At 53.1% G+C, this 57,671-nt stretch carries 43 protein-coding genes, 1 tRNA gene, 3 rRNA genes, 4 pseudogenes and 1 riboswitch (1 of these 52 only partly in view); of the genes and pseudogenes, 30 read left to right on the top strand and 21 right to left on the bottom strand.

What is annotated here, in order from left to right; genetic code table 11:
* Window positions 1-128: 128 nt before the first annotated feature.
* The 7 genes and pseudogenes from rplK to LCS67_RS21085 all read left to right on the top strand — a co-directional run bounded on the left by rplK (window position 129) and on the right by LCS67_RS21085 (window position 11,619).
* Window positions 129-557 carry a 50S ribosomal protein L11 gene (gene rplK, locus LCS67_RS21115; protein ID WP_001085925.1) on the top strand — a complete coding sequence of 143 codons (429 nt, stop codon included), beginning with the start codon at window positions 129-131 and terminating at the stop codon, window positions 555-557.
* Window positions 558-560: 3 nt separating this feature from the next.
* On the top strand, window positions 561-1,265 hold the full coding sequence (rplA, locus tag LCS67_RS21110) for a 50S ribosomal protein L1 (RefSeq protein WP_001096676.1): 705 nt from the start codon (window positions 561-563) through the stop codon (window positions 1,263-1,265).
* Window positions 1,266-1,680: 415 nt separating this feature from the next.
* On the top strand, window positions 1,681-2,178 hold the full coding sequence (gene rplJ, locus LCS67_RS21105; protein ID WP_001207203.1) for a 50S ribosomal protein L10: 498 nt from the start codon (window positions 1,681-1,683) through the stop codon (window positions 2,176-2,178).
* A 66-nt stretch (window positions 2,179-2,244) separates the two neighbouring features.
* The gene (gene rplL, locus LCS67_RS21100; RefSeq protein WP_000028882.1) at window positions 2,245-2,610 is read left to right on the top strand and encodes a 50S ribosomal protein L7/L12; all 366 of its coding nucleotides are present in this window, start codon (window positions 2,245-2,247) and stop codon (window positions 2,608-2,610) included.
* 317 nt (window positions 2,611-2,927) lie between these two features.
* A complete protein-coding gene (gene rpoB / locus LCS67_RS21095) occupies window positions 2,928-6,956 on the top strand; it encodes a DNA-directed RNA polymerase subunit beta (RefSeq protein WP_000263105.1) in 4,029 nt (1,342 codons plus the stop codon).
* Window positions 6,957-7,032: 76 nt separating this feature from the next.
* Complete coding sequence (gene rpoC / locus LCS67_RS21090) at window positions 7,033-11,256, top strand: DNA-directed RNA polymerase subunit beta' (RefSeq protein ID WP_000653963.1); 4,224 nt, start codon at window positions 7,033-7,035, stop codon at window positions 11,254-11,256.
* Window positions 11,257-11,338: 82 nt separating this feature from the next.
* Window positions 11,339-11,619, top strand: a pseudogene (locus tag LCS67_RS21085) (hypothetical protein).
* A 1-nt stretch (window position 11,620) separates the two neighbouring features.
* On the opposite strand, the pseudogene LCS67_RS21080 reads toward LCS67_RS21085, so the two are convergent.
* Window positions 11,621-11,964, bottom strand: a pseudogene (locus LCS67_RS21080) (cytoplasmic protein).
* 380 nt (window positions 11,965-12,344) lie between these two features.
* Here LCS67_RS21080 and LCS67_RS21075 point away from each other — a divergent pair.
* Window positions 12,345-13,373, top strand: coding sequence for a type III secretion system effector arginine glycosyltransferase SseK1 (locus LCS67_RS21075; protein ID WP_000400590.1), 1,029 nt, complete (start codon window positions 12,345-12,347; stop codon window positions 13,371-13,373).
* A gap of 233 nt (window positions 13,374-13,606) precedes the next feature.
* On the opposite strand, the pseudogene LCS67_RS22925 reads toward LCS67_RS21075, so the two are convergent.
* Window positions 13,607-13,714 (bottom strand): annotated as a pseudogene (locus LCS67_RS22925) (IS481 family transposase); the annotation flags it as partial.
* Here LCS67_RS22925 and LCS67_RS21070 point away from each other — a divergent pair.
* Window positions 13,697-13,881, top strand: a pseudogene (locus tag LCS67_RS21070) (hypothetical protein); the annotation flags it as partial. The pseudogenes LCS67_RS22925 and LCS67_RS21070 sit on opposite strands and share 18 nt — an antisense overlap.
* Window positions 13,882-14,034: 153 nt before the next feature.
* Here LCS67_RS21070 and thiH read toward each other — a convergent pair.
* The 7 genes from thiH to rsd form a co-directional block, all read right to left on the bottom strand.
* A complete protein-coding gene (gene thiH, locus LCS67_RS21065; protein WP_000847573.1) occupies window positions 14,035-15,168 on the bottom strand; it encodes a 2-iminoacetate synthase ThiH in 1,134 nt (377 codons plus the stop codon).
* Window positions 15,165-15,935: a thiazole synthase gene (thiG, locus tag LCS67_RS21060; RefSeq protein WP_031571598.1), complete on the bottom strand. Its 771-nt coding sequence runs from the start codon at window positions 15,933-15,935 to the stop codon at window positions 15,165-15,167. Before thiG ends, thiH begins: the two co-directional genes overlap by 4 nt.
* A gap of 1 nt (window position 15,936) precedes the next feature.
* A complete protein-coding gene (thiS, locus tag LCS67_RS21055) occupies window positions 15,937-16,137 on the bottom strand; it encodes a sulfur carrier protein ThiS (protein WP_001166836.1) in 201 nt (66 codons plus the stop codon).
* Window positions 16,118-16,876: a HesA/MoeB/ThiF family protein gene (locus LCS67_RS21050; RefSeq protein WP_000999769.1), complete on the bottom strand. Its 759-nt coding sequence runs from the start codon at window positions 16,874-16,876 to the stop codon at window positions 16,118-16,120. The genes thiS and LCS67_RS21050 overlap by 20 nt, the downstream gene beginning before the upstream one ends.
* On the bottom strand, window positions 16,869-17,504 hold the full coding sequence (gene thiE / locus LCS67_RS21045; RefSeq protein ID WP_000284635.1) for a thiamine phosphate synthase: 636 nt from the start codon (window positions 17,502-17,504) through the stop codon (window positions 16,869-16,871). Before thiE ends, LCS67_RS21050 begins: the two co-directional genes overlap by 8 nt.
* Window positions 17,504-19,399, bottom strand: a complete 1,896-nt coding sequence (thiC, locus tag LCS67_RS21040) for a phosphomethylpyrimidine synthase ThiC (RefSeq protein ID WP_031571601.1) — start codon at window positions 19,397-19,399, stop codon at window positions 17,504-17,506. Before thiC ends, thiE begins: the two co-directional genes overlap by 1 nt.
* Window positions 19,400-19,485: 86 nt before the next feature.
* Window positions 19,486-19,710, bottom strand: a riboswitch (TPP riboswitch).
* Between the two features lie 52 nt (window positions 19,711-19,762).
* Entirely contained in the window at window positions 19,763-20,251 is a 489-nt protein-coding gene (gene rsd, locus LCS67_RS21035; protein WP_000934315.1) for a sigma D regulator, read from the bottom strand.
* Between the two features lie 92 nt (window positions 20,252-20,343).
* On the opposite strand from rsd, the gene nudC reads away from it, so the two are divergent.
* From nudC to LCS67_RS21005, 6 genes are all read left to right on the top strand, one after another.
* Window positions 20,344-21,117, top strand: coding sequence for an NAD(+) diphosphatase (nudC, locus tag LCS67_RS21030; RefSeq protein WP_000373961.1), 774 nt, complete (start codon window positions 20,344-20,346; stop codon window positions 21,115-21,117).
* A 40-nt stretch (window positions 21,118-21,157) separates the two neighbouring features.
* Window positions 21,158-22,222: a uroporphyrinogen decarboxylase gene (gene hemE / locus LCS67_RS21025; RefSeq protein WP_000137621.1), complete on the top strand. Its 1,065-nt coding sequence runs from the start codon at window positions 21,158-21,160 to the stop codon at window positions 22,220-22,222.
* Window positions 22,223-22,231: 9 nt separating this feature from the next.
* Entirely contained in the window at window positions 22,232-22,903 is a 672-nt protein-coding gene (gene nfi, locus LCS67_RS21020; protein ID WP_023136955.1) for a deoxyribonuclease V, read from the top strand.
* Between the two features lie 41 nt (window positions 22,904-22,944).
* On the top strand, window positions 22,945-23,535 hold the full coding sequence (locus LCS67_RS21015; RefSeq protein WP_000940092.1) for a YjaG family protein: 591 nt from the start codon (window positions 22,945-22,947) through the stop codon (window positions 23,533-23,535).
* 186 nt (window positions 23,536-23,721) lie between these two features.
* Entirely contained in the window at window positions 23,722-23,994 is a 273-nt protein-coding gene (hupA, locus tag LCS67_RS21010) for a nucleoid-associated protein HU-alpha (protein WP_001044509.1), read from the top strand.
* A gap of 11 nt (window positions 23,995-24,005) precedes the next feature.
* A complete protein-coding gene (locus LCS67_RS21005) occupies window positions 24,006-24,698 on the top strand; it encodes a DUF1481 domain-containing protein (RefSeq protein ID WP_001083932.1) in 693 nt (230 codons plus the stop codon).
* Window positions 24,699-24,739: 41 nt separating this feature from the next.
* Here LCS67_RS21005 and zraP read toward each other — a convergent pair whose 3' ends face one another.
* Complete coding sequence (gene zraP / locus LCS67_RS21000) at window positions 24,740-25,195, bottom strand: zinc resistance sensor/chaperone ZraP (RefSeq protein ID WP_000828129.1); 456 nt, start codon at window positions 25,193-25,195, stop codon at window positions 24,740-24,742.
* 253 nt (window positions 25,196-25,448) lie between these two features.
* On the opposite strand from zraP, the gene zraS reads away from it, so the two are divergent.
* Both zraS and zraR read left to right on the top strand, forming a co-directional pair.
* Window positions 25,449-26,846 carry a two-component system sensor histidine kinase ZraS gene (gene zraS, locus LCS67_RS20995; protein WP_001550243.1) on the top strand — a complete coding sequence of 466 codons (1,398 nt, stop codon included), beginning with the start codon at window positions 25,449-25,451 and terminating at the stop codon, window positions 26,844-26,846.
* 5 nt (window positions 26,847-26,851) lie between these two features.
* Window positions 26,852-28,177, top strand: coding sequence for a sigma-54-dependent response regulator transcription factor ZraR (zraR, locus tag LCS67_RS20990; protein ID WP_100521916.1), 1,326 nt, complete (start codon window positions 26,852-26,854; stop codon window positions 28,175-28,177).
* Here the strand turns inward: zraR and purD are convergent.
* Together purD and purH are read right to left on the bottom strand one after the other, a co-directional pair.
* Window positions 28,174-29,463 (bottom strand): phosphoribosylamine--glycine ligase, encoded by a 1,290-nt coding sequence (purD, locus tag LCS67_RS20985; RefSeq protein ID WP_000866785.1) that lies wholly within the window; start codon window positions 29,461-29,463, stop codon window positions 28,174-28,176. The genes zraR and purD overlap by 4 nt on opposite strands.
* 15 nt (window positions 29,464-29,478) lie before the next feature.
* Window positions 29,479-31,068: a bifunctional phosphoribosylaminoimidazolecarboxamide formyltransferase/IMP cyclohydrolase gene (gene purH / locus LCS67_RS20980; RefSeq protein ID WP_001187520.1), complete on the bottom strand. Its 1,590-nt coding sequence runs from the start codon at window positions 31,066-31,068 to the stop codon at window positions 29,479-29,481.
* Window positions 31,069-31,693: 625 nt separating this feature from the next.
* Between purH and LCS67_RS20975 the strand changes: the two genes are divergently transcribed.
* The 4 genes from LCS67_RS20975 to rrf all read left to right on the top strand — a co-directional run bounded on the left by LCS67_RS20975 (window position 31,694) and on the right by rrf (window position 36,803).
* Window positions 31,694-33,235 (top strand): 16S ribosomal RNA (locus LCS67_RS20975).
* Between the two features lie 85 nt (window positions 33,236-33,320).
* Window positions 33,321-33,396, top strand: a tRNA-Glu gene (locus LCS67_RS20970).
* A 193-nt stretch (window positions 33,397-33,589) separates the two neighbouring features.
* Window positions 33,590-36,594 (top strand): 23S ribosomal RNA (locus LCS67_RS20965).
* A gap of 93 nt (window positions 36,595-36,687) precedes the next feature.
* A 5S ribosomal RNA gene (rrf, locus tag LCS67_RS20960) occupies window positions 36,688-36,803 on the top strand.
* Together the 16S, 23S and 5S rRNA genes with 1 tRNA gene alongside form the textbook arrangement of a ribosomal RNA operon.
* A gap of 332 nt (window positions 36,804-37,135) precedes the next feature.
* On the opposite strand, the gene LCS67_RS20955 is transcribed toward rrf, so the two are convergent.
* Window positions 37,136-37,573 (bottom strand): acetyltransferase, encoded by a 438-nt coding sequence (locus LCS67_RS20955; protein WP_000973248.1) that lies wholly within the window; start codon window positions 37,571-37,573, stop codon window positions 37,136-37,138.
* 156 nt (window positions 37,574-37,729) lie between these two features.
* Here LCS67_RS20955 and metA point away from each other — a divergent pair, with 156 nt between their 5' ends.
* The 4 genes from metA to aceK all read left to right on the top strand — a co-directional run bounded on the left by metA (window position 37,730) and on the right by aceK (window position 43,718).
* Window positions 37,730-38,659 (top strand): homoserine O-acetyltransferase MetA, encoded by a 930-nt coding sequence (gene metA, locus LCS67_RS20950; RefSeq protein WP_001122767.1) that lies wholly within the window; start codon window positions 37,730-37,732, stop codon window positions 38,657-38,659.
* Window positions 38,660-38,927: 268 nt separating this feature from the next.
* Entirely contained in the window at window positions 38,928-40,529 is a 1,602-nt protein-coding gene (aceB, locus tag LCS67_RS20945) for a malate synthase A (protein ID WP_001069371.1), read from the top strand.
* Between the two features lie 31 nt (window positions 40,530-40,560).
* Window positions 40,561-41,865, top strand: coding sequence for an isocitrate lyase (aceA, locus tag LCS67_RS20940; RefSeq protein WP_000857878.1), 1,305 nt, complete (start codon window positions 40,561-40,563; stop codon window positions 41,863-41,865).
* A 101-nt stretch (window positions 41,866-41,966) separates the two neighbouring features.
* Entirely contained in the window at window positions 41,967-43,718 is a 1,752-nt protein-coding gene (gene aceK, locus LCS67_RS20935) for a bifunctional isocitrate dehydrogenase kinase/phosphatase (RefSeq protein ID WP_001137274.1), read from the top strand.
* On the opposite strand, the gene LCS67_RS20930 is transcribed toward aceK, so the two are convergent.
* Both LCS67_RS20930 and iclR read right to left on the bottom strand, forming a co-directional pair.
* Window positions 43,682-44,089, bottom strand: a complete 408-nt coding sequence (locus LCS67_RS20930; protein ID WP_077905741.1) for an ASCH domain-containing protein — start codon at window positions 44,087-44,089, stop codon at window positions 43,682-43,684. The two genes, aceK and LCS67_RS20930, sit on opposite strands and share 37 nt — an antisense overlap.
* Window positions 44,090-44,099: 10 nt before the next feature.
* On the bottom strand, window positions 44,100-44,924 hold the full coding sequence (iclR, locus tag LCS67_RS20925; RefSeq protein ID WP_000226434.1) for a glyoxylate bypass operon transcriptional repressor IclR: 825 nt from the start codon (window positions 44,922-44,924) through the stop codon (window positions 44,100-44,102).
* Window positions 44,925-45,227: 303 nt separating this feature from the next.
* Here iclR and metH point away from each other — a divergent pair, with 303 nt between their 5' ends.
* Complete coding sequence (metH, locus tag LCS67_RS20920; protein WP_031571739.1) at window positions 45,228-48,911, top strand: methionine synthase; 3,684 nt, start codon at window positions 45,228-45,230, stop codon at window positions 48,909-48,911.
* 266 nt (window positions 48,912-49,177) lie between these two features.
* A complete protein-coding gene (locus tag LCS67_RS20915) occupies window positions 49,178-50,809 on the top strand; it encodes a Na/Pi cotransporter family protein (protein WP_000956811.1) in 1,632 nt (543 codons plus the stop codon).
* A 75-nt stretch (window positions 50,810-50,884) separates the two neighbouring features.
* Here LCS67_RS20915 and pepE read toward each other — a convergent pair whose 3' ends face one another.
* On the bottom strand, window positions 50,885-51,574 hold the full coding sequence (gene pepE / locus LCS67_RS20910; RefSeq protein WP_000421776.1) for a dipeptidase PepE: 690 nt from the start codon (window positions 51,572-51,574) through the stop codon (window positions 50,885-50,887).
* 71 nt (window positions 51,575-51,645) lie between these two features.
* Here pepE and LCS67_RS20905 point away from each other — a divergent pair, with 71 nt between their 5' ends.
* From LCS67_RS20905 to rluF, 3 genes are read left to right on the top strand one after another with little or no spacing between them, the layout of a single operon-like run.
* Window positions 51,646-51,747, top strand: a complete 102-nt coding sequence (locus LCS67_RS20905) for a hypothetical protein (RefSeq protein WP_001541281.1) — start codon at window positions 51,646-51,648, stop codon at window positions 51,745-51,747.
* 34 nt (window positions 51,748-51,781) lie between these two features.
* Window positions 51,782-52,321 carry a DUF2058 domain-containing protein gene (locus LCS67_RS20900; protein ID WP_001096724.1) on the top strand — a complete coding sequence of 180 codons (540 nt, stop codon included), beginning with the start codon at window positions 51,782-51,784 and terminating at the stop codon, window positions 52,319-52,321.
* 46 nt (window positions 52,322-52,367) lie between these two features.
* On the top strand, window positions 52,368-53,237 hold the full coding sequence (gene rluF, locus LCS67_RS20895; protein WP_000954617.1) for a 23S rRNA pseudouridine(2604) synthase RluF: 870 nt from the start codon (window positions 52,368-52,370) through the stop codon (window positions 53,235-53,237).
* On the opposite strand, the gene LCS67_RS20890 is transcribed toward rluF, so the two are convergent.
* From LCS67_RS20890 to LCS67_RS20870, 5 genes are all read right to left on the bottom strand, one after another.
* Window positions 53,234-53,506, bottom strand: a complete 273-nt coding sequence (locus LCS67_RS20890) for a DUF3811 domain-containing protein (RefSeq protein WP_001207628.1) — start codon at window positions 53,504-53,506, stop codon at window positions 53,234-53,236. The two genes, rluF and LCS67_RS20890, sit on opposite strands and share 4 nt — an antisense overlap.
* A gap of 210 nt (window positions 53,507-53,716) precedes the next feature.
* Window positions 53,717-54,475 carry a DeoR/GlpR family DNA-binding transcription regulator gene (locus LCS67_RS20885; RefSeq protein WP_001068171.1) on the bottom strand — a complete coding sequence of 253 codons (759 nt, stop codon included), beginning with the start codon at window positions 54,473-54,475 and terminating at the stop codon, window positions 53,717-53,719.
* Window positions 54,462-55,325, bottom strand: coding sequence for a Cof-type HAD-IIB family hydrolase (locus LCS67_RS20880; RefSeq protein WP_000924644.1), 864 nt, complete (start codon window positions 55,323-55,325; stop codon window positions 54,462-54,464). Before LCS67_RS20880 ends, LCS67_RS20885 begins: the two co-directional genes overlap by 14 nt.
* A 16-nt stretch (window positions 55,326-55,341) precedes the next feature.
* On the bottom strand, window positions 55,342-56,181 hold the full coding sequence (locus LCS67_RS20875) for a hypothetical protein (RefSeq protein ID WP_000472329.1): 840 nt from the start codon (window positions 56,179-56,181) through the stop codon (window positions 55,342-55,344).
* Between the two features lie 23 nt (window positions 56,182-56,204).
* Window positions 56,205-57,671: the 3' portion of a PTS sugar transporter gene (locus LCS67_RS20870; RefSeq protein WP_000716846.1), read on the bottom strand. The gene runs 123 nt beyond the window's last position; only the last 1,467 of its 1,590 coding nucleotides appear in the window; the start codon falls outside the window, past its right edge — the gene reads right to left on this strand; the stop codon is at window positions 56,205-56,207.

The following is a 57,671-nucleotide window of genomic DNA, read 5'->3' as shown; positions in this document are numbered from 1 at the left end:
CGTTGCATAGGGCGCGAAATTGACATACAATTTCGCGCCTTTTGTTTTTATGGGCCTTATGCCCATAAAGCGATATTTATCACGGGGAGCTTCTTTGAAGCGATACTACCCAATTCGAGGAATTTAGAATGGCTAAGAAAGTACAAGCCTACGTCAAGCTGCAGGTTGCAGCTGGTATGGCGAACCCGAGTCCGCCGGTTGGTCCAGCACTGGGTCAGCAGGGTGTGAACATCATGGAATTCTGCAAAGCGTTCAACGCAAAAACGGATTCCATCGAAAAAGGTCTGCCGATTCCGGTTGTTATTACCGTTTACGCTGACCGTTCTTTCACCTTCGTTACCAAAACGCCTCCGGCAGCTGTTCTGCTGAAAAAAGCGGCTGGTATCAAGTCTGGTTCCGGCAAGCCGAACAAAGACAAAGTAGGTAAAATTTCCCGCGCTCAGCTGCAGGAAATCGCGCAGACCAAAGCTGCCGACATGACTGGTGCCGACATTGAAGCGATGATTCGCTCCATCGAAGGTACTGCACGTTCCATGGGCCTGGTAGTGGAGGACTAAGAAATGGCTAAACTGACCAAGCGTATGCGCGTGATCCGTGAAAAAGTTGATGCGACCAAACAGTACGACATCAACGAAGCTATTGCCCTGCTGAAAGAGCTGGCCACTGCTAAATTCAACGAAAGCGTTGACGTTGCCGTTAACCTCGGCATCGATGCTCGTAAATCTGACCAGAACGTTCGTGGCGCGACTGTACTGCCGCACGGTACTGGCCGTTCTGTTCGTGTTGCCGTATTTACCCAGGGCCCGAACGCTGAAGCAGCTAAAGCTGCTGGCGCTGAGCTGGTAGGTATGGAAGATCTGGCTGACCAGATCAAGAAAGGCGAAATGAACTTCGACGTTGTTATCGCATCCCCGGATGCAATGCGCGTTGTTGGCCAACTGGGCCAGGTTCTGGGTCCGCGCGGCCTGATGCCAAACCCGAAAGTCGGTACCGTAACGCCGAACGTTGCTGAAGCGGTTAAGAACGCTAAAGCAGGTCAGGTTCGTTACCGTAACGACAAAAACGGCATCATCCACACCACCATCGGTAAAGTGGACTTTGACGCTGACAAACTGAAAGAAAACCTGGAAGCTCTGCTGGTTGCGCTGAAAAAAGCAAAACCGAGCCAGGCGAAAGGCGTGTACATCAAGAAAGTTAGCATCTCCACCACCATGGGTGCTGGCGTTGCCGTTGATCAGGCTGGTCTGAGCGCATCTGCGAACTAAGATTAGTCTTTACGTGGGCGGTGATTTTGTCTACAATCTTACCCCCACGTATTCTGCTAGTTGCAGACGTATATCCGAGATATTCGGGTTGTGGTAAGGCGGCAACTGAGTGAGTCGCCAGGAGCATAGCTAACTATGTGACTGGTGCGAACGAAGGAAGCCAACGCCGCCACAAGCTGAATAGCGACGGATAGAAAAGATTTGTTCGTTGGAGCCTGGCCTATCCAGGCCTCCGTCGAAGACCGCAGGCGTCTCGCAAGAGGCTTAATCCCCTGCGTAGACGGTGACAGAACGCTAAGATTATTTTTGATACTCTGGCTTGTTTCTGCTCACCGTATTAAGACGCTCTTCTCGTTGAGATGAGTGAAGTGAGTTCCGGAACATGAGTTCCGGCAAACATCCAGGAGCAAAGCTAATGGCTTTAAATCTTCAAGACAAACAAGCGATTGTTGCTGAAGTCAGCGAAGTAGCCAAAGGCGCGCTGTCTGCAGTAGTTGCGGATTCCCGTGGCGTAACTGTAGATAAAATGACTGAACTGCGTAAAGCAGGTCGTGAAGCTGGCGTATACATGCGTGTTGTTCGTAACACCCTGCTGCGTCGCGTCGTTGAAGGTACTCAGTTCGAGTGCCTGAAAGACACGTTTGTTGGTCCGACCCTGATTGCATACTCTATGGAACACCCGGGCGCTGCTGCTCGTCTGTTCAAAGAGTTCGCGAAAGCGAATGCAAAATTTGAGGTCAAAGCTGCAGCCTTTGAAGGTGAGCTGATCCCGGCGTCTCAGATCGACCGCCTGGCAACTCTGCCGACCTACGAAGAAGCAATTGCACGCCTGATGGCAACCATGAAAGAAGCTTCGGCTGGCAAACTGGTTCGCACACTGGCTGCTGTACGCGATGCAAAAGAAGCTGCGTAATCGCAGTTGTCTTTATCAAGCATTTGCTTACGTATAAACTTATTCTGATATTCAGGAACAATTTAAATGTCTATCACTAAAGATCAAATCATTGAAGCAGTATCCGCTATGTCCGTAATGGACGTTGTAGAACTGATTTCTGCAATGGAAGAAAAATTCGGTGTTTCCGCTGCTGCTGCTGTAGCTGTAGCTGCTGGCCCGGCTGAAGCTGCTGAAGAAAAAACTGAATTCGACGTAATTCTGAAAGCTGCTGGCGCTAACAAAGTTGCTGTTATCAAAGCAGTACGTGGCGCAACTGGCCTGGGTCTGAAAGAAGCTAAAGACCTGGTAGAATCTGCTCCGGCCGCTCTGAAAGAAGGCGTGAGCAAAGATGACGCTGAAGCACTGAAAAAATCTCTGGAAGAAGCTGGCGCTGAAGTTGAAGTTAAATAAGCCAACCCTTCCGGTTGCAGCCTGAGAAATCAGGCTGATGGCTGGTGACTTTTTAGTCACCAGCCTTTTTGCGCTGTAAGGCGCCAGTAGCGTTTCACACTGTTTGACTACTGCTGTGCCTTTCAATGCTTGTTTCTATCGACGACTTAATATACTGCGACAGAGCGTACGTTCTGTGTAAATCGCAATGAAATGGTTTAAGCGTGATAGCAACAGGCATTGCGGAAAGTATCCATTTTCCGGTCAACAAAATAGTGTTGCACAAACTGTCCCCCGCAGGACAGATGGGTCGACTTGTCAGCGAGCTGAGGAACCCTATGGTTTACTCCTATACCGAGAAAAAACGTATTCGTAAGGATTTTGGTAAACGTCCACAAGTTCTGGATGTACCTTATCTCCTTTCTATCCAGCTTGACTCGTTTCAGAAGTTTATCGAGCAAGATCCTGAAGGGCAGTACGGCCTGGAAGCAGCCTTCCGTTCCGTGTTCCCGATTCAGAGCTACAGCGGTAATTCCGAGCTGCAGTACGTCAGCTACCGCCTTGGCGAACCGGTGTTTGACGTTCAGGAATGTCAGATCCGTGGCGTGACCTATTCCGCACCGCTGCGCGTAAAACTGCGTCTGGTGATCTACGAGCGCGAAGCGCCGGAAGGCACCGTTAAAGACATTAAAGAACAAGAAGTCTACATGGGCGAAATCCCGCTCATGACCGACAACGGTACCTTTGTTATCAACGGTACTGAGCGTGTTATCGTTTCTCAGCTGCACCGTAGTCCGGGCGTCTTCTTTGACTCCGACAAAGGTAAAACCCACTCTTCGGGTAAAGTGCTGTATAACGCGCGCATCATTCCTTACCGTGGTTCCTGGCTGGACTTCGAATTCGATCCGAAGGACAACCTGTTCGTGCGTATTGACCGTCGCCGTAAACTGCCTGCGACCATCATCCTGCGTGCGCTGAACTACACCACTGAGCAGATCCTTGACCTGTTCTTTGAGAAAGTTGTCTTCGAAATTCGCGACAACAAGCTGCAGATGGAGCTGATTCCAGAACGTCTGCGCGGCGAAACCGCGTCGTTCGATATCGAAGCTAACGGCAAAGTGTACGTTGAAAAAGGCCGTCGCATTACCGCGCGTCACATCCGTCAGCTGGAAAAAGACGATATCAAGCATATCGAAGTTCCGGTTGAGTACATCGCAGGTAAAGTCGTCTCTAAAGACTACGTTGACGAATCCACTGGCGAGCTGATCTGCGCGGCGAACATGGAGCTGAGCCTGGATCTGCTGGCTAAGCTGAGCCAGTCCGGCCACAAACGTATCGAAACGCTGTTTACCAACGATCTGGACCACGGCCCGTACATTTCTGAAACGGTACGCGTCGACCCAACTAACGATCGTCTGAGCGCGCTGGTAGAAATCTACCGCATGATGCGCCCTGGTGAGCCGCCGACTCGTGAAGCGGCTGAAAGCCTGTTTGAGAACCTGTTCTTCTCCGAAGACCGCTATGACCTGTCTGCGGTGGGTCGTATGAAGTTCAACCGTTCTCTGCTGCGCGACGAAATCGAAGGTTCCGGTATCCTGAGCAAAGACGACATCATTGATGTCATGAAGAAGCTCATCGATATCCGTAACGGTAAAGGCGAAGTGGATGATATCGACCACCTCGGCAACCGTCGTATCCGTTCCGTCGGCGAAATGGCAGAAAACCAGTTCCGCGTTGGCCTGGTGCGTGTAGAGCGTGCGGTGAAAGAGCGTCTGTCTCTGGGCGATCTGGATACCCTGATGCCTCAGGATATGATCAACGCCAAGCCGATTTCCGCCGCAGTGAAAGAGTTCTTTGGTTCCAGCCAGCTGTCTCAGTTTATGGACCAGAACAACCCACTGTCTGAGATTACGCACAAACGCCGTATCTCCGCACTCGGCCCAGGTGGTCTGACCCGTGAACGCGCAGGCTTCGAAGTTCGAGACGTACACCCGACGCACTACGGTCGCGTGTGTCCTATCGAAACGCCGGAAGGTCCGAACATCGGTCTGATCAACTCCCTGTCCGTGTACGCACAGACTAACGAATATGGCTTCCTTGAGACGCCGTACCGTCGTGTGGTTGATGGCGTGGTCACTGACGAAATTCATTACCTGTCTGCTATCGAAGAAGGCAACTACGTTATCGCTCAGGCGAACTCCAACCTGGATGACGAAGGCCACTTTGTAGAAGATCTGGTTACCTGCCGTAGCAAAGGCGAATCCAGCTTGTTCAGCCGTGACCAGGTTGACTACATGGACGTATCCACCCAGCAGGTGGTCTCCGTCGGTGCGTCCCTGATCCCGTTCCTGGAACACGATGACGCCAACCGTGCATTGATGGGTGCGAACATGCAACGTCAGGCGGTTCCGACTCTGCGTGCTGATAAGCCGCTGGTGGGTACCGGTATGGAACGTGCTGTCGCCGTCGACTCCGGTGTTACTGCAGTAGCTAAACGTGGCGGTACTGTTCAGTACGTGGATGCATCCCGTATCGTTATCAAAGTTAACGAAGACGAGATGTACCCGGGCGAAGCGGGTATCGACATCTATAACCTGACCAAATACACCCGCTCTAACCAGAACACCTGTATCAACCAGATGCCATGTGTGTCTCTGGGCGAGCCGGTTGAACGCGGCGACGTGCTGGCAGACGGTCCGTCCACCGACCTCGGTGAACTGGCGCTCGGTCAGAACATGCGCGTGGCGTTCATGCCGTGGAACGGCTACAACTTCGAAGACTCCATCCTCGTATCCGAGCGTGTTGTCCAGGAAGACCGTTTCACCACCATCCACATTCAGGAACTGGCGTGCGTGTCCCGTGACACCAAGCTGGGGCCGGAAGAGATCACCGCTGATATCCCGAACGTGGGTGAAGCTGCGCTCTCCAAACTGGATGAATCCGGTATCGTTTACATCGGCGCGGAAGTGACCGGCGGTGACATTCTGGTCGGTAAGGTGACGCCGAAAGGTGAAACCCAGCTGACGCCGGAAGAGAAACTGCTGCGTGCGATCTTCGGTGAGAAAGCGTCTGACGTTAAAGACTCTTCTCTGCGCGTACCTAACGGTGTCTCCGGTACGGTTATCGACGTTCAGGTCTTTACTCGCGATGGCGTAGAAAAAGACAAACGTGCTCTGGAAATCGAAGAGATGCAGCTCAAGCAGGCGAAAAAAGACCTGTCTGAAGAACTGCAGATCCTCGAAGCGGGCCTGTTTAGCCGTATCCGTGCGGTGCTGGTGTCCGGCGGCGTTGAAGCTGAGAAGCTCGACAAACTGCCGCGCGACCGCTGGCTGGAACTCGGTCTGACCGACGAAGAGAAACAAAATCAGCTGGAACAACTGGCTGAGCAGTATGACGAACTGAAACACGAGTTCGAGAAAAAACTTGAAGCGAAGCGCCGTAAAATCACCCAGGGCGACGATCTGGCGCCGGGCGTGCTGAAGATCGTGAAGGTCTATCTGGCCGTTAAACGCCGTATCCAGCCGGGTGATAAGATGGCAGGTCGTCACGGTAACAAGGGTGTTATCTCTAAGATCAACCCGATCGAAGACATGCCTTACGATGAAAACGGCACGCCGGTAGACATCGTACTGAACCCGCTGGGCGTACCGTCTCGTATGAACATCGGTCAGATTCTGGAAACCCACCTGGGTATGGCTGCGAAAGGTATCGGCGATAAGATCAACGCCATGCTGAAACAGCAGCAGGAAGTCGCGAAACTGCGCGAATTCATCCAGCGTGCCTACGATCTGGGCGCCGACGTTCGTCAGAAAGTCGACCTGAGCACCTTCAGCGATGATGAAGTGCTGCGTCTGGCAGAAAACCTGCGTAAAGGTATGCCGATTGCCACACCAGTGTTTGACGGTGCGAAAGAAGCGGAAATCAAAGAGCTGCTGAAACTGGGCGACCTGCCGACCTCCGGTCAGATCACCCTGTTCGATGGCCGTACGGGTGAACAGTTCGAACGTCCGGTAACCGTCGGTTACATGTACATGCTGAAACTGAACCACCTGGTTGATGACAAGATGCATGCGCGTTCTACCGGTTCTTACAGCCTGGTTACTCAGCAGCCGCTGGGTGGTAAGGCGCAGTTCGGTGGTCAGCGCTTCGGGGAGATGGAAGTGTGGGCGCTGGAAGCTTACGGCGCCGCCTATACCCTGCAGGAAATGCTCACCGTTAAGTCTGATGACGTGAACGGCCGTACTAAGATGTATAAGAACATCGTGGACGGCAACCATCAGATGGAACCGGGTATGCCGGAATCCTTCAACGTTCTGTTGAAAGAGATCCGCTCGCTGGGCATCAACATCGAACTGGAAGACGAGTAATTCTCGCTCAAACAGGTCACTGGTGTCGGGGTAAAACCCGACACCAGATTGTGCTAACTCCGACGGGAGCAAATCCGTGAAAGATTTATTAAAGTTTCTGAAAGCGCAGACTAAAACCGAAGAGTTTGATGCGATCAAAATTGCTCTGGCTTCGCCAGACATGATCCGTTCATGGTCTTTCGGTGAAGTTAAAAAGCCGGAAACCATCAACTACCGTACGTTCAAACCTGAGCGTGACGGCCTTTTCTGCGCCCGTATCTTTGGGCCGGTAAAAGACTACGAGTGCCTGTGCGGTAAGTACAAGCGCCTGAAACACCGTGGTGTTATTTGTGAGAAGTGCGGCGTTGAAGTGACCCAGACCAAAGTACGCCGTGAGCGTATGGGCCACATTGAGCTGGCGTCTCCGACTGCTCACATCTGGTTCCTGAAATCGCTGCCGTCCCGTATCGGTCTGCTGCTCGATATGCCGTTGCGTGATATCGAACGCGTACTGTACTTCGAATCTTATGTGGTTATCGAAGGCGGTATGACCAACCTGGAACGTCAACAGATCCTGACTGAAGAGCAGTATCTGGACGCGCTGGAAGAGTTCGGTGACGAATTCGACGCGAAGATGGGTGCGGAAGCTATCCAGGCCCTGCTGAAGAGCATGGATCTGGAGCAAGAGTGTGAAACTCTGCGCGAAGAGCTGAACGAAACCAACTCCGAAACCAAGCGTAAGAAGCTGACCAAGCGTATCAAACTGCTGGAAGCCTTCGTACAGTCTGGCAACAAGCCAGAGTGGATGATCCTGACCGTTCTGCCGGTTCTGCCGCCAGATCTGCGTCCGCTGGTTCCGCTGGATGGTGGTCGTTTCGCCACGTCAGATCTGAACGATCTGTATCGTCGCGTCATTAACCGTAACAACCGTCTGAAGCGTCTGCTGGATCTGGCTGCGCCGGACATCATCGTACGCAACGAAAAACGTATGCTGCAGGAAGCGGTTGACGCCCTGCTGGATAACGGTCGTCGCGGTCGTGCGATCACCGGTTCTAACAAGCGTCCTCTGAAATCTTTGGCCGACATGATCAAAGGTAAACAGGGTCGTTTCCGTCAGAACCTGCTCGGTAAGCGTGTTGACTACTCCGGTCGTTCTGTAATCACCGTAGGTCCATACCTGCGTCTGCATCAGTGCGGTCTGCCGAAGAAAATGGCGCTGGAGCTGTTCAAACCGTTCATCTACGGCAAGCTGGAACTGCGTGGTCTGGCCACCACCATCAAAGCCGCGAAGAAAATGGTTGAGCGTGAAGAAGCTGTCGTTTGGGATATCCTGGACGAAGTTATCCGCGAACACCCGGTACTGCTGAACCGTGCGCCGACTCTGCACCGTCTGGGTATCCAGGCCTTTGAACCGGTTCTGATCGAAGGTAAAGCTATCCAGCTGCACCCGCTGGTCTGTGCGGCCTATAACGCCGACTTCGATGGTGACCAGATGGCTGTTCACGTACCGCTGACGCTGGAAGCCCAGCTGGAAGCGCGTGCGCTGATGATGTCTACCAACAACATCCTGTCTCCGGCGAACGGCGAACCTATCATCGTTCCGTCTCAGGACGTGGTACTGGGTCTGTACTACATGACCCGTGACTGTGTTAACGCCAAAGGCGAAGGCATGGTGCTGACTGGCCCGAAAGAAGCTGAGCGTATCTATCGCGCAGGTCTGGCCTCTCTGCATGCGCGCGTTAAAGTGCGTATCACTGAATATGAAAAAGATGAAAACGGCGAATTCGTTGCGCACACCAGCCTGAAAGACACGACCGTTGGTCGCGCCATTCTGTGGATGATCGTACCGAAAGGTCTGCCTTTCTCCATCGTCAACCAGGCGCTGGGCAAGAAAGCGATCTCCAAAATGCTGAACACTTGCTACCGTATTCTGGGTCTGAAACCGACCGTTATTTTTGCGGACCAGACGATGTACACCGGCTTTGCTTATGCAGCGCGTTCAGGTGCGTCCGTTGGTATTGATGACATGGTCATCCCGGAGAAAAAACACGAGATCATCTCTGAGGCGGAAGCTGAAGTTGCTGAGATCCAGGAGCAGTTCCAGTCCGGTCTGGTAACCGCTGGCGAACGCTATAACAAAGTTATCGATATCTGGGCTGCGGCGAACGATCGTGTATCCAAAGCGATGATGGATAACCTGCAAACCGAAACTGTGATTAACCGTGACGGCCAGGAAGAGCAGCAGGTTTCCTTCAACAGCATCTACATGATGGCCGACTCTGGTGCGCGTGGTTCTGCGGCACAGATTCGTCAGCTGGCCGGTATGCGTGGTCTGATGGCGAAGCCAGATGGCTCCATCATCGAAACGCCAATCACCGCGAACTTCCGTGAAGGTCTGAACGTACTCCAGTACTTCATCTCCACGCACGGTGCGCGTAAAGGTCTGGCGGATACCGCACTGAAAACAGCGAACTCCGGTTATCTGACCCGTCGTCTGGTTGACGTCGCGCAGGATCTGGTGGTGACCGAAGATGACTGTGGTACGCACGAAGGTATCCTGATGACCCCGGTTATCGAGGGTGGCGACGTGAAAGAGCCGCTGCGTGACCGCGTTCTGGGTCGTGTGACGGCGGAAGATGTGCTGAAACCGGGTACCGCGGACATTCTGGTTCCACGCAACACGTTGCTGCACGAACAGTGGTGTGACCTGCTGGAAGCAAACTCCGTTGACGCCGTTAAAGTGCGTTCCGTTGTATCCTGCGACACCGACTTTGGTGTATGTGCGCACTGCTATGGTCGTGACCTGGCGCGTGGCCACATCATCAACAAAGGTGAAGCTATCGGCGTTATCGCGGCACAGTCCATCGGTGAACCGGGTACACAGCTGACGATGCGTACGTTCCACATCGGTGGTGCGGCATCGCGTGCGGCTGCTGAATCCAGCATTCAGGTGAAAAACAAAGGTAGCATCAAGCTCAGCAACGTGAAGTCGGTTGTGAACTCCAGCGGTAAACTGGTTATCACTTCCCGTAACACCGAACTGAAGCTGATCGACGAATTCGGTCGTACCAAAGAGAGCTATAAAGTGCCTTATGGCGCTGTCATGGCGAAAGGTGATGGCGAGCAGGTTGCCGGCGGCGAAACCGTGGCAAACTGGGACCCGCACACCATGCCGGTTATCACCGAAGTGAGTGGTTTCATCCGCTTCACTGACATGATCGACGGTCAGACCATTACGCGTCAGACCGACGAGCTGACCGGTTTGTCTTCGCTGGTGGTTCTGGATTCGGCTGAACGTACTACTGGTGGTAAGGATCTGCGTCCGGCGCTGAAAATCGTTGATGCTCAGGGTAATGACGTTCTGATCCCGGGTACCGATATGCCTGCGCAGTACTTCCTGCCGGGTAAAGCGATTGTACAGCTGGAAGATGGCGTACAGATCAGTTCTGGTGACACCCTGGCGCGTATTCCGCAGGAATCCGGCGGTACCAAGGATATCACCGGTGGTCTGCCGCGCGTTGCGGATCTGTTCGAAGCGCGTCGTCCGAAAGAGCCGGCAATCCTTGCTGAAATCGCAGGTATCGTTTCCTTCGGTAAAGAAACCAAAGGCAAACGTCGTCTGGTGATTACGCCGGTTGATGGTAGTGACCCGTACGAAGAGATGATTCCGAAATGGCGTCAGCTCAACGTGTTCGAAGGGGAGCGTGTAGAACGTGGTGATGTGATTTCCGATGGTCCGGAAGCGCCGCACGACATTCTGCGTCTGCGTGGTGTTCATGCTGTGACGCGTTACATTGTTAACGAAGTCCAGGATGTATACCGTCTGCAGGGCGTTAAGATTAACGATAAACACATCGAAGTTATCGTTCGTCAGATGCTGCGTAAAGCGACCATCGAAAGCGCCGGTAGTTCCGACTTCCTGGAAGGCGAACAGGTTGAATACTCTCGCGTCAAGATCGCTAATCGCGAGCTGGAAGCGAACGGCAAAGTGGGGGCTACCTTCTCCCGCGATCTGCTGGGTATCACCAAAGCGTCTCTGGCAACCGAATCGTTCATCTCTGCCGCATCGTTCCAGGAGACCACGCGTGTCCTGACCGAAGCAGCCGTTGCGGGCAAACGCGACGAACTGCGCGGCCTGAAAGAGAACGTTATCGTGGGTCGTCTGATTCCGGCCGGTACCGGTTATGCGTACCACCAGGATCGTATGCGCCGTCGCGCCGCAGGCGAGCAGCCAGCAGCACCGCAGGTCACTGCGGAAGATGCATCTGCCAGCCTGGCAGAACTGCTGAACGCAGGTCTGGGCGGTTCTGATAACGAGTAATCGTTAAATGGTGGAGGGGTATTTGTCCCTCCACCAGCATTGTGCTGGGGCTTGTACATCAAGTTGTTACAGGGAAGGGGAAATGCCAGCAATCATTTCATTATTTTATTTAGTGTTTGGTTTTTTTTATTTACAAGAAAAATTAGGATCTCAAAACTTCTCTCTGGGTTTTTATTGTTTTTGTCATTGAATATATTGCAACATAACCCTCTGCTGATATTTATCTATTGTCTTTTTATTATCATTGCCACTATTATTATTGGCAGAATAAATACCAGCAAAGCCAAAAAAGAAGTTTTTTATTTTTCAATGCCATGCTGGCTTTTAATTTTATCTGTAATTATAAATTTAATGAATAAATGAATTATTTTTTCATGACTCTTGCTTCTCGCATTATTTGTGAAAACTCATTGTCACTGGTTATATGAATAAATTGTCCAGTTTTTGCATTATATTTTGCCATCGCACAGGGAAGACTATTACCGCCGTTAGCCATAACAAATTTTGCTTTTGTATTACGATAAAGATTGACGCCAGGAATGGGGTCCTGACCGAATGTATAAGGCGTTGGGACAATTACATTATGTTTGTTTGAGAACCACTTTGCTAAAATCCCGTCAACGCCATCAACTGGCGTAATAAAAGTAGAGAATCCACAATACTCAAAATTGAATTTTTTACCATTGGGTTTGTTTTTTTCTGTAACATTAAATCCAAATGTGACTTTAAATTTATCCCATAAATCTAAGTTATTAAAGTCTATTGGCTCGTCATTATAAAATGCCTGCTGTTCATACATTAAATGATAAACCTGTTTTATTGGTTGTTTACGCGGGAAATTTTAAATCATTAAATGAAGCATTTAATTCCATTAAGGTCTTTGTTTGCCCTTATTACAGGAATTATAAATATGATGCCATTTCTGGAATAAAAATAAAGTTAACAAGTTATTTATTTAACTGCTCACTAGTAGGGTATTTATGTATCCACCGGTTAATGCTTAGTTTAACATCTTTTAGCTGACAGCGATTGCAACGCTAAAAAACATGTGCTAATAATCATCATGTAAAATATGTAATGAAGTAAGCATGGAGCATTTAATTGTTATGATTCCACCATTAAATAGATATGTTCCCGCGCTTTCAAAAAATGAATTGGCTAAAACTGTTACCAACAGGGACATTCAGTTTACAAGTTTTAATGGAAAAGATTATCCCTTGTGCTTTTTAGATGAGAAAACCCCTCTTCTTTTCCAGTGGTTTGAGCGGAATCCTGCTCGCTTTGGGAAAAATGATATACCTATAATTAACACAGAGAAAAACCCCTACCTTAACAATATCATTAAAGCAGCAACAATTGAAAAAGAACGTCTTATAGGTATTTTTGTAGATGGTGATTTTTTTCCGGGACAAAAGGATGCTTTTTCAAAACTTGAGTATGACTATGAAAACATAAAAATCATATATAGAAATGATATTGACTTTAGCATGTACGATAAAAAATTATCAGAAATTTATATGGAAAATATTTCTAAGCAAGAGTCCATGCCAGAAGAAAAAAGGGATTATCATTTACTGCAGCTATTGAAGAAAGAATTGAGTGATATTCAAGAGGGTAATGATTCATTAATTAAATCTTACTTACTGGATAAAGGCCATGGATGGTTTGATTTTTACAGGAATATGGCTATGTTAAAGGCTGGTCAGTTATTTTTGGAGGCGGATAAGGTTGGGCGTTATGATTTATCAACAAATAGTGGGTGTATATATCTCGATGCTGATATGATTATCACGGAAAAACTGGGGGGTATATATATTCCGGATGGAATCGCTGTTCATGTAGAAAGGATAGATGGCCGTGCTTCTATGGAAAACGGGATAATAGCTGTTGATCGCAATAACCACCCGGCTTTACTTGCTGGATTGGAAATAATGCATACTAAATTTGATGCTGATCCCTATTCTGATGGTGTATGTAATGGAATTAGAAAACATTTTAATTATTCTTTAAATGAAAATTATAATTCTTTTTGCGATTTTATTGAGTTTAAGCATGATAACATTATAATGAATACCAGTCAGTTTACGCAAAGTTCATGGGCGAGGCATGTGTCGTAGTGGAAATGGCAATAATCATGCTATTGAATACATAAAATATTGGCATAAACTATCAAGTTTCGGCGAAAAAATATTTGATGCTCAGTTTTCTCTACTACAACGCCACTTTAAAATCGCAGTGCTGTTCAGAACGGAGATAGACGGCATTCCTTGTGAAATATGGGAGTAAGAAGAGCTTAAATAATTTAATTGGTTATTAAATAACAATTTTATTTATACAGATATCTGTCAGATTACATCTGGCTTAAATTTTTCTCAGCCCAGATGCGTTTTCCATCAAGTAACGTTACCATCGGCGTCCGGCCGCAACACATTTTTCCCTGATGGGTTCGCCCCTGATTCCCGTTGTTCTGGGGCATCATTTTATGGACAAAAACGATCAGCAGACACGGTTGGAAGAGGGCCGCCAGAGAAATTACAGTCAGGAACGCTGCCCAAAAACTTCAAGTTCACCGCTATTTCGATAATCCAGTGGCCAGCCCTCGGTCGTCAATTACTGATGAAGGGGAGAAGGCTGGGCAAAAATGAGGAAGGGATACTTTGCCCTGGTCAGCTTCCGTTGCTGACGATGACAAAATAAAAAAACGGGAGGTCGATAACAATCTCCCGTTTTTCACATTACGTACTCGCTTGTGAAATACTAATGCGTTTACATACGGGTTCACCGCATTTGCGAAGCGCGCCCCAGCCAACTGTCCCAGTCTTTCCAGACGGGCTGTAACCCTTGCGCGCTTAACGCGCTTGCTACGGCTTCAGGCCGACGGGCATCGTGGGGAGAAAACTGCTCCAGTTCCGGATGATCGTCAGCGTAGCCACCGGGCTGGGTTTTCGAGAAGGCGCTAACGTTGTTGATCGCCAACGGGATCACGTTATCGCGAAACCACGGCGATTCGCGGGTGGAGAGTGATAATTCAATTTCCGGCGCCAATAACCGGAAAGCGCAAATCGTTTGCACCAGTTGCTTTTCATCCATCACAGATGCGGGTTCCACACCGCCAGTACACGGACGCAGACGCGGGAAGGAAACAGAATAGCGACTCTGCCAGTAGTGTTTCTGCATCCACAACAGATGCTCCGCCACCATATAGCAATCCACCCGCCAGTTGTCCGACAGACCAATTAGCGCGCCAAGACCGATTTTGTCGATACCTGCCCGACCTAACCGATCCGGCGTTTCCAGCCGCCAGAAAAAGTCCTGTTTCTTTCCCTTCAGGTGATGCTGTGCATAGATTGCCTCATGGTAAGTTTCCTGATAAACCATCACGCCATCGATCCCCAGCGTTTTGAGCTCCGCATAGTTTTCTTGCGACAAGGGCTGGACTTCCATCTGTAATGATGAAAATTGGCGGCGAATAGCCGGTAAATGACGACGGAAATAGTCCATGCCCACTTTGCTCTGGTGTTCGCCGGTGACCAACAGCAGATGCTCAAAGCCCAGTTTACGGATAGCATCGCACTCCCTTTGAATATCCACCTCATCCAGCGTTTTACGCTTAATACGGTTGCTCATCGAGAAACCGCAGTAGGTACAGTCGTTGGCGCACAGGTTTGAGAGATAAAGCGGCACGTAGAAACTGACGGTGTTGCCAAAGCGTTGTCGGGTCAGCCTTTGTGCCCGCTGCGCCATCGGTTCCAGATAATCGGCGGCGGCGGGGGAGAGTAATGCCATCAGATCGTCCCGGCTAAGCTGTGGAGTGTTAAGCGCACATTCCACGTCAGTGGCGGTTTTACCGTTGATGCGCAGGCGAATATCGTCCCACTCCAGTTGCCGCCAGCGGTCGGTGAAGGTTTTCATGCCAGGGCCTCCAGAAATCCGGTGAGCGGGCTGGTGGCGCTGGCGTAGGTGCTACGATTACCCGGCACCGCCTGGCGCGCCAGTAATCCGGCTTCCACCGCCAGACGGAAAGCGGTTGCCATCATCACCGGATCGTCCGCCACGGCAATCGCGGTGTTAACCAGCACCGCATCAGCGCCCATTTCCAGCGCTTGAGCGGCATGGCTGGGCACACCGATGCCCGCATCAACCACCACCGGCACGGTGGCCTGCTGGATAATAATCTCCAGCATCGCTTTGGTTTCCAGCCCCTGATTCGAACCGATAGGCGCGCCAAGCGGCATCACCGCCGCGCAGCCGACCTCTTCCAGCCGCTTGCACAACACCGGATCCGCGCCGCAGTAGGGCAGCACCACAAAACCCTGCTTCACCAGCGCCTCGGCGGCTTTTAGCGTTTCAATCGGGTCCGGCAATAGCCAGCGGGCGTCCGGGTGGATTTCTAATTTCAGCCAGTGGGTACCCAGCGCTTCACGCGCCAGTTGGGCGGCGAAGATCGCCTCTTCAGCGGTTTTCGCCCCTGAAGTATTGGGTAACAGCGTGACGCCCGCTTCAATCAGCGGTGCCAGAATAGCGTCGTTGTGCTGGCGCAGGTCCACGCGCTTCATCGCCAGCGTCACCAACTGGCTGCCGGAGGCGCGAATCGCCTCGACCATCAGCTGCGACGAAGCAAATTTTCCGGTGCCGGTGAACAGATGTGAATTAAACGTTTTGTCGGCAATACGTAACATCTCAACCTCCTGCTATAACGTGAAAAAGCAGGATCTGGTCGCCTTCCTGCACGATATGTTGCCGCCATTGCTCGCGTGGCAGGATCTGCTGATTGAGCGCCAGCGCCGCGCCCGGTTTAAGCTGATTAAGCGCAGCAAGCAGCTCATTGACGGTTTGCCCTTCGGCGCACTGCATCGGTTCATCATTGAACTGAATCTGCATGTTGCCCTCCGCAGACCGGACAGCCGCTGGCGCGATGCAGCGCCAGGCTGCGCCACTGGCTGGTTTTACCGTCAAAGAGGCGTAGCTCTCCACTGGGCGTCTCAATACCGCTGAGTAATTTGATTGCCTCCAGCGCCTGCAAAGTGCCCATCACGCCAACAACCGGTCCGACGATACCGGCGGTATGGCAGTTGCGTTCAGGCTCGACATCGTCCGGCCACAGGCAGCGGTAACAGCCTTGTTCCCACGGTGGTGTGAGGACCATTAGCTGGCCGCCAAAGCCGACGGCGCTGGCGGAAATTAACGGAGTGTTGAGCGCCACGCAGGCGGCGTTAATTTCCTGGCGCGTGGTCATGTTGTCGGTACAGTCGAGCACTACGTCGACGCGTGCTACCGCGTTTTTAAGCACATCGCCAGTCAGACGCTGTTGCAATACGATCAGCTTGCTACCGGGGTTGAGCTGCGCCAGCCGTAGCTTTGCCGCCTGCGCCTTCGGGTGGGCGATATCGTCGGTGGTGAACAGAATTTGCCGCTGGAGATTGCTCAGATGAACATCGTCATCATCCGCCAGCGTCAGTTTGCCGATGCCTGCTCCCGCCAGATAGAGCGCGGCAGGCGAACCCAATCCGCCTAAGCCGACAATCAATACATGGCTATTGAGCAACTTTTGCTGGCCTTCAATGGCTATATCGCCGAGCAGGATCTGGCGGCTATAACGCATAAAGTCACGGTCATTCATCGCCAACTCCCGCAATATCCAGTAACTGCGCGGTAGCGGCGCGCCAGTCGGCGGCCTGAGTAATGGCGCTGACCACGGCAATACTGCCGACGCCGGTCGCCAGCACCGACGGGGCGCGTTCCACACTGATGCCGCCAATTGCCACGGTCGGGTAATTTGCCAGACGCTCAATATGCCGCGCCAGCTGCGCCAGCCCCTGCGGGGCGGAAGGCATCTGCTTGGTTTGCGTGGGGAAGACGTGGCCGAGTGCGATATAAGAAGGCTTAGCGGCCAGCGCGACGTCTATCTCCATATCATCGTGGGTCGATACGCCCAGGCGTAAGCCCGCCGCCTGAATCGCTTTCAGGTCGGTGGTTTCAAGGTCTTCCTGGCCCAGATGCACGCCGTAAGCGCGGTGCTTAATTGCCAGACGCCAGTAATCATTGATGAACAGGCGGGCGTCATAACGACGCCCCAGTGCGATGGCGGCGATAACATCCGCTTCCACCTCTTCATCGCGTTTATCTTTGATACGCAACTGGATCGTGCGCACGCCCGCCTCCAGTAGACGCTCAATCCATGCAACGCTGTCCACCACCGGGTAAAGCCCGAGACGGAACGGTACGGTCGGGAAATCAGGCTGATACATCAGGCTTTCTCCCGTTTGAGATAAATTTCGCCGCCTTTGGCGCGGAAGTTTTCCGACATATCCGCCATGCCGACTTCAATGGCTTGTGCGGCTGCGTAATCGCGGACTTCCTGGCTGATTTTCATCGAGCAGAATTTTGGCCCGCACATCGAGCAAAAGTGCGCCACTTTGCCGGACTCTTGCGGCAGGGTTTCATCGTGCCAGGCGCGGGCGGTGAACGGGTCGAGCGCGAGGTTAAACTGGTCTTCCCAGCGGAATTCAAAGCGCGCTTTCGACATCGCGTTATCGCGAATCTGCGCGCCCGGATGCCCTTTGGCTAAGTCAGCGGCGTGGGCGGCGATCTTGTAGGTGATCAGCCCCTGCTTCACATCTTCTTTGTTTGGCAGGCCGAGATGCTCTTTCGGCGTGACGTAACACAGCATCGCACAGCCGAACCAGCCGATCATCGCCGCGCCAATGCCGGAGGTGAAGTGGTCATAGCCCGGCGCGATATCGGTAGTCAGCGGCCCTAAGGTGTAGAACGGCGCTTCATGGCAGTGCTCCAGCTCTTCGGTCATGTTGCGCTGAATCATATGCATCGGCACGTGGCCCGGGCCTTCAATCATCACCTGCACGTCGTATTCCCAGGCGATTTTGGTCAGCTCGCCCAGCGTATGCAGCTCGGAGAACTGCGCTTCGTCGTTGGCGTCCTGAATCGATCCCGGTCGCAGGCCGTCGCCCAGCGACAGGGAAACGTCGTAGGCGGCGCAGATTTCACAAATCTCGCGGAAATGTTCGAACAGGAAGTTCTCTTTGTGATGCGAGAGGCACCACTTCGCCATGATTGAACCGCCGCGCGAGACAATGCCGGTCAGGCGCTTGGCGGTCATCGGCACGTAACGCAGCAGCACGCCCGCGTGAATAGTGAAATAGTCGACGCCCTGTTCGGCCTGCTCCAGCAGCGTGTCGCGGAAGGCTTCCCAGGTAAGATCCTCGGCGATCCCGTTGACCTTTTCCAGCGCCTGGTAGATCGGCACCGTGCCGATTGGTACTGGGCTATTACGCAGGATCCACTCACGGGTTTCGTGAATATAGCGCCCGGTGGAAAGGTCCATTACCGTATCCGCCCCCCAGCGCGTCGCCCACACCAGTTTTTCCACCTCTTCTTCGATAGAGGAGGTCACCGCCGAGTTGCCGATATTGGCGTTGACCTTCACCAGGAAGTTGCGGCCAATAATCATCGGCTCCGATTCCGGGTGGTTGATGTTGGCGGGAATAATCGCGCGGCCCGCGGCGACTTCATCACGCACGAATTCCGGGGTGATGTTCTCCGGCAGGCGCGCGCCGAAGCTTTCTCCGGGATGCTGGTGGCGCAGTACTTCACTGCGAATGCGCTCGCGGCCCATGTTTTCACGGATGGCGATGAATTCCATTTCGGGAGTGATGATCCCCTGGCGGGCATAATGAAGTTGCGTCACGCAGTGTCCGGCTTTGGCGCGTTTTGGCGTTAACAGACCGGTAAAGCGTAATGCGTCAAGTCCTTCATCTGTCAGGCGTTCGCGGGTATAGGCAGAACTGCGGTCAGAAAGCGTTTCTACATCAGCCCGTGCTTCAATCCACGGCTGGCGTAGTTTCGCCAGCCCCTGCTGGACGTTAATCGCCACATCAGGATCACCGTATGGGCCGGAGGTGTCATATACCGGAATCGCTTCATTTTCTTCATACTGCGGATGGTCTTTCGTTCCGCTGATCAATGTCGGGCTAAGTTGAATTTCGCGCATCGGTACGCGAATATTATGCTGCGAACCGGTCACGTAGATGCGTTTCGAGTTGGGAAAGGCAGTCCCTTCCAGCGTATCGATAAAATGCTGGGCTTTAGCGCGCTGCTCGCGGCGGGTTAACGTTGTTGTAGACATAGCTCATTCCAAAAAATTAAGGACGTGGCTTGTCAGACGACGGATGGAGTAATGGATGTGCGCCGCCCGTAAAGGCAGCAGCATAAAGCAGAATTACTCTTGTTCCCTTCGCAGGTATTAACCTGATCAGGTTCCGCGGATCCCGAATTAACGGTCTCAGCCTTTTCCACTTCATCCTTCGCGCTGCCTCTTCGTTGGCTTCGTCCGCTCACTCCAGTCACTTACTTATGTAAGCTCCTGGAGATTCACCGACTTGCCGCCTTGACGCATCACGAACGCTTTTGTGGAAAATTAGCACTCCGACAAGATAACCGCCCCTCCGAAGAGGGGGCTGAAGTAAACTACCCGTTACTCGCGCAGAACTCAAGCGGGACGTTTGACTCTGGCGCCGTCGTGCATCGCGTCAAACACCAGCATAATCAGCTTGTCTTCCAGCACAAAGCGGGCTTCCAGCGCTTCGCCGATATCTGACAGAGCTTGTTGAAATTCGAGACAATTATCGTGATCGATGGCAGTTTCCAGGCTGGTGTCGTAATAATCCATAATGCGCTGCGTATTATCTTCCAGCAGCGGCCAGATTTTTGCCGCATGTAAAAGCTGACCGTTTCCTTCCAATTTATGGAGAATACGTTCATAAATACTGAAGTGCCCGGCGGAAAGGTAATCGACCAGGCTCTGACAAAAATCATCCAGCGCTTTTTCATTCAGCCGCATGTACGATTCTTTGCCAGGCTTAATGCCAACCAGATTGTAGTAAGCCACGAGCAGGTGCTTACGTACATCCAGCCAGCGATCGACCAGTTTGTTGCTTCCGCCAACGCGCTCCGTCAGGTTTTCCAGCTGGTTTAGCATGATTGTCTCCGCAAGTTATATAAAGGCTGCTCGCCATGAATGTAAAAATAATGTTAACAACATGCCAGTGAAGCAAAGGTAGTGCAAGAGCTATGGATCGTATAATTGAAAAATTAGAGAGTGGCTGGTGGATCGTCAGCCATGAACAAAAATTATGGTTGCCGTATGGGGAATTACCACACGGGCTGGCGGCAAATTTCGATCTTGTGGGGCAGCGCGCACTCCGGATAGGTGAATGGCAAGGCGAGCCCGTCTGGCTGGTGTTACAGCATCGACGCCATGATATGGGATCGGTTCGCCAGGTTATCGATCAGGATGCCGGGTTGTTCCAACTGGCGGGACGTGGCGTACAGTTGGCGGAGTTTTATCGGTCGCATAAATTTTGCGGCTATTGCGGGCACCCTATGCACCCGAGTAAAACCGAATGGGCGATGCTGTGCAGCCATTGCCGCGAGCGTTACTACCCGCAAATCGCCCCCTGCATTATTGTTGCGATCCGCCGTGAGGATTCTATTCTACTTGCCCGGCACGTTCGCCACCGCAACGGCGTGCATACGGTACTGGCCGGGTTTGTTGAAGTCGGCGAAACCTTAGAACAGGCGGTCGCGCGAGAGGTAATGGAGGAGAGCGGCATTAAGGTGAAAAATCTGCGCTATGTGACTTCCCAGCCGTGGCCTTTCCCGCAGTCGTTGATGACCGCTTTTATGGCGGAGTATGACAGCGGCGAGATTGTCATCGACCCGAAAGAGCTGCTTAACGCTAACTGGTATCGCTATGACGATCTGCCGCTACTGCCGCCGCCGGGCACCGTCGCGCGCCGTTTGATCGAAGATACGGTGGCAATGTGTCGGGCTGAATATGATTGACATGTTACACTGGGCGCATCAACGCTAAAGGAATGTAAAAATGACCGAACTCAAAAACGATCGTTATCTACGTGCGCTGCTGCGCCAGCCCGTTGATGTTACGCCAGTGTGGATGATGCGCCAGGCGGGCCGTTATCTACCGGAGTACAAAGCCACTCGCGCTCAGGCGGGCGATTTTATGTCGCTGTGCAAAAATGCCGAACTGGCCTGCGAGGTCACTTTACAGCCGCTGCGCCGTTATCCGCTTGATGCGGCGATCCTTTTCTCGGATATCCTGACGATTCCGGACGCGATGGGCCTGGGGCTCTATTTTGAAGCCGGGGAAGGCCCGCGCTTTACGGCTCCTGTCACCTGCAAAGCCGATGTCGATAAGCTGCCCATTCCCGATCCGGAAGATGAACTGGGTTATGTGATGAATGCAGTGCGTACGATTCGCCGCGAACTAAAAGGCGAGGTTCCTCTGATCGGCTTCTCCGGCAGCCCGTGGACGCTGGCGACTTACATGGTGGAAGGCGGCAGTAGCAAAGCCTTCACGGTGATTAAAAAGATGATGTACGCTGACCCGCAGGCGTTGTATCTGCTGCTGGATAAGTTGGCGAAAAGCGTCACGCTGTACCTCAACGCGCAAATCAAAGCGGGCGCGCAGTCGGTGATGATTTTCGACACTTGGGGCGGCGTGCTGACTGGCCGCGATTACCAGCAGTTCTCCCTCTACTACATGCATAAAATCGTCGATGGCCTGCTGCGTGAAAACGACGGTCGCCGCGTGCCGGTAACGCTGTTCACTAAAGGTGGCGGTCAGTGGCTGGAGGCGATGGCGGAAACCGGCTGCGACGCGCTGGGTCTCGACTGGACGACAGATATCGCCGATGCGCGCCGTCGCGTTGGCCATAAAGTGGCGCTGCAGGGCAATATGGACCCCTCGATGCTGTATGCGCCGCCGGCACGGATCGAAGACGAGGTAGCGACTATACTTGCTGGTTTCGGTCAGGGAGAAGGGCACGTCTTTAACCTTGGACATGGCATCCATCAGGATGTGCCGCCAGAACATGCTGGCGCATTTGTGGAGGCAGTGCACCGACTTTCTGCGCAGTATCACAGCTAAGGAGTTAGTATGGATCTCGCGTCGTTACGCGCTCAACAGATAGAACTTGCTTCATCGGTTTGCCGCGAAGATCGGTTGGACAAAGATCCGCCAGCGTTTATCGGCGGGGCGGACGTCGGTTTTGAGCAGGGCGGCGAGGTGACGCGGGCGGCGATGGTATTGCTGAAATATCCGTCGCTTGAACTGGTAGAGTACAAGGTGGCGCGTATTGCCACCACCATGCCATATATCCCCGGCTTTCTCTCTTTTCGTGAATATCCTGCGCTGCTGGCGGCGTGGGAACAGCTCTCGCAAAAGCCCAATTTGCTGTTTGTAGACGGTCACGGTATTTCGCATCCGCGTCGGCTTGGCGTCGCCAGTCATTTTGGACTGTTGGTGGACGTGCCGACCATCGGCGTGGCGAAAAAACGGCTATGCGGTAAATTTGAACCACTTTCCGCCGAACCTGGCGCACTTAGCCCCTTAATGGATAAAGGCGAGCAACTGGCATGGGTATGGCGCAGCAAGGCGCGCTGTAATCCGCTGTTTATCGCGACAGGGCACCGGGTCAGTACTGACAGCGCGCTGGCGTGGGTACAGCGCTGTATGAAAGGGTATCGCCTGCCGGAGCCGACGCGCTGGGCGGATGCCGTCGCTTCCGGGCGTCCGGCGTTTGTTCGTTGGCAAGAAATTCAGCGCTGATTCAGGTAAACTGCCGCTAATTTCCGATTCGAGATTCCATCATGTTACAAAACCCGATTCATTTGCGTCTGGAGCGGCTGGAAAGCTGGCAGCACGTTACCTTTATGGCCTGCTTGTGCGAGCGCATGTACCCGAACTACGCCATGTTTTGCAAGCAGACGGAATTCGGCGACGGACAGATCTACCGTCGCATTCTGGATCTGATCTGGGAAACCCTGACGGTGAAAGATGCAAAGGTCAATTTCGATAGCCAACTGGAGAAGTTTGAAGAGGCAATTCCGGCAGCTGACGACTATGATCTGTACGGCGTTTACCCGGCGATTGACGCCTGCGTCGCATTAAGCGAATTAATGCATTCTCGTCTTAGCGGCGAAACGCTGGAACACGCTATTGAGGTTAGTAAGACTTCTATTACTACGGTGGCGATGTTGGAAATGACTCAGGCTGGTCGGGAAATGACCGATGAGGAGCTCAAAACGAACCCTGCCGTTGAACAGGAATGGGATATTCAGTGGGAAATATTCCGACTTTTAGCCGACTGCGAAGAACGCGATATTGAACTGATAAAAGGGCTCAGGGCAGACCTGCGCGAGGCTGGTGAGAGCAATATCGGTATAAATTTTCAGCAATGACACCAGAAAACGTGATTTAACGTCTGATTTGTCGTGCCATAAGGCTTCCCTTATGCCCCCCGTCTGGTCTACATTTGGGAGGCGAAAAAAAGTGGCTATCGGTGCGTGTATGCAGGAGAGTGCTTTTCTGGCATTTCCGTCGCACTCGATGCTTAGCAAGCGATAAACACATTGTAAGGATAACTTATGAACAAGACTCAACTGATTGATGTAATTGCAGACAAAGCAGAACTGTCCAAAACCCAGGCTAAAGCTGCTCTGGAATCCACTCTGGCTGCTATTACTGAGTCTCTGAAAGAAGGCGATGCTGTACAACTGGTTGGTTTCGGTACCTTCAAAGTGAACCACCGTGCTGAGCGCACTGGCCGTAACCCACAGACCGGTAAAGAAATCAAAATCGCCGCCGCTAACGTACCGGCGTTTGTTTCTGGTAAAGCGCTGAAAGACGCAGTTAAGTAAGACGCGTAGCTGTGAACAGTTTTATCGAAGGGGCTCGTCAGCCCCTTTTGTCTGTCTGGCGTCGCGCGTTTCTATTTTCTGGCGCGCTGTTGCTGACTGCCTGCAGTCATAACGCTTCACCGCCTCCGTTTACTGCCAGCGGCTTTGCCGGCGATCACGGCGCGGTGCGTATCTGGCGTAAAGATACGAACGATGAAGTCCATCTGCTTTCTGTTTTTAGCCCGTGGCATAGCGGCAGCACGACGACCAGCGAATATCGTTGGCAGGGTGATACGCTTTCGCTTATTGAACTCAATATTTACAGCAAACCGCCAGAACATATTCGCGCGCGTTTCGACGCTCATGGCGAACTCAGTTTTATGCAGCGTGAAGTCGGGGGGCAGAAGCAGCAGCTTTCCAACGATCAGATTGCCTTGTATCGCTATCGCGCCGAACAAATCCGTCAGACCAGCGACGCCTTGCGCCTGGGGCGGGTCATACTACGCCAGGGACGCTGGCACGCCGACCATACGGTAACCACCTGTGAAGGTGAAACGCTGAAACCGGATCTGGATTCCTGGGCAATAAGCCACATTGAGCGCCGCCAGAACCGCTCATCGGTAGAGGTGAGCGTAGCATGGCTGGAGGCGCCGGAAGGATCGCAACTTTTGCTGGTGGCGAATTCAGATTTCTGTCACTGGCAGCCGCAAGCGAAAACCTTTTGATGGAATACCGAATGGCGAAGCCGCCATTCGGCAAACATGCTTTACCAGTTTCCCATACCCATATGACCGCCGCCGCGATGATAACCGCCGCCATAGCCGCCGCAACCGCCATAGCCCATTCCTGCGCCGCGTGGTATGCCAGCCTGCGCCATCGCGACATCCCGTTTCACGCGTTGCTCATCTAACTTCTGGCCTAATGACTCCATCTCTTTGGCAACCGCATTAATTTTCGCAGTATCCGGCGAACTGGCGGTCAGTAGCGCGTTGTATTCATAACGTTTGGATATCAGTTGCTGGCGCAGCGCGCTGGTCTGCGTATAGTAATCATCATAAATCTTCTGCGCCGTCGCCTGCTGTTCCGTGGTCAACGGGCTACCTCCCTGTTGCCACATACCGTCATTGTTGCCCCAGTGATGTCCGGCGAAGGCGGCGCCGGAGCTCAGGGCCAAAAGAGAGAGGGCGATTAGCGCGATAGCTGATTTATTGTTCCGTTTCATTTTGCGTTCTCCTGTTGCTCATCTTATCCTCTCTCTTGCATCTTCCGTGCCAGGTAACTATTCCTTGTCGGGCAGCGAGTTAACCCGCTTCAGGCGGCAAAAAGCGAGTAAAAATGACTCGCATGACCCGCCTGGCGAGTCATTTTTACCCACCCGTATCCGAAAGGGTGTGCGACAACGCGCGGTTATGCGGAGCGAAGAATGGCATGATCTCTGCTTAAGTAAGGAAAATAAAAACGAGCCGGGGAAGCCTGTGAGTTTTATACGATTACATAAAGATGCCGCTGCAACGTGGTTGAGTCGGCTGTTACCTGCGGCGATCTTCATTCTGGTGGGGCTATTTTCCATTATGGTCATTCGCGACTATGGCCGTGAGAGCGCTGCCGCCAGGCAGACGCTGCTGGAAAAGGGAAATGTACTCATTCGCGCTCTGGAGTCCGGCACGCGAGTAGGTATGGGAATGCGGATGCATCACGCGCAGCAGCAGACATTGCTGGAAGAGATGGCGGGTCAGCCAGGCGTGTTGTGGTTCGCCGTAACGGATGCGCAGGGGGTAATCATCACTCATAGCAACCCTGGCATGGTGGGCAAATCGCTCTATTCCCCATCTGAAATGCATCAACTAAACCCCGGGCCGCAGGAGCGTTGGCGGCGTGTCGACGTTGCTGCTAACGGCGAGACGGTGCCTGCGCTGGAAATTTACCGTCAGTTCCAGCCGCTTTTCGGTATGAGAGGTCACGGTATGAGGGGGCACGGCATGGCGCGTAGCGCCAATGATGACGAACCAGCGAAACAAACTATTTTTATTGCCTTTGACGCCAGCGAGCTGGCCGCGACACAGGCAAGGGAGTGGCGTAATACGCTGATTGTTTTGTCTGCGTTAGCGGCGGTGCTGTTGGCAACGTTACTGGCGTTTTTTTGGCATCAGCGTTATCAGCGCTCGCACAGAGAACTGCTTGATGCAATGAAGCGTAAAGAAAAGCTGGTGGCGATGGGGCATCTGGCGGCGGGCGTCGCGCACGAAATTCGTAACCCGCTCTCGTCCATCAAAGGGCTGGCGAAATACTTTGCCGAGCGCACGCCAGCCGGCGGCGAGTCGCATGAACTGGCGCAGGTGATGGCCAAAGAGGCCGACCGTTTGAACCGGGTGGTAAGCGAATTGCTCGAACTGGTAAAGCCCGCGCATCTGACGCTCCAGACGGTTAACCTCAATGATATTATTACTCACTCCCTGAATCTGGTCAGCCAGGATGCCCAAAGCAGAGAGATTCAGTTGAGATTCACGGCGAATGAGACGCTTAAGCGTATTCAGGCTGACCCGGACAGGCTGACTCAGGTGCTGTTGAATTTGTACCTGAACGCTATTCATGCGATTGGCCGCCAGGGAACGATTACCGTAGAGGCAAAAGACAGTGGGACCGACCGCGTTATCATCACTGTTACCGATAGCGGGAAAGGGATCGCCCCGGATCAGTTGGAGGCGATTTTTACACCTTATTTTACGACCAAAGCTGACGGGACAGGCCTGGGGCTGGCGGTGGTGCAAAATATCATCGAACAGCATGGCGGCGCGATTAAGGTGAAAAGTATTGAGGGTAAAGGCGCGGTCTTTACTATCTGGTTGCCAGTGATAGCGAGACAACAGGATTAACAAGGGTGATACGCGGAAAAATCGATATTCTGGTTGTGGATGATGATGTAAGCCACTGCACGATTTTACAGGCTCTGCTTCGGGGTTGGGGCTATAACGTCGCTCTGGCCTACAGTGGGCATGATGCGTTGGCTCAGGTGCGTGAGAAAGTCTTTGATCTGGTACTGTGCGATGTGCGTATGGCGGAGATGGACGGTATCGCCACGCTGAAGGAGATTAAAGCGCTCAACCCCGCCATTCCGATTTTGATTATGACGGCATTCTCCAGCGTGGAAACGGCGGTAGAGGCGTTGAAAGCCGGCGCGCTCGACTATTTAATTAAACCGCTGGATTTTGACCGTCTGCAGGAGACGCTGGAAAAGGCGTTGGCGCATACGCGGGAAACGGGCGCTGAATTGCCATCGGCGTCGGCTGCGCAGTTTGGCATGATTGGCAGCAGTCCGGCGATGCAACATTTACTGAATGAAATCGCGATGGTCGCACCATCAGACGCCACGGTATTGATTCACGGAGACTCCGGCACGGGTAAAGAGCTGGTGGCGCGGGCGCTACACGCCTGTAGCGCCAGGAGCGATAGACCGCTGGTCACGCTCAACTGCGCCGCGCTTAATGAATCGCTGCTGGAGTCTGAGCTGTTCGGACACGAAAAAGGCGCGTTTACCGGCGCGGATAAACGTCGGGAGGGACGCTTTGTCGAAGCTGACGGCGGGACATTGTTTCTTGATGAAATCGGCGATATCTCGCCGTTAATGCAGGTACGTTTGCTGCGGGCGATTCAGGAGCGCGAAGTGCAACGCGTGGGAAGTAACCAGACGATATCTGTGGATGTTCGGTTAATTGCCGCTACCCACCGCGATCTGGCGGAAGAGGTGAGTGCCGGTCGCTTTCGCCAGGATCTCTATTACCGCCTGAATGTGGTGGCGATTGAAATGCCTTCTTTGCGCCAGCGTCGGGAAGATATTCCGCTACTGGCAGACCATTTTCTGCGGCGTTTTGCCGAACGTAACCGCAAAGCGGTGAAGGGGTTTACGCCGCAGGCGATGGATCTGCTGATCCACTACGACTGGCCGGGCAATATCCGTGAGCTGGAAAACGCTATCGAGCGGGCGGTGGTGTTGCTAACGGGAGAATACATTTCTGAACGCGAATTGCCTCTCGCTATTGCCGCGACGCCGATAAAAACGGAATACAGTGATGAGATCCAACTGTTGGTCGATGTGGAAAAAGAGATCATTCTGGCGGCGCTGGAAAAAACGGGCGGCAACAAAACGGAAGCCGCCCGCCAATTGGGCATTACGCGCAAAACGCTGCTGGCTAAACTCAGCCGTTAGTTTTGCTCACGCTCGATGGCGCGCCAGCCGATGTCGTTACGGCTGAAGCTGCCGTCCCAGTGGATGTCGGTCATCAGGGCGTAAGCGCGTTTCTGCGCCTCAGCCACGGTGTGGCCCAGCGCGGTGGCGCACAGGACGCGTCCGCCGCTGGTCAACACGCGGTCGTCATCGGCAAGTTTGGTTCCAGCATGGAAGACCTTACCGTCAGCCACTTCTTCCAGCGGCAGACCGTGGATCTCGTCGCCGGTGTTGTAGCTGCCCGGATAACCGCCCGCAGCGATCACCACGCCTAATGAAGCGCGCTCGTCCCACTCGGAAGTTTTCTCATCCAGCTTGCCGTCACAGGCGGCGAGGCAAAGATCCACCAGATCCGACTTCATGCGCAGCATGATCGGCTGGGTTTCCGGATCGCCGAAGCGGCAGTTGAACTCGATAACTTTCGGGTTGCCCTGCTTGTCGATCATCAGACCCGCATACAGGAAGCCGGTATAGGTGTTACCTTCCGCGGCCATGCCTTTCACGGTTGGCCAAATGATGCGTTCCATGGTGCGCTGATGCACTTCATCAGTTACCACCGGCGCTGGTGAGTAGGCCCCCATACCGCCGGTGTTCGGGCCGGTATCGCCGTTACCGACGCGTTTGTGGTCCTGGCTGGTGGCCATCGGCAGCACGTGCTCGCCGTCGACCATCACGATAAAGCTCGCTTCTTCGCCGTCGAGGAACTCTTCAATCACGATACGGTGGCCCGCGTCGCCAAAGGCGTTGCCTGCCAGCATGTCATGGACGGCGGCTTCGGCTTCTTCAAGCGTCATCGCCACGATAACGCCTTTGCCCGCAGCCAGACCATCGGCCTTGATGACGATCGGCGCGCCTTTCTCGCGCAGATACGCCAGGGCAGGCTCAATCTCGGTGAAATTCTGGTATTCCGCCGTCGGAATCTGGTGACGGGCGAGGAAATCTTTGGTGAAGGCTTTGGAGCCTTCCAGTTGGGCGGCCCCTTCGGTTGGGCCGAAGATCTTCAGGCCCGCCGCGCGGAACGCATCGACCACGCCAATCACCAGCGGCGCTTCCGGGCCGACGATGGTCAGATCAATCTTCTCGTCCCGGGCAAAGCTCAGCAGCGCCGGAATATCGGTGACGCCGATAGCCACGTTCTGCAACGCGGGCTCCAGCGCGGTACCGGCGTTACCCGGTGCGACAAAAACGGTATCAACCAGCGGCGACTGTGCGGCTTTCCAGGCCAGCGCGTGTTCGCGCCCGCCGTTACCAATGACTAAAACTTTCATCGTCTGCTCCCTGAATTAATGGCGGAAGTGGCGCATGTCGGTGAAGATCATCGCAATACCGTGTTCATCGGCAGCGGCAATGACTTCATCATCACGGATAGAACCGCCTGGCTGGATAACGCAGCTCACGCCGACAGCGGCAGCGGCATCAATACCATCGCGGAACGGGAAGAACGCGTCGGAAGCCATGGCTGAGCCTTTCACTTCCAGACCTTCATCAGCGGCTTTAATCCCGGCGATTTTGGCGGAGTACACGCGGCTCATCTGGCCTGCGCCTATACCGATGGTCATGTTCTCTTTGGCATACACAATAGCGTTGGATTTCACGAACTTGGCTACCTTCCAGCAGAACAGCGCGTCACGCAGCTCCTGCTCGGTCGGCTGGCGTTTGGACACCACGCGCAGTTCAGCTTCACTCACCATACCCAGATCCCTGTCCTGAACCAGCAGGCCACCGTTAACGCGTTTGAAATCCAGGCCCGGAACGCGGCTTGCCCATTGGCCGCAGGTCAGAACACGGACGTTCTGCTTGGCAGCGGTGATTTTCAGCGCTTCTTCGCTTGCGGATGGGGCGATGATCACTTCGACAAACTGACGAGAAATGATGGCCTGTGCGGTTTCCGCATCCAGCTCACGGTTAAAGGCGATAATGCCGCCGAACGCGGAGGTCGGGTCGGTTTTATAGGCGCGATCGTAAGCGTCGAGAATAGAGGTACTTACCGCCACGCCGCACGGGTTAGCGTGCTTGACGATTACGCAGGCTGGCTCGTTGAACTCTTTCACACACTCCAGCGCCGCGTCGGTATCAGCGATGTTGTTATAAGAGAGCGCTTTGCCCTGCACCTGTTGTGCGGTGGCAACGGACGCTTCTTTCACATTCTCTTCTATATAGAAGGCAGCTTGCTGGTGGCTGTTCTCGCCGTAGCGCATATCCTGCTTCTTAATGAAGTTCAGGTTCAGCGTACGCGGGAAGCGACCGGCGGCTTCTTTGCTTTCACCGTGGTAGGCCGGAACCATGCTGCCGAAGTAGTTAGCGATCATGCTGTCGTAGGCGGCGGTGTGTTCGAAGGCTTTAATCGCGAGATCGAAACGGGTGTCGAGGGTCAAAGAACCTTCGTTAGCGTCCATCTCTTTAATAATGGCGTCGTAGTCGCTGCTCTTCACCACGATGGCCACGTCTTTATGGTTCTTCGCGGCGGAGCGCACCATGGTCGGGCCGCCGATATCGATGTTCTCTACTGCATCTTCCAGCGAGCAACCAACGCGTGCAACGGTTTCGGCGAACGGATACAGGTTAACGACAACCATATCGATAGGGGCGATGTGGTGCTGTTCCATAATGGCATCGTCCTGGCCGCGACGGCCGAGGATGCCGCCGTGTACTTTTGGATGCAGGGTCTTTACGCGTCCATCCATCATTTCCGGGAAACCGGTGTAATCGGAAACTTCGGTCACCGGCAGGCCTTTTTCTGCTAACAGGCGGGCGGTGCCCCCCGTAGACAGCAGTTCCACACCGCGTGCGGAAAGAGCCTGGGCGAATTCGATGATACCGGCCTTGTCAGAAACACTGAGCAGAGCGCGGCGGACTGGACGACGTTGTTGCATGGTAAATCCCCTGGATTTGACGATTACAGAGAGCGTTAGCTGAATTTTTCGTAAAAAACTCAGCTAACGCCCCTTATGGGGCATTCTCATTTTGCGGCGACATTGTAACGAAAACGTTTGCGCAACGCTCGCGAATTTTTCTTTTTAAATTCTGGCCCCGCTTTTATCCCTGAAAGATCGTTTGCAGAGTGAGAAGATCCAGGAAATGAACGCGCATTTTGTGGATAAGTCTGTGCGTAAATGGGTATAACCAGGGGTTTTGCTGGGGAATGCAGCAAACAGTCATTTTTCTGCAATTTTTCTATTGCGGTCAGCAGAGAACTCCCTATAATGCGCCTCCATCGACACGGCGGATGTGAATCACTTCACACAAACAGCCGGTCGGTTGAAGAGAAAAATCCTGAAATTCAGGGTTGACTCTGAAAGAGGAAAGCGTAATATACGCCACCTCGCGACGGTGAGCTGAAAGCCGCGTCGCACCTGCTCTTTAACAATTTATCAGACAATCTGTGTGGGCACTCGAAGATACGGATTCTTAACGTCCTCGGACGAAAAATGAATACCAAGTCTCAAGAGTGAACACGTAATTCATTACGAAGTTTAATTCATTGAGCATCAAACTTTTAAATTGAAGAGTTTGATCATGGCTCAGATTGAACGCTGGCGGCAGGCCTAACACATGCAAGTCGAACGGTAACAGGAAGCAGCTTGCTGCTTTGCTGACGAGTGGCGGACGGGTGAGTAATGTCTGGGAAACTGCCTGATGGAGGGGGATAACTACTGGAAACGGTGGCTAATACCGCATAACGTCGCAAGACCAAAGAGGGGGACCTTCGGGCCTCTTGCCATCAGATGTGCCCAGATGGGATTAGCTTGTTGGTGAGGTAACGGCTCACCAAGGCGACGATCCCTAGCTGGTCTGAGAGGATGACCAGCCACACTGGAACTGAGACACGGTCCAGACTCCTACGGGAGGCAGCAGTGGGGAATATTGCACAATGGGCGCAAGCCTGATGCAGCCATGCCGCGTGTATGAAGAAGGCCTTCGGGTTGTAAAGTACTTTCAGCGGGGAGGAAGGTGTTGTGGTTAATAACCGCAGCAATTGACGTTACCCGCAGAAGAAGCACCGGCTAACTCCGTGCCAGCAGCCGCGGTAATACGGAGGGTGCAAGCGTTAATCGGAATTACTGGGCGTAAAGCGCACGCAGGCGGTCTGTCAAGTCGGATGTGAAATCCCCGGGCTCAACCTGGGAACTGCATTCGAAACTGGCAGGCTTGAGTCTTGTAGAGGGGGGTAGAATTCCAGGTGTAGCGGTGAAATGCGTAGAGATCTGGAGGAATACCGGTGGCGAAGGCGGCCCCCTGGACAAAGACTGACGCTCAGGTGCGAAAGCGTGGGGAGCAAACAGGATTAGATACCCTGGTAGTCCACGCCGTAAACGATGTCTACTTGGAGGTTGTGCCCTTGAGGCGTGGCTTCCGGAGCTAACGCGTTAAGTAGACCGCCTGGGGAGTACGGCCGCAAGGTTAAAACTCAAATGAATTGACGGGGGCCCGCACAAGCGGTGGAGCATGTGGTTTAATTCGATGCAACGCGAAGAACCTTACCTGGTCTTGACATCCACAGAACTTTCCAGAGATGGATTGGTGCCTTCGGGAACTGTGAGACAGGTGCTGCATGGCTGTCGTCAGCTCGTGTTGTGAAATGTTGGGTTAAGTCCCGCAACGAGCGCAACCCTTATCCTTTGTTGCCAGCGGTCCGGCCGGGAACTCAAAGGAGACTGCCAGTGATAAACTGGAGGAAGGTGGGGATGACGTCAAGTCATCATGGCCCTTACGACCAGGGCTACACACGTGCTACAATGGCGCATACAAAGAGAAGCGACCTCGCGAGAGCAAGCGGACCTCATAAAGTGCGTCGTAGTCCGGATTGGAGTCTGCAACTCGACTCCATGAAGTCGGAATCGCTAGTAATCGTGGATCAGAATGCCACGGTGAATACGTTCCCGGGCCTTGTACACACCGCCCGTCACACCATGGGAGTGGGTTGCAAAAGAAGTAGGTAGCTTAACCTTCGGGAGGGCGCTTACCACTTTGTGATTCATGACTGGGGTGAAGTCGTAACAAGGTAACCGTAGGGGAACCTGCGGTTGGATCACCTCCTTACCTGAAAGAAGCGTACTTTGCAGTGCTCACACAGATTGTCTGATGAAAAGTGAATAGCAAGGCGTCTTGCGAAGCAGACTGATACGTCCCCTTCGTCTAGAGGCCCAGGACACCGCCCTTTCACGGCGGTAACAGGGGTTCGAATCCCCTAGGGGACGCCACTTGCTGGTTTGTGAGTGAAAGTCACCTGCCTTAATATCTCAAAACTGACTTACGAGTCATGTTTGAGATATTTGCTCTTTAAAAATCTGGATCAAGCTGAAAATTGAAACACAGAACAACGAAGGTTGTTCGTGAGTCTCTCAAATTTTCGCAACACGATGATGAATCGCAAGAAACATCTTCGGGTTGTGAGGTTAAGCGACTAAGCGTACACGGTGGATGCCCTGGCAGTCAGAGGCGATGAAGGACGTGCTAATCTGCGATAAGCGCCGGTAAGGTGATATGAACCGTTATAACCGGCGATTTCCGAATGGGGAAACCCAGTGTGACTCGTCACACTATCATTAACTGAATCCATAGGTTAATGAGGCGAACCGGGGGAACTGAAACATCTAAGTACCCCGAGGAAAAGAAATCAACCGAGATTCCCCCAGTAGCGGCGAGCGAACGGGGAGGAGCCCAGAGCCTGAATCAGCATGTGTGTTAGTGGAAGCGTCTGGAAAGGCGCGCGATACAGGGTGACAGCCCCGTACACAAAAGCGCATGTGCTGTGAGCTCGATGAGTAGGGCGGGACACGTGGTATCCTGTCTGAATATGGGGGGACCATCCTCCAAGGCTAAATACTCCTGACTGACCGATAGTGAACCAGTACCGTGAGGGAAAGGCGAAAAGAACCCCGGCGAGGGGAGTGAAAAAGAACCTGAAACCGTGTACGTACAAGCAGTGGGAGCCCCACCACTAAGCCAGTGGTGAACTCCACATACGCATCCTTTGCTGAGGATACGGTTAACGGAGCGAAAGCGACGTTCAACCTCAAAAGAAGCAGAGGGGGCTTAGTGGTGGGGTGACTGCGTACCTTTTGTATAATGGGTCAGCGACTTATATTCTGTAGCAAGGTTAACCGAATAGGGGAGCCGGAGGGAAACCGAGTCTTAATTGGGCGTTAAGTTGCAGGGTATAGACCCGAAACCCGGTGATCTAGCCATGGGCAGGTTGAAGGTTGGGTAACACTAACTGGAGGACCGAACCGACTAATGTTGAAAAATTAGCGGATGACCTGTGGCTGGGGGTGAAAGGCCAATCAAACCGGGAGATAGCTGGTTCTCCCCGAAAGCTATTTAGGTAGCGCCTCGTGAATTCATCTCCGGGGGTAGAGCACTGTTTCGGCTAGGGGGCCATCCCGGCTTACCAACCCGATGCAAACTGCGAATACCGGAGAATGTTATCACGGGAGACACACGGCGGGTGCTAACGTCCGTCGTGAAGAGGGAAACAACCCAGACCGCCAGCTAAGGTCCCAAAGTCATGGTTAAGTGGGAAACGATGTGGGAAGGCCCAGACAGCCAGGATGTTGGCTTAGAAGCAGCCATCATTTAAAGAAAGCGTAATAGCTCACTGGTCGAGTCGGCCTGCGCGGAAGATGTAACGGGGCTAAACCATGCACCGAAGCTGCGGCAGCGACACTCAGGTGTTGTTGGGTAGGGGAGCGTTCTGTAAGCCTGCGAAGGTGGCCTGTGAGGGTTGCTGGAGGTATCAGAAGTGCGAATGCTGACATAAGTAACGATAAAGCGGGTGAAAAGCCCGCTCGCCGGAAGACCAAGGGTTCCTGTCCAACGTTAATCGGGGCAGGGTGAGTCGACCCCTAAGGCGAGGCCGAAAGGCGTAGTCGATGGGAAACGGGTTAATATTCCCGTACTTGGTGTTACTGCGAAGGGGGGACGGAGAAGGCTATGTTGGCCGGGCGACGGTTGTCCCGGTTTAAGCGTGTAGGCTGGTTTTCCAGGCAAATCCGGAAAATCAAGGCTGAGGCGTGATGACGAGGCACTACGGTGCTGAAGCAACAAATGCCCTGCTTCCAGGAAAAGCCTCTAAGCATCAGGTAACATCAAATCGTACCCCAAACCGACACAGGTGGTCAGGTAGAGAATACCAAGGCGCTTGAGAGAACTCGGGTGAAGGAACTAGGCAAAATGGTGCCGTAACTTCGGGAGAAGGCACGCTGACACGTAGGTGAAGTGATTTACTCATGGAGCTGAAGTCAGTCGAAGATACCAGCTGGCTGCAACTGTTTATTAAAAACACAGCACTGTGCAAACACGAAAGTGGACGTATACGGTGTGACGCCTGCCCGGTGCCGGAAGGTTAATTGATGGGGTCAGCGCAAGCGAAGCTCCTGATCGAAGCCCCGGTAAACGGCGGCCGTAACTATAACGGTCCTAAGGTAGCGAAATTCCTTGTCGGGTAAGTTCCGACCTGCACGAATGGCGTAATGATGGCCAGGCTGTCTCCACCCGAGACTCAGTGAAATTGAACTCGCTGTGAAGATGCAGTGTACCCGCGGCAAGACGGAAAGACCCCGTGAACCTTTACTATAGCTTGACACTGAACATTGAGCCTTGATGTGTAGGATAGGTGGGAGGCTTTGAAGTGTGGACGCCAGTCTGCATGGAGCCGACCTTGAAATACCACCCTTTAATGTTTGATGTTCTAACGTGGACCCGTGATCCGGGTTGCGGACAGTGTCTGGTGGGTAGTTTGACTGGGGCGGTCTCCTCCTAAAGAGTAACGGAGGAGCACGAAGGTTGGCTAATCCTGGTCGGACATCAGGAGGTTAGTGCAATGGCATAAGCCAGCTTGACTGCGAGCGTGACGGCGCGAGCAGGTGCGAAAGCAGGTCATAGTGATCCGGTGGTTCTGAATGGAAGGGCCATCGCTCAACGGATAAAAGGTACTCCGGGGATAACAGGCTGATACCGCCCAAGAGTTCATATCGACGGCGGTGTTTGGCACCTCGATGTCGGCTCATCACATCCTGGGGCTGAAGTAGGTCCCAAGGGTATGGCTGTTCGCCATTTAAAGTGGTACGCGAGCTGGGTTTAGAACGTCGTGAGACAGTTCGGTCCCTATCTGCCGTGGGCGCTGGAGAACTGAGGGGGGCTGCTCCTAGTACGAGAGGACCGGAGTGGACGCATCACTGGTGTTCGGGTTGTCATGCCAATGGCACTGCCCGGTAGCTAAATGCGGAAGAGATAAGTGCTGAAAGCATCTAAGCACGAAACTTGCCCCGAGATGAGTTCTCCCTGAGACTTAAAGTCTCCTGAAGGAACGTTGAAGACGACGACGTTGATAGGCCGGGTGTGTAAGCGCAGCGATGCGTTGAGCTAACCGGTACTAATGAACCGTGAGGCTTAACCTTACAACGCCGAAGATGTTTTGGCGGTTGAGAGATGATTTTCAGCACTGATTCAGATTACATCAGAACGTAAAAACGGTCTGATAACAGAATTTGCCTGGCGGCACTAGCGCGGTGGTCCCACCTGACCCCATGCCGAACTCAGAAGTGAAACGCCGTAGCGCCGATGGTAGTGTGGGGTCTCCCCATGCGAGAGTAGGGAACCGCCAGGCATCAAATAAAACGAAAGGCTCAGTCGAAAGACTGGGCCTTTTGTTTTATCTGTTGTTTGTCGGTGAGCGCTCTCCGGAGGAGGACAAATCCGCCGGGAGCGGATTTGAACGTTGCGCAGCAACGGCCCGGAGGGGGGCGGGCAGGACGCCCGCCATAAACTGCCAGGCATCAGACAAGTGAAGAAGCCCGTCCGTCTGGACGGGCTTCTTTGCGTGTGTGGTAACTGTAAAAATGTAGGCCTGATAAGCGCAGCGCCATCAGGCAACCGGCACCGCCGGATGCCAGTTTCGCCTTATCCGGCCTGTATGCACTTATCAGGCAGCACCACTACTCACGGATAAATTAAATTCAACAATGGATACGGTTTCCCAAGATCGTCAACCTCCGAACGTCCCGTCACCTTAAATCCCATTTTCTTATAAAATCCAACAGCTTGTGTATTCTGCTCGTTAACATTGGTTGTCAACCCCGGCGCCAGTGTTAACGCATGTTCAACTAATCTCTTACCGATACCCTGACCACGCACGTCCGGATCGACAAACAGCGCATCCATATGTTCGCCGGTAAGCAGCATAAATCCTACCGGCTCATCCTGATCGGTCACGGCAACCCATAGTGGCGCTTCTGGCAGAAAATCGCTCACCAGTTCTTCCAGTTCGGCCCGATAAGCGTTTGACAGAAAATCGTGCGTGGCATCGACTGAGCGACGCCAGATCGCAATCAGTTTTTCCCCTTCCTCATGCCTTGAACGGCGAATGTTAATCATCATCTTCACTCCTTTTTTGCTTACTTCTATTCTAATGCAAATGCTGTCGTGAAACTTTCTCACCTTGAACTTGCAGACTCGACATTCGCCTGATTTCTGAGTATCTTCAGCTATCTGGATGTCTAAACGTTTAAACGTATGTCGTGAGGTTATCAGGTTATGCCGATTCGCGTGCTGGACGAGCTACCCGCCGTCAATTTTTTACGTGAGGAGAATGTCTTCGTCATGACGACTTCTCGCGCATCAGGTCAGGAAATTCGCCCGCTAAAGGTACTTATCCTTAACCTGATGCCGAAGAAGATTGAAACGGAAAATCAGTTTCTGCGTTTGCTATCGAACTCGCCATTACAGGTCGATATTCAACTACTGCGGATAGATGCCCGCGAGTCGAGGAACACGCCAGCCGAGCATCTGAACAACTTTTACTGTAACTTCGACGATATCTGCGATCAGAACTTTGATGGGCTTATCGTGACCGGAGCGCCGCTGGGTCTGGTGGAGTTTAATGACGTGGCTTACTGGCCGCAGATTAGACAGGTGCTGGAATGGGCGAAAGATCACGTTACTTCGACGCTATTTGTCTGTTGGGCCGTTCAGGCCGCACTCAATATTCTTTATGGTATCCCTAAGCAGACCCGTACAGATAAACTTTCCGGCGTCTATGAACATCACATCCTTCATCCTCATGCTCTGTTGACGCGTGGTTTTGATGATTCGTTTCTTGCGCCACACTCACGCTATGCCGATTTCCCGGCGGCGCTAATACGGGATTATACGGATCTTGAAATTCTGGCCGAAACAGAAGAGGGGGATGCGTACCTGTTTGCCAGCAAAGATAAACGTATTGCGTTTGTCACCGGTCATCCTGAATATGACGCCCATACGTTAGCGGGTGAATATTTTCGTGACGTTGAGGCCGGGTTAAATCCGGAGGTTCCGTACAACTATTTCCCAAAAAACGATCCGCAAAACATACCGCGCGCAACCTGGCGCAGCCACGGTAATTTACTGTTTACTAACTGGCTCAACTATTATGTCTACCAGATTACGCCATATGATCTGCGTCACATGAATCCAACCCTGGATTAATCTTCTGCTCCTGACGATCCTAAAGCGTTTCAGCATGTTGAATCAGGCACCTTTGGGTGCCTTTTTTATTTCCGAAACGCACCTCATCATGTAATTAAATTTAATTTATATTGTTATCAATAGGTTAATGTATAATTAAATTAAAAATGGAAATTGTTTTTGATTTTGAAATTTAATTGAGTAGTCTTAGTTGTGTTGAACGAAAAGCGCACAGTGATCCTTCGTTCGCATTGGGGATGTATCTGGATCAACAACGAGGAGCTGCATGATGAATCCACAGGCAACCACAACTGATGAATTAACCTTTACCAGGCCGCAAGGCGAGCTGGAAAAGCAAGTCCTGACCGCTGAGGCAGTCGAGTTTTTGACGGAGTTAGTCACCCGTTTTACGCCAAAACGCAATAAACTCCTGGCTGCACGTATTCAGCAACAGCAGGATATTGATAACGGTAAGTTGCCTGATTTTATTTCGGAAACCACTTCCATTAGAGAAAGTAATTGGCAGATTCGTGGTATTCCGGCGGATTTACAGGATCGCCGAGTAGAAATTACCGGGCCGGTTGAACGTAAAATGGTGATTAATGCCCTGAACGCAAATGTGAAAGTGTTTATGGCGGACTTTGAAGACTCGCTGGCGCCGGACTGGAATAAAGTTATTGATGGTCAAATCAACCTGCGTGATGCGGTGAACGGCACCATTAGCTATACCAACGAAGCCGGAAAAATCTATCAGCTCAAGCCCGATCCGGCCGTATTGATTTGTCGTGTACGTGGTCTACATCTGCCAGAAAAACATGTTACCTGGCGGGGGGAAGCCATTCCCGGCAGCCTGTTTGATTTTGCTCTGTACTTTTTCCACAACTATAAAGCGCTGCTCGCTAAAGGTAGCGGCCCGTATTTTTACCTGCCGAAAACGCAAGCCTGGCAGGAGGCCGCCTGGTGGAGTGAAGTTTTCAGCTACGCCGAAGACCGCTTTAACCTGCCGCGCGGTACGATCAAAGCGACCCTGTTGATTGAAACGCTGCCTGCTGTTTTCCAGATGGATGAGATTCTTCATGCGCTGCGTGATCATATCGTCGGTCTCAACTGTGGTCGCTGGGATTATATTTTCAGCTATATCAAAACGTTGAAAAATCACCCGGATCGCGTCTTGCCGGACAGGCAGGTGGTAACGATGGACAAACCGTTTCTGAGCGCCTACTCGCGCCTGCTGATCAAAACCTGTCACAAGCGCGGCGCGTTCGCGATGGGCGGTATGGCGGCGTTTATCCCGAGCAAAGACGTTGAACGCAACAATCAGGTCCTTGCCAAAGTGAAAGCGGATAAAGCGCTGGAAGCGAACAACGGCCACGACGGCACGTGGATTGCGCATCCCGGGTTGGCGGATACCGCAATGGCCGTCTTTAACGAGGTACTGGGCGAGCACAAAAATCAGCTGTTCATTACCCGTGATGAAGATGCGCCGATTACTGCCGAGCAGTTACTGGAGCCATGTGAAGGCGAACGTACAGAAGCGGGAATGCGCGCCAATATTCGCGTGGCAGTGCAGTACATTGAAGCGTGGATCTCCGGTAATGGCTGTGTACCGATTTACGGTCTGATGGAGGATGCCGCGACGGCGGAAATCTCACGAACCTCTATCTGGCAGTGGATTCACCATGAGAAAACACTGAGCAATGGAAAACCCGTAACGAAAGCGCTTTTCCGCGAAATGTTGGCGGAAGAGATGCGGGTAATCCAGGACGAACTGGGCGAGCACCGCTACAGCAGCGGGCGCTTCGACGATGCCGCACGTCTGATGGAGCAAATCACCACCTCAGATGACTTAATCGACTTCCTCACCCTGCCGGGCTATCGCTTACTGGCTTAATTCACCACATAACAATATGGAGCATCTGCACATGAAAACCCGTACTCAACAAATCGAAGAATTACAGAAAGAGTGGACACAACCGCGCTGGGAAGGCATCACCCGCCCGTACAGCGCGGAGGAGGTGGTGAAATTACGCGGCTCGGTTAACCCGGAATGCACGCTGGCGCAGCTCGGCGCCGCGAAAATGTGGCGGCTGTTGCACGGTGAAGCGAAAAAAGGCTATATCAACAGCCTTGGCGCGCTGACTGGCGGTCAGGCGTTGCAGCAGGCGAAAGCCGGTATTGAGGCGATTTATCTTTCAGGCTGGCAGGTGGCGGCAGATGCCAACCTTGCATCCAGCATGTATCCGGATCAATCGTTGTACCCGGCAAACTCTGTTCCGGCGGTAGTGGATCGGATCAACAACACTTTCCGTCGTGCAGATCAGATCCAGTGGGCATCCGGTATTGAACCCAACGATCCGCGCTATGTGGATTACTTTCTGCCGATCGTTGCTGATGCGGAAGCCGGTTTTGGCGGCGTTCTGAATGCCTTCGAACTGATGAAATCGATGATTGAAGCCGGTGCAGCGGCCGTTCACTTCGAAGATCAGCTGGCGTCGGTGAAGAAATGCGGCCATATGGGCGGCAAGGTGCTGGTCCCCACGCAGGAGGCGATTCAGAAACTGATTGCTGCGCGTCTGGCCGCTGATGTGATGGGCGTCCCGACGCTGGTGATTGCGCGTACCGATGCGGATGCGGCAGATCTGATCACCTCCGACTGCGATCCCTATGACAGCGGTTTTATTACCGGCGAACGCACCAGCGAAGGTTTTTACCGCACCCATGCGGGCATTGAGCAGGCGATCAGCCGCGGTCTGGCGTATGCCCCGTATGCCGATCTGGTGTGGTGCGAAACCTCTACGCCGGATCTCGAACTGGCGCGTCGTTTTGCCGATGCTATCCACGCGAAGTATCCGGGCAAACTGCTGGCCTATAACTGTTCGCCATCCTTCAACTGGCAGAAGAATCTGGACGACAAGACCATTGCCAGCTTCCAGCAGCAGTTGTCGGACATGGGTTACAAATACCAGTTTATTACCCTGGCGGGCATCCACAGCATGTGGTTCAACATGTTCGACCTGGCGCATGCATACGCTCAGGGCGAGGGCATGAAACACTATGTTGAGAAGGTTCAACAACCCGAGTTCGCCGCGGCGAAAGATGGCTACACCTTTGTTTCCCACCAGCAGGAAGTGGGCACAGGTTACTTCGACAAAGTCACCACCATTATTCAGGGCGGCGCGTCATCCGTTACCGCATTAACGGGTTCTACCGAAGAATCGCAGTTTTGATTGATGCCCGGTGGCGCTGCGCTTACCGGGCCTACAGATAGCGTAGGCCGGATAAGCGAACGCGCCATCCGGCATGACGTGGTGCCGGATGAGGGAAAAAAATGCCGCGTGGCCTGGAATTACTGATTGCTCAAACCATCCTGCAAGGCTTTGACGCGCAGTATGGTCGATTTCTGGAAGTGACTTCCGGCGCGCAGCAGCGTTTTGAACAGGCCGACTGGCACGCCGTTCAACAGGCGATGAAAAGCCGTATCCACCTCTATGATCATCATGTGGGCTTGGTGGTGGAGCAACTGCGCTGTATTACCGATGGCAAAAGTACCGACGCGGATTTCCTTTTACGCGTTAAAGAGCATTACACCCGGCTGTTACCGGATTACCCGCGCTTCGAGATTGCGGAGAGCTTTTTCAACTCCGTTTATTGTCGGTTATTTGACCACCGCTCGTTAACACCCGAGCGGTTGTTTATTTTCAGTTCGCAACCGGAGCGCCGCTTTCGTACTATCCCGCGCCCGCTGGCCAAAGACTTCTTTCCCGATCACGGTTGGGAGACTCTGTTGATGCGCATACTCAGTGACTTACCGCTGCGTTTGCCCTGGCAGAATAAAAGCCGGGATATCCGCTATATTATCGCGCACCTGACTGAAACACTGGGCGAGGACGCGCTACCTCGCTGCCATGTCCAGGTGGCGAATGAGTTGTTTTACCGTAATAAAGCGGCCTGGCTGGTAGGTAAATTAACCACACCTGACGGTACGCTGCCGTTTTTGTTGCCGATTCATCGCACTGATGAGGGTGAACTGTTTATCGATACCTGCCTGACCACCACGGCAGAAGCGAGCATTGTGTTTGGTTTTGCCCGCTCTTATTTTATGGTGTATGCGCCGCTGCCTGCCGCGCTGGTTGAGTGGTTGCGTGAAATCCTGCCGGGTAAAACCACTGCCGAACTGTATATGGCGATTGGCTGCCAGAAACATGCGAAAACCGAAAGCTACCGCGAATATTTGTGTTATCTGGCTGAAAGTGATGAGAAATTCATTGAGGCGCCTGGTATCCGCGGCATGGTGATGCTGGTGTTTACCCTGCCAGGTTTCGACCGCGTATTTAAAATCATTAAAGACAAATTCGCCCCGCAGAAAGAGATGTCTGCCGCCCATGTGCGTGCCTGTTATCAACTGGTAAAAGAGCATGATCGCGTCGGTCGTATGGCGGATACCCAGGAGTTTGAGAATTTCGTACTGGATAAACGGCAAATCGATCCGGCGCTGATGGCGCTGTTACGACAAGAAGCGCCAGAGAAGATTACCGATCTTGGGGAACATATCGTCATTCGCCATCTCTATATTGAACGTCGCATGGTGCCGCTCAATATCTGGCTGGAACAGGTAGAAGGTCAGCAGTTGCGCGATGCGATAGAAGAATATGGTAATGCGATTCGCCAGCTTGCCGCCGCTAATATTTTCCCCGGCGATATGTTGTTTAAAAACTTTGGCGTTACCCGTCATGGTCGCGTGGTGTTCTATGACTACGATGAAATTTGCTACATGACGGAAGTGAATTTCCGCGATATTCCGCCAGCGCGTTATCCGGAAGACGAACTGGCCAGCGAACCCTGGTATAGCGTCTCGCCGGGTGATGTTTTCCCGGAGGAGTTTCGCCACTGGCTGTGTGCCGATCCGCGTATCGGGCCATTGTTTGAAGAGATGCATGCCGACCTGTTTCGCGCCGATTACTGGCGCGCGCTACAGACGCGTATTAAAGAAGGGCATGTAGAAGATGTGTATGCCTATCGTCGTCGCCAGCGCTTTAGCGTGCGTTACGGCGCGATCTCAAGTACGGCGAACTCTTCGTAAACCAGTTCCATCTCCGGCGACCAATTACCCTCGCGCTCAAAAAAGGCCCGGTGTGCCGCTTGCCAGTACGCCAGGCTAAGATCGCCTTCGCCTTCCAGTGCGGCGAGATCGGCGCTCATCTCGTTAAAACGGATCAGCCTGAGCGCCAGCGTGCGTATGACGCACACGGCGTCGCCTGTGCCGTTGAGCACAATGTGATATGACCCGGGCGTGACAGGGGGCTGCTCTTTCTGATAGCTAACCAGCGAGCTACAGGTGCCACGCTTTTTACCGGCGACCACTAGCGCCGCCAGCTCGTCGGCCAGCGTCGGCGAATCACCGAAAGACCAACAGAAGGCCTGTGGGTACTTCTCCTGCCAGTATAATTTCAGGCTGCTCATTTCAGCGAGTTCCACCATAGGCCAGCGTCACCTCTTTCGCCGCTTTAATCACCATGGCGCCAAGTTCGGTGACGCGATCATCAGTAATGCGTGAGCAGGGGCCGGAAATAGAGAGGGCCGCAAACGGTTCGCGGTGTTCGTCATAAATACACGAGGCCACGCAGCGCAGACCGAGCGCATGTTCTTCATCGTCAAACGAATAGCCGCGCTTGCGCGTCTGGGCCAAATCGTCTTTCAGATGCAGCGGCGACACCAGCGTCGCATGGGTATAAGCGTGCAACCCCTTGCGGTGCAGCAGACTGGTAACCTGTTCCTCACTGAGCTGTGATAAAAACGCCTTGCCCGCGCCAGAGGCGTGCATGGGCAGCTTGCCGCCAATAGGCGCGGACATACGCATCAGCTGCGTACACTGCACCTGGTCGATAATAATGGCCTGATGGTCGCTCTGGTCGAGTACGGCAAGGTTTACCGTTTCGCCGGAGTCCTCCATCAGTTTGCGCAAAATCGGATGGACAATCGCCAGCAGATTACGGCTCTGTAAGAAGCTGCTGCCGACGATAAACGCATGTGCGCCTACGGCCCAGTGGCCCAGCTCACCGACCTGGCGGACAAAACCCTGCTGCTGCATGGTGGTGAGTAGACGGTGAGTCGTGGAATTAGGCAAACCCGCCTGTTGCGCCAGTTCGGTCAGCGCGACGCTGCCGTTGGACTCGGCAATCCACTCCAGCAGCTTCAGACCGCGAGTTAAAGACTGAACCTGCCCGGTTACGGGTGCAGTGGTAGCGGCAGGTTTTCTCCCGCGTTTCGCGGGAACAGGGGCAACCATGGCAGACTCCTTTTTCTGTATCGTGGAAATCATTTTCGTTTTATTCAATTATAATGCAAGAGTTCCTGAACTGATCGGATGAGTGACATCACAGGATGCCCGATGGCGCTGCGCTTATCAGGCCTACGCTTTGGGAGCCGCCAAAGTAATTTGTAGACTGATAAGGCGCTTGCGCCGCCATCCGGCAAAGCGACAGAAGTGGGTGGCAAGCTGAACATGTCTCATGTTGCCCGTTGTTCTCTTTTCCGCCAGCACGCTTTGTGCCAGTATGGCTCGTTACGTGGAGCGTTGTCGGGAGCGAGTGTGAGCAGCAAAGTTGAACAACTGCGTGCGCAGTTAAATGAACGTATTCTGGTGCTGGACGGCGGTATGGGCACCATGATCCAGAGCTATCGTCTACATGAAGAAGATTTCCGCGGGGAGCGCTTTGCCGACTGGCCCTGCGACCTGAAAGGCAACAATGACCTGCTGGTACTCAGCAAGCCGGAGGTGATCGCCGCTATCCACAACGCCTACTTTGAGGCTGGCGCGGATATCATCGAAACCAACACCTTTAACTCGACAACCATTGCGATGGCGGATTACCGGATGGAATCCCTGTCGGCGGAAATTAACTATGAGGCGGCCAAACTGGCGCGCGCCTGCGCCGATGAATGGACGGCGCGAACACCAGAAAAACCACGCTTTGTTGCGGGCGTGCTTGGTCCAACTAACCGCACGGCCTCCATTTCGCCGGACGTCAACGACCCGGCGTTTCGTAATATCACCTTCGATCAGCTGGTGGCGGCCTACCGTGAATCCACCAAAGCGCTGGTGGAAGGTGGCGCAGATCTGATTCTGATTGAGACCGTATTTGACACCCTGAATGCGAAAGCGGCGGTGTTTGCGGTGAAAGAAGAGTTTGAAGCGCTGGGCGTTGATCTGCCGATCATGATTTCCGGCACCATCACCGACGCCTCTGGTCGCACCCTCTCCGGCCAGACTACCGAAGCCTTTTATAACTCGCTGCGCCACGCCGAGGCGCTCACTTTTGGCCTTAACTGCGCGCTGGGGCCAGATGAACTGCGCCAGTACGTCCAGGAACTGTCGCGGATTGCCGAATGCTACGTCACCGCGCACCCGAACGCCGGCCTGCCGAACGCTTTCGGCGAGTACGACCTCGACGCCGACACCATGGCGAAACAGATTCGCGAATGGGCGGAAGCGGGCTTCCTGAATATCGTTGGCGGCTGCTGCGGCACCACGCCGGAGCATATTGCGGCGATGAGCCGCGCCGTTGCCGGTTTGCCGCCGCGCCAGCTGCCGGATATCCCGGTTGCCTGCCGCCTTTCCGGCCTGGAGCCGCTGAACATTGGCGACGATAGCCTGTTTGTCAACGTCGGCGAACGTACCAACGTCACCGGTTCGGCCAAATTTAAACGGCTGATCAAAGAAGAGAAATACAGCGAAGCGCTGGATGTTGCCCGTCAGCAGGTAGAAAGCGGCGCGCAGATTATTGATATCAACATGGATGAGGGGATGCTCGACGCCGAAGCGGCGATGGTGCGTTTCCTCAGCCTGATTGCCGGTGAGCCGGACATTGCCCGTGTACCAATCATGATCGACTCCTCCAAATGGGAGGTTATCGAAAAAGGGCTGAAGTGCATTCAGGGTAAAGGCATCGTCAACTCTATTTCGATGAAAGAGGGCGTGGAAGCCTTTATTCATCATGCGAAGTTGCTACGTCGCTACGGCGCGGCAGTGGTGGTGATGGCCTTTGATGAGCAGGGCCAGGCCGACACCCGCGAGCGTAAAATCGAAATTTGCCGCCGCGCTTACAAAATTCTCACCGAAGAGGTGGGCTTCCCGCCGGAAGACATCATCTTCGACCCCAATATCTTCGCCGTGGCGACCGGTATTGAAGAGCACAACAACTACGCGCAGGACTTTATCGGCGCTTGCGAAGATATTAAACGTGAGTTGCCGCATGCGCTGATCTCCGGCGGTGTGTCTAACGTGTCCTTCTCGTTCCGCGGCAACGACCCGGTACGTGAAGCTATCCACGCGGTATTCCTCTACTACGCCATCCGCAACGGCATGGACATGGGCATCGTCAACGCCGGGCAACTGGCGATTTATGACGACCTGCCCGCCGAGCTGCGCGATGCGGTTGAAGATGTCATTCTTAACCGTCGCGATGACGGCACTGAGCGTTTGCTGGATTTGGCGGAGAAATACCGCGGCAGCAAAACCGACGAAGCTGCCAACGCCCAGCAGGCGGAATGGCGTAGCTGGGACGTGAAAAAGCGTCTCGAATACTCGCTGGTGAAAGGCATTACCGAATTTATCGAACAGGATACCGAAGAAGCCCGCCAGCAGGCCTCCCGCCCGATTGAGGTGATTGAAGGCCCGCTGATGGACGGCATGAATGTGGTCGGCGACCTGTTCGGCGAAGGGAAAATGTTCCTGCCGCAGGTGGTGAAATCCGCTCGCGTGATGAAACAAGCGGTGGCTTACCTGGAGCCGTTTATTGAAGCCAGCAAAGAAAAAGGCTCCAGCAACGGCAAGATGGTCATCGCCACCGTGAAGGGCGATGTGCACGACATTGGCAAGAACATTGTTGGCGTGGTGCTGCAATGCAACAACTACGAAATCGTCGATCTTGGCGTGATGGTGCCAGCGGAGAAAATCCTCAGAACGGCGCGTGAAGTGAATGCCGATCTGATCGGTCTTTCCGGGCTTATCACCCCGTCGCTGGACGAGATGGTCAACGTGGCGAAAGAGATGGAGCGTCAGGGCTTTACTATCCCGCTACTGATCGGCGGCGCAACCACTTCGAAAGCGCATACGGCGGTGAAAATCGAGCAGAACTACAGCGGTCCGACGGTCTACGTGCAGAATGCTTCGCGTACCGTGGGCGTGGTGGCGGCGCTACTCTCCGACACCCAGCGCGATGACTTTGTCGCCCGTACCCGCAAAGAGTACGAAACCGTGCGTATTCAGCACGCCCGCAAAAAACCGCGCACGCCGCCGGTCACGCTGGAAGCGGCGCGCGATAACGATCTGGCATTCGATTGGGAACGCTACACCCCGCCGGTAGCCCACCGTCTGGGCGTGCAGGAGGTGGAAGCCAGCATCGAAACTCTGCGCAACTACATCGACTGGACGCCGTTCTTTATGACCTGGTCGCTGGCCGGCAAATACCCGCGCATTCTGGAAGATGAGGTGGTGGGCGTTGAGGCGCAGCGTCTGTTTAAAGACGCCAATGATATGCTGGATAAACTGAGCGCCGAGAAACTGTTGAATCCGCGTGGCGTGGTGGGCCTGTTCCCGGCGAACCGTGTGGGTGACGACATCGAAATTTATCGCGACGAAACCCGTACTCATGTTCTGACGGTCAGCCACCACCTGCGCCAGCAGACTGAGAAAGTCGGTTTTGCCAACTACTGTCTGGCGGATTTTGTCGCGCCGAAATTGTCCGGAAAAGCGGACTACATCGGCGCGTTTGCCGTCACCGGCGGTCTTGAAGAAGACGCCCTGGCTGATGCTTACGAAGCGCAACACGACGACTATAACAAGATCATGGTGAAAGCGATTGCCGACCGTCTGGCGGAAGCGTTTGCCGAGTACCTGCATGAGCGTGTACGTAAGGTTTACTGGGGATATGCGCCGAACGAGAGCCTGAGTAACGACGAATTAATCCGCGAAAACTACCAGGGGATTCGCCCGGCGCCGGGTTATCCTGCCTGCCCGGAACATACCGAAAAAGGCACTATTTGGCAGCTACTGGATGTCGAAAAACACACCGGGATGAAGCTCACCGAATCTTTCGCCATGTGGCCTGGCGCGTCGGTCTCCGGCTGGTACTTCAGCCATCCTGAGAGCAAATACTTCGCGGTAGCGCAGATTCAACGCGATCAGGTGACAGATTATGCTTTCCGTAAAGGAATGAGCGTTGAGAACGTTGAGCGGTGGCTGGCGCCGAACCTGGGTTACGATGCGGACTGATTCATAAAATCGTCACTTTTCCTTACAACATACAAGGCGCTCATTGGGTGCCTTGTCTCTTTCTTACAATTAAACCCTTATACTGAAGGAAGGCTCTACGCTGAATTTGCCGGATGGCGGCGTAAACGCCTTATCCAGCATACCGTATTACGTATGGTAAGCCCGGTGGCGTGCAACGCCAGCAGGCCTTAACGCTGTGCGCCATCAGGCAATTTATCGCAAGTGAGCTTCAGGAAAACGTATAACGATAAGGAGAACCTGACGCCGTGTTAACTTTGCTCCATCTACTTTCTGCCGTTGCGCTGTTGGTATGGGGAACACATATCGTTCGTACTGGCGTAATGCGCGTGTTTGGCGCGCGTCTACGCACTGTCCTCAGCCGCAGCGTGGAAAAGAAACCGCTCGCCTTTTGTGCGGGTATCGGTGTTACCGCGCTGGTACAAAGCAGTAACGCCACCACTTTATTGGTAACGTCGTTTGTCGCCCAGGATCTTGTCGCCCTGACGCCAGCTCTGGTGATTGTGCTGGGCGCTGATGTGGGTACTGCGCTAATGGCGCGTATTCTCACCTTTGATTTGTCGTGGCTATCGCCGCTGCTGATTTTTATTGGCGTGATTTTCTTTTTGGGACGTAAGCAGTCCCGCGCCGGGCAGCTGGGTCGCGTCGGTATCGGGCTTGGCCTGATTCTACTGGCGCTGGAGCTGATTGTGCAGGCAGTGACGCCGATCACTCAGGCTAATGGCGTGCAGGTCATTTTCGCGTCGCTGACGGGCGACATTATGCTGGATGCGCTGATTGGCGCGATGTTCGCTATTATCAGTTATTCCAGCCTGGCGGCGGTGTTGCTGACGGCGACCCTGACGGCGGCGGGGATTATATCGTTCCCGGTGGCGTTGTGCCTGGTCATCGGCGCCAATCTGGGATCGGGGCTGCTGGCGATGCTCAATAACAGCGCCGCCAATGCTGCCGCGCGTCGCGTAGCGCTCGGCAGCCTATTGTTCAAATTGATCGGCAGCCTGGTCATTCTGCCGTTTGTCCATCCGCTGGCGAATCTGATGGATGAGCTATCGCTACCGAAGTCAGAGCTGGTGATCTATTTCCACGTTTTCTATAACCTGGTGCGCTGCCTGGCGATGGTGCCATTTGCCGAGCTGATGGCGCGTTTTTGTAAACGAATTATTCGTGATGAGCCTGAACTGGATACCCATCTGAAGCCGAAACATCTGGATGTCAGCGCGCTGGATACGCCAACGCTGGCGCTGGCTAATGCTGCCCGCGAGGTGTTGCGCATTGGCGATGCGATGGAACAGATGATGGAAGGGCTAAAAAAGGTCATGCACGGCGAGCCGCGTGAAGAGAAAGCGCTGCGCAAGCTGGCGGATGACGTTAACGTGCTCTACACCGCGATTAAGCTTTATCTGGCGCGAATGCCGAAAGACGAGCTGGCGGCGGAGGAGTCCCGTCGGTGGGCGGAGATTATTGAGATGGCCCTGAACCTCGAACAGGCGTCGGATATTATCGAGCGAATGGGCAGCGAGATTGCCGACAAGTCGCTGGCGGCGCGTCGGGCATTTTCAGAAGAAGGATTGAAAGAGCTGGATGCGCTTTACGATCAACTGCTCAGTAATCTGCAACTGGCGATGTCGGTCTTTTTCTCCGGCGATGTCACCAGCGCCCGTCGGTTGCGCCGCAGTAAACATCGCTTCCGTATACTTAATCGCCGATACTCACATGCGCATGTCGACCGCCTGCACCAGCAGAACGTGCAAAGCATTGAAACCAGCTCGCTCCATTTAGGGCTGCTGGGCGATATGAAGCGTCTTAACTCACTGTTCTGTTCGGTCGCCTATAGCGTACTGGAACAGCCGGATCAGGACGAGGAACGGGGCGAGTATTAAGTGAAATGCCGGATGGCGGGGCCTACGGAGAACATGCGTGTAGGCCCGCCATTCGGCATTCAATGTGGCCAGGGATTAAAAGCGATGACCCGCTTCCAGCGCCACGGCCTCTTCGCCCGCTTTAAACACCCAGGTGGTATTCGGGCCGCCGAGAACCGCCTGGCCGTTGCTCACCTGAATCCAGTTACCTTCCGGCAAACCAATCACTGTCAGTTCCGGCGCGACCACCAACAGTTCGCGAATACGCTGCTCGCGGGTCTCGCCCTTATGACCTTCCGGCAAGGCGTTAGTGAAGTGAGGATTAATTTGCAGCGGGAACAGATCCAGCGCGTCGAAACCGTTTGGATCGACGATCGGCATATCGTTGGTCGTGCGGATAGTCGGGCAGGCAAGGTTGGCGCCTGCGCTCCAGCCGATATACAGCGCGCCGCGTTTTACCCTGTCCGCCATCGGCGCCAGCAGCCCGCGTTCACGCGATTCTTTCAGTAGCTGAAAGGTATTTCCGCCACCGACAATAATGATTTCCGCTTTCTCAATCGCCGCAAGCGGATCGGCGACACGATGAATCCCTGTGACGTTTATCCCTAATGGCGCAAGCACCTCTGCGGTTTTATCCGTGTACTCGTCCCATGTTTGCGTGACGCCGGCAAACGGAATAAACACGGCTGAACGTCGACCGTTCAATTGATTCGCTATCAGCGGCAGAGCGTGTTCCAGCCAGGCTTTACCCGGCAGCGTCGAGTTACTTAATAAAAGCAGTTCCATTACTTCTCCACCTCATCAGGAAATGTCAAAACGTAATAATGCTACCATTATCCATTTAATGTCTTACTGATATGGCTCATGATGTTACGCGTGTTACAGGCAAAGCGCGGTCGCTAAAAGTGACGACAGGCCAGATCTGCCATCTGGTATCGCCTGAAAAATTACAGGTATAATCCGCAAAATTATTTAACACGTTTAGAGACGAAAATGGCAAAACTGACCTTACAAGAGCAACTGCTACAAGCGGGATTAGTGACCAGCAAAAAAATGGCCAAAGTCCAACGCACGGCTAAAAAATCACGCGTTCAGGCTCGTGAGGCCAGAGAAGCGGTGGAAGAAAATAAAAAGGCGCAACTTGAGCGTGATAAACAACTCAGTGAGCAGCAAAAACAAGCGGTTTTAGCGAAAGAGTTTAAAGCTCAGGTTAAGCAACTTATTGAAATGAATAGAATCAATGTATCTAAAGGCGATATTGGTTTTAACTTCACCGATAATAACGTCATCAAAAAAATAGACGTGGATAAGCTCACTCAGACGCAACTGATTAATGGGCGTCTCGCGATTGCGCGTTTGGTTATCAATAACAGCGGTGAATGTGAATATGCGATTATTCCCGCGAGCGTCGCCGATAAAATCGCACAACGAGATGCGGACAGTATTGTCGTAAACAGTGCGCTGAGTCAGGAAGAGCAGGACGAAGATGATCCGTATGCCGATTTTAAAGTTCCTGACGATTTGATGTGGTAAGTCACATTCCCGACGTTTATGTAGAAAAATTTCTCAGAGAGTAAATATGCTGACTGACACATCTACCCGGCTTAATAAATATATCAGTGAAAGCGGCATCTGTTCGCGTCGCGAGGCGGACCGTTTTATCGAACAGGGCAATGTTTTTATCAACGGCAAACGCGCCGCCATTGGCGATCAGGTGGTCGCCGGGGATGTTGTTAAAGTAAATGGTCGGTTGATTGAGCCGCGAGAAGCGGATGATTTAGTGCTGATTGCGCTGAATAAACCGGTTGGCATTGTCAGTACCACTGAAGACGGCGAACGCGACAATATTGTTGATTTTGTGAACCACAGCAAACGTATCTTCCCGATTGGTCGTCTGGATAAAGACTCGCAGGGGCTGATATTTCTGACTAACCACGGCGATCTGGTCAATAAGATTCTGCGTGCCGGTAACGATCACGAAAAAGAGTATCTGGTGACGGTGGATAAACCGATTACCGACGAGTTTATTCGCGGTATGGGCGCTGGCGTGCCGATTCTGGGTACCGTCACCAAAAAATGTAAGGTGAAAAAAGAGGCGCCGTTTGTCTTTCGCATCACCCTGGTGCAGGGATTAAACCGTCAGATCCGTCGTATGTGTGAATACTTTGGTTATGAAGTGACGAAACTGGAGCGTACGCGCATTATGAACGTCAGCCTGAGCGGGATTCCGCTGGGCGAGTGGCGCGATCTGACGGACGATGAGCTGATCGATCTGTTTAAATTGATTGAGCGTTCCTCTTCCGAAGCCAAACCAAAGGCCAAAGCGAAGCCGAAGACCGCGGGTATTAAGCGACCGGTCGTTGCGATCGAAAAAAGCAATGAGAAAGCGCGCCCGGCATCAAGCGGTAAGCGCTTTACCTCGCCGGGACGAAAGAAGAAAGGACGTTAACGTCTGCCGCGCGTCGGCGTATTCGCCGACCAGGAGAATGACGCTTCCGTATCGGGTTTATACGCCTGCTTTTTCTTCAACTGGCGGGCTTTTTTCGCTTCAGCTTCACGCAGCGCCATCAGCTTATCGATGTACTCCTTTTTTACGCTGTTGGTCTCAGAATTGGTCAGTGGACGCCCGTGCGCAATACGGGCGCGGTCCAGCAACGTTTTCAGTTCGCGCTGTTCGCGCTCGGTCATCTCTTTTTGAGTAATGCGGGGGAGTGCCATACGGGTGCCCTCAGTTAGCCGATGCATTTAGAGCCTATCCCATTAGGGCTATTTTACTTGCCATTTTAGACCTGGGCAGTGCTCAAAATCCTCACGTACTACGTGTACGCTCCGGTTTTTGCGCGCTGTCCGTGTCCAAACTGGCTGCGCCAATAACGCCTGGTGGGATAGGCTCTTAGTCTACGGCAATACGCAACGGGCGGATAGCGCTCAGTCAGCAATCCGCAGCTTTCCGGCGAAATCCTGTGGCGTATAACCCGTTGACGTAAATCCTTTATCCGTGATGATGTTATCGATTTCTTTTACGCTTGCGATGCACATCACACCGTCCTGACCAAATTTGGTATGGTCGGCAAGAATCACTGATTTTTTGCTCATCGCAATCATGGCTTTGGCAACGTAGGCTTCTTCAAAGCTCTTCACCAACACGCCATGCTGGGGAGAAATGCCGCCAGCGCCAATAAAACAGATATCCGCGTGAATCGCGTTAATCTGCTGACAAACCGAGACGCCGAGGTTGGCGCGAAAATGGTAATCATATTCGCCGCCTAATACATACACGCGGGCCTGCAGGTTATGCTCTTTAATTTTATCGGCAATCAGGGCTGAATTGGTAATCACGGAAAAAGCGAGAGGCGGTAATTGCTCGGCCAGAATAAGGTTAGTTGTACAGGAATCAATAAACAATGTATCCCGTTCACTGACCATTTCGGCGGCAAGTTTGCCAATCGCTATTTTCTCTTCGCGATGCGCCTCTATTCTTGCGCTAAACGCATCCTCCTGGACAACTTGCTTTTTGACTGCGCCCCCATGAATCTTAGTGATTTTGCCTTCAGACTCCAGTAAGGAGAGATCGCGACGAATGGTTTCCGAGGTGACGTTGAGCATTTCCGATAATTTAATAACGGTGACTTCACCGAATTTGTTTAATTCATCAAGAATATGTTTTCGTCTTTTAATTGGATTCATTATCTTTCGCCGCCGTCAACCTTTGGCGCATGGTAACTGGATGCGTCAGGCAACGCAACCACTCCAATGCATGGACGATACCCTCCTCATCATTCGTGGCAGTCACATAGCCGGCCTGCCGCTTTACTGCATCCGGCGCGTTGCCCATTGCGATGCTGATTCCGGCGGCGGCAAACATGCTGACATCATTCTGCTGATCGCCAATCGCGACCACCTTGTCAGAAGATATATTTAAATAATGAATTAATTGTTCTATTATGCACCCTTTATTTACATCGGATCTTTGAATATCAATATAATTTTCTCCCGTGACAACCGCATAATATCCACAAGGCAGGTGATTATTCACTTCTGTACACAGAGTATCTATCTCCGAAGATGCGGCAACAAGTGTAATTTTATATATATTGCGACGATTAAAGATATTTTCTGCAGTTTCAGTTATAAGCGGTAACTCAAATAAGCGGGCTTCATATGTTGTCCAGGGTGCAATTAGTCTATCGTCACGATGGTGAATTGCTTCGGCGCTAAAAAAGTGGTGGTGATAGCGGGAAAGAGAAATATGTTGGTCAATATTCCATAGATCTGTGGCGGTCAGCGGGGCAGCATGAATAATGCGCGGCCCCGCCATCTCCAGCAGGCGTCCGCAGTTAAAACCGGCGCACCAGCTAAACAACGTATCAACCTGTTGCTGGCGTAGCAGGCGTACCATTGAGGAGACCGGTCTGGCGGAACATGCCGCCAGCAGACCACCGTCCTGGCGGAACGCAATCAGCGCCTGACGCGTGCGCGGGCTGATTGTTTTCTGCGAGGTGAGTAATGTTCCATCCAGATCGGTGATCAACAACATCTCTCGTTCCCTGATATCAATGAACAATAAACGGCGTAACGGCTTCTTTGGCGGCGTTGCACACCATGTTGTCGATAGCCGTACCGACCACCAGAATATTGACCCCGGTATCTTTAAACGCTTTCGCGTTGGCGAGGTTAATCCCGCCTTCCGCCAGCGTCGGAACATCCACCGCGCCGACCAACGCCCGCAGGCGATCTTTAATCATCTGCGGGATATCGCCTGCCGCTACGCCTTCATAGCTCATGCCTGTCATCAGACCAATCATATCCACGCCGATATCCTGCATTCGCTTCGCCACGCTGGCGACCTCTTCCGGCGTGCGTGCAGGAATACCGAAAGTATGCAGATCGTCAGGATGGCCAATGTAGGCATCGACAGTCAGACCATACTGATGGGCGAGATTAACGATGTCCTGCAGATCGTCCCAGTCGGATTTATGCGTATGTAAACCGTCGGCCCCAGCGCGGGCAATCTCCAGAATTTCCGTTTCGCTGAGCGGCACCGGTAAGGTTTCGGTAAAACCGCCGGCGATACCAACGGTGATAAAAATATCGTCCGGGACCACATTACGCACACCGTGTACGGCCTCAGCCATCTGGCTATTGGTGATTTCGTGACGAATCTGCTCCGCCGCGTGCATGTTGTTCACGCCTTTGTGTCCACGCGCCAGCGCCAACGCAGGGTGGTTCGGCTCCAGTAGCTTAACGCCAGCCTCACACACGGCTTTCGCCAGGCGCGCATCGTCGCCGGTTATTCCTGTGCTGAGGATGGTTTGCCCGCCGTGAAGTGTGATGGCTTCTTTCACTTTCTGTAACGCTTTGGCGCGTTTTTTATTCATATCGCCTTTAAACATGGTGTACCTCTGGTGTTGGTGCATTAATTAACGGCTGTCGTTGTTGATTCGCTCTGTACGACAGGTTTGAAACGGTTAGCAATAATGGTGGTAAGGCAGGTCATCGCCATTGTGGCAATCATTACGATGGCCATCTGGAGCGCATTGTTGGATAAGAACGGTGAGGCGAAAGCCGGAACATAGGCCACCCCTTTGACGTTAAAAAAGCCCAGCATCATGCCGCCCATTCCGGCCCAAAAAATGGCGGAGCCAAAAACAATTTTGTTGGCGAACATGAAGGGATAGGCGGATTCAACAAAGGTGCCAAAGCCCAGGTTAATGAGCAGGCCCGGCGTAGCAACGGCAGCTTCGCTTTTTTCACGCGGGGCGATCACATTGGCAAGGTTAATACCTGCGGCCACCATCACCAGACCGACCATATCGACCGCGCCGAGGAAGCTGACGCCGGATTTTTCCATCTCCAGCAGCACCAACGGCAGGATCACCGCGTGATAGACGCCGCCGAGAATGGCAGGCCAGATAACCAGACCAGCCAGCAGCCCGGCAAGAATTGGGCTGAATGCCAGCGTGCTTTCGATAGCCAGTTTGATGTAATTACCCGCAGATAGCGCCAGCGGACTCAGCAGATAGTGCATGATTAACCCAGCGGCAAGGCCCGATATCCCACCGGCGACGATGTTGACGGTAGTCATTGGGAAGCGCCAGTTCAGGCACAGCTCGAACAGCCAACGGACGAAAATCCCCGCCATTACACCGCCGATAATGCCGCCGATAAGACCGCCCTCTACGGAAAGCACGCCAGCGACGACTCCGGCCACAATTGAAACTTCATCCAGTTCGGAAATCTGTTTTGCCGCCAGTACCGCGACTAACACCGGCAGACCTTTTAGTAATATTTCAAAGATATCGTTAAGTTTTTCCAGTCCTGGTATGTGGCTCAGGGCGAGTACAATCGCCATGGCGATAAAGCCTGGTAGCGCAGGGATCATGATGCTACGAATGTTAAAACGTTTGAGCAGGCTTTTTCCGGAACCGCTCTGCGAGGGCGAAGCGCTACCCAACTGTGGTTTGTACTTGATACCCCAATGTTTACACAGTGACGCCACGAAGGAGACGGCGCGGGTACGGCTGGTGGTGCCGGTTGTTCCGGAGGTCGCGACCACATTCGCCCCCTTTGCCGCCACCAGCGCCATGGAGGTTCCCCCGGTGCCGACAATCGGTGTTTTCATCTCAACGGCGGCGGCAAAAACGGCCTGGTTCGCCTTTACCGGATCGGCGCTCATTACCACGATCCCATCGATCTCACCGCAGCGGATCATCTCAGCGATTTGGCGATCGCTTTCTACTACCGAGGTGTTTACCTCCGAAAGTTTGCCCTGAAATATGCGCTGTGGTTTTTGTTGGTTTTCTGTGGTTAATGCATAAACCGATGCCGGGGTATCCGGTTTGGCGACGTCCATCGAGGCTTCTGCCGCGATAAACTGTACGGC

The sequence above is a fragment of the Salmonella sp. A7 genome, assembly GCF_020181675.1.
GTDB lineage: Bacteria > Pseudomonadota > Gammaproteobacteria > Enterobacterales > Enterobacteriaceae > Salmonella > Salmonella enterica.
This window is presented reverse-complemented; position numbering and strand designations above follow the sequence as displayed.

What these genes read in the sequence shown, in the direction of transcription:
- rplK (WP_001085925.1), top strand. Translation starts at nt 129, where the DNA reads ATGGCTAAGAAAGTACAAGCCTACGTCAAGCTGCAGGTTGCAGCTGGT.
- rplA (WP_001096676.1), top strand. Translation starts at nt 561, where the DNA reads ATGGCTAAACTGACCAAGCGTATGCGCGTGATCCGTGAAAAAGTTGAT.
- rplJ (WP_001207203.1), top strand. Translation starts at nt 1,681, where the DNA reads ATGGCTTTAAATCTTCAAGACAAACAAGCGATTGTTGCTGAAGTCAGC.
- rplL (WP_000028882.1), top strand. Translation starts at nt 2,245, where the DNA reads ATGTCTATCACTAAAGATCAAATCATTGAAGCAGTATCCGCTATGTCC.
- rpoB (WP_000263105.1), top strand. Translation starts at nt 2,928, where the DNA reads ATGGTTTACTCCTATACCGAGAAAAAACGTATTCGTAAGGATTTTGGT.
- LCS67_RS21075 (WP_000400590.1), top strand. Translation starts at nt 12,345, where the DNA reads ATGGAGCATTTAATTGTTATGATTCCACCATTAAATAGATATGTTCCC.
- thiH (WP_000847573.1), bottom strand. Translation starts at nt 15,168, where the DNA reads ATGAAAACCTTCACCGACCGCTGGCGGCAACTGGAGTGGGACGATATT.
- thiG (WP_031571598.1), bottom strand. Translation starts at nt 15,935, where the DNA reads ATGTTACGTATTGCCGACAAAACGTTTAATTCACATCTGTTCACCGGC.
- thiS (WP_001166836.1), bottom strand. Translation starts at nt 16,137, where the DNA reads ATGCAGATTCAGTTCAATGATGAACCGATGCAGTGCGCCGAAGGGCAA.
- LCS67_RS21050 (WP_000999769.1), bottom strand. Translation starts at nt 16,876, where the DNA reads ATGAATGACCGTGACTTTATGCGTTATAGCCGCCAGATCCTGCTCGGC.
- thiE (WP_000284635.1), bottom strand. Translation starts at nt 17,504, where the DNA reads ATGTATCAGCCTGATTTCCCGACCGTACCGTTCCGTCTCGGGCTTTAC.
- thiC (WP_031571601.1), bottom strand. Translation starts at nt 19,399, where the DNA reads ATGTCTACAACAACGTTAACCCGCCGCGAGCAGCGCGCTAAAGCCCAG.
- rsd (WP_000934315.1), bottom strand. Translation starts at nt 20,251, where the DNA reads ATGCTAAACCAGCTGGAAAACCTGACGGAGCGCGTTGGCGGAAGCAAC.
- nudC (WP_000373961.1), top strand. Translation starts at nt 20,344, where the DNA reads ATGGATCGTATAATTGAAAAATTAGAGAGTGGCTGGTGGATCGTCAGC.
- hemE (WP_000137621.1), top strand. Translation starts at nt 21,158, where the DNA reads ATGACCGAACTCAAAAACGATCGTTATCTACGTGCGCTGCTGCGCCAG.
- nfi (WP_023136955.1), top strand. Translation starts at nt 22,232, where the DNA reads ATGGATCTCGCGTCGTTACGCGCTCAACAGATAGAACTTGCTTCATCG.
- LCS67_RS21015 (WP_000940092.1), top strand. Translation starts at nt 22,945, where the DNA reads ATGTTACAAAACCCGATTCATTTGCGTCTGGAGCGGCTGGAAAGCTGG.
- hupA (WP_001044509.1), top strand. Translation starts at nt 23,722, where the DNA reads ATGAACAAGACTCAACTGATTGATGTAATTGCAGACAAAGCAGAACTG.
- zraP (WP_000828129.1), bottom strand. Translation starts at nt 25,195, where the DNA reads ATGAAACGGAACAATAAATCAGCTATCGCGCTAATCGCCCTCTCTCTT.
- purD (WP_000866785.1), bottom strand. Translation starts at nt 29,463, where the DNA reads ATGAAAGTTTTAGTCATTGGTAACGGCGGGCGCGAACACGCGCTGGCC.
- purH (WP_001187520.1), bottom strand. Translation starts at nt 31,068, where the DNA reads ATGCAACAACGTCGTCCAGTCCGCCGCGCTCTGCTCAGTGTTTCTGAC.
- LCS67_RS20955 (WP_000973248.1), bottom strand. Translation starts at nt 37,573, where the DNA reads ATGATGATTAACATTCGCCGTTCAAGGCATGAGGAAGGGGAAAAACTG.
- metA (WP_001122767.1), top strand. Translation starts at nt 37,730, where the DNA reads ATGCCGATTCGCGTGCTGGACGAGCTACCCGCCGTCAATTTTTTACGT.
- aceB (WP_001069371.1), top strand. Translation starts at nt 38,928, where the DNA reads ATGAATCCACAGGCAACCACAACTGATGAATTAACCTTTACCAGGCCG.
- aceA (WP_000857878.1), top strand. Translation starts at nt 40,561, where the DNA reads ATGAAAACCCGTACTCAACAAATCGAAGAATTACAGAAAGAGTGGACA.
- aceK (WP_001137274.1), top strand. Translation starts at nt 41,967, where the DNA reads ATGCCGCGTGGCCTGGAATTACTGATTGCTCAAACCATCCTGCAAGGC.
- iclR (WP_000226434.1), bottom strand. Translation starts at nt 44,924, where the DNA reads ATGGTTGCCCCTGTTCCCGCGAAACGCGGGAGAAAACCTGCCGCTACC.
- pepE (WP_000421776.1), bottom strand. Translation starts at nt 51,574, where the DNA reads ATGGAACTGCTTTTATTAAGTAACTCGACGCTGCCGGGTAAAGCCTGG.
- LCS67_RS20905 (WP_001541281.1), top strand. Translation starts at nt 51,646, where the DNA reads ATGGCTCATGATGTTACGCGTGTTACAGGCAAAGCGCGGTCGCTAAAA.
- LCS67_RS20900 (WP_001096724.1), top strand. Translation starts at nt 51,782, where the DNA reads ATGGCAAAACTGACCTTACAAGAGCAACTGCTACAAGCGGGATTAGTG.
- rluF (WP_000954617.1), top strand. Translation starts at nt 52,368, where the DNA reads ATGCTGACTGACACATCTACCCGGCTTAATAAATATATCAGTGAAAGC.
- LCS67_RS20890 (WP_001207628.1), bottom strand. Translation starts at nt 53,506, where the DNA reads ATGGCACTCCCCCGCATTACTCAAAAAGAGATGACCGAGCGCGAACAG.
- LCS67_RS20885 (WP_001068171.1), bottom strand. Translation starts at nt 54,475, where the DNA reads ATGAATCCAATTAAAAGACGAAAACATATTCTTGATGAATTAAACAAA.
- LCS67_RS20880 (WP_000924644.1), bottom strand. Translation starts at nt 55,325, where the DNA reads ATGTTGTTGATCACCGATCTGGATGGAACATTACTCACCTCGCAGAAA.
- LCS67_RS20875 (WP_000472329.1), bottom strand. Translation starts at nt 56,181, where the DNA reads ATGTTTAAAGGCGATATGAATAAAAAACGCGCCAAAGCGTTACAGAAA.